This is a genomic window from Nitrospirota bacterium (genome assembly GCA_040755395.1).
Taxonomy (GTDB): domain Bacteria; phylum Nitrospirota; class Nitrospiria; order Nitrospirales; family Nitrospiraceae; genus DATLZU01.
On the sequence record JBFMAX010000015.1, the window covers coordinates 1 to 56111 of the forward strand.

Below are 56111 nucleotides of genomic sequence, written 5' to 3' on the forward strand. Positions count from 1 at the left end.
TGCAAGGCCACAGGCCGCGAAAAACCGGAGGCGTATTCGCTGGAATACGTTGAGGATTTTTCGGGGCCGAGAACGACGCAGATGTCGGTGCATCGTTCGCCGCAGTAGAAAGGTCAATGTCGGACAGGTTCCTAGCCTGTTTTCTCGGTTCCACCGCAGCGCCGCCGGCTATCCCCCAGCTCACGACACCTGCCGGGCGACGAGCCTGTCCGTTCGGAGCGGGACGAAGCTTCCATTGATTAACGTCTTGCTTCCGGCGGCGGCCAATCCATTTCCGCCTGCCTGCCGCAATAGAAACAGGACACCCGATAGCGGGCCTTCCGTCTCGGATTGGGCATCGAAGTGAACACCACGGGCGTGTCATCGAAAGGACACACCGGCTGCTGATGCAGGAGGTGCTCATCCGCCATCAACAGCAGCGCCGCATCGTCCCACGGAGGAAGATGCTGTTCCCGACCGGTGATCCGCTCATGCCAGCCGCAACGGCGGCAACGGGCCTCGAACGTCTTCACACGGTCATGAAGGCGGGACAGATCCGTCACCTCGACCGGACCATCACACCCGGTCCGGCCGCAGGGGATCGGCTCATGCTGGAGCGCCTTCACGAATCGCTGATGTTCGGTCTGGTCGTCGGACGACATAAAACGGTTTATGGTCCCGGCGCAGATGTGCCGAGGGCGGACGCGCTTCATTCAGAGCTTTTTGACCGGGAATGTCAAACACTCGGCGTCCTCCGCCGCTTGACAGGCCCGGCGCCTGCAGCTATTCTGCCGTGGTTTTCGCGGGAGCTTAACACGGATTGTCTGTGAAAGGAGCAGCGCGTATGAACATTCGGCGGGATCGTCTGGCGCAGTCGGCCGAAACGGTCGTCTTGACCCTTGCACTCTGGGCGATGACTTCCTCGTTCGCTTTGGCTGCGGACTTCAAGATGGGGGTGGTGGACCCGCAGGCGGTGTTGGAAAAATCCAAAGCCGGCAAGCGCGCGCTGGACGGGCTGCGGGAATACGTCTCCACCCGTCAAAAGCTGCTCGCCAGCGATGAGGAGGAACTGCGAAACCTTGAGAAACAGCTCAAGGACCAGGAAGCCACCTTGAGCGAAGCGGCGAAGAAGGAAAAGCAGGAAAAGTTCCGCGTCAAGGTGCAGGATTACCAGAAACGCGCGCAGCAGTTCAATCAGGAACTACAGGTGAAGCAGAAAGAGCTGATCGATGAGTATATGAAGAAGATCAGCGCGGCGACCCAGACGGTGGCGGAGAAAGGGGGATACTCCATCGTCGTCGACAAGGGCAGCGAGCAGACGGTCAAAATCGTCATCTACAACAAGGACACCATCGATCTTACCGATCAGGTCATCAAGGAATTCGACCGTCAGAACAAGTAACCTTCCACGCGCCTATCCGAACAGATCACGCCTGACCGCATCCGCCAGGCGGTCGAACTGCGCACGGTCGTCCACGGTCGATCGGACCACCAGTTCCATGTGATCCGGCCCTCCGATCCCCAACCCGAGTTCGACCCCCCGCTTGACCTGGCGTTGGTCCCAGATCCGTTTTCCCTGCAACTTCGGCCACGCCCCGAACGAGCGGATCAGCGCGATGGCGACCGCATCCAACGCCAGACGATCCCCGCTCAGCAACAACAGATTCGCCGGCGCAGGTGTGCCGCTGGTCGGCCCGCCTGCAACCATGACCGTCCTGCCGTCGGCGATGTTGAGATGCGGATGCACGCCCAGATTCAGTTCGGCGATTCGTTCGTGCCAATCGCCCGACAGGAACGCCAAAGAAGGTCGATACCGGGGATGGGTGATCCCCACCAGGTTCTTGAGGCAACAGGAATATTCGGCGAACCGGTGGGTCTTGATGACCGGGACATTGATGAAGACATCGGCGTCATAGGCGGGCTTCGACAGATAGTATCGCGGCAGCGATTTGGCGCCGGGCGGCTCGATCCTGACCCACGGCTCTTCGTCCAGCGCAAGCACCCGCGCGCCGGCCTGTTCCGCGGCAGCCCGGATGCCGGTGCTGGTCAGATTGCCCGACGTGGGGAACCGGATGATTCCGGAGCTGTCCGCCACAATGACCTCGGCGGCGCCGCCCTGCCTGACCGCTCGGACGACCGACGCGACGACCTGCGGATCGGTCGTGGTCGGCGGAGGCCGGTCGTTCACGACGTTCGGTTTGATCAGGACCCGCTTGCTCCGCAAGGCGAGAGAATCAAGCCCGCCGATCAGTTCTAGGCCGGCCTCCAACATGGCGCCCGGATCCCGGCCGTGCACCATCGCCACCAATGCGCGGCCGTTGCGCGTGAAGGGATTGACTGGAACAGGTTTGACCGGAACCGGTTCCCCGTCCGGCTCGAAAAGAAGGCTGCTCAGGACCGATCGCGGCGCCAGGGCGAGCGCGGGCCAGACGCTCAGACCGAGGCCGAGGCGGCTGAACAGCTCGCGGCGGGTGGTCCCCATGCGTTATGCGCCGCCCCCCTGCTCCATCGGATAGCCGGCTTCGCGCCAGGCTCTGATTCCGCCGTCCATCGAGACGACGTTGGCGTATCCCATCCGGCGGAGACTGTCGGCAGCGAGAGCGGACCGGAATCCTCCGCCGCAGTACAGGATAATCTCGGCCTGTTTGTCGGGAATCACCGTCTCGATGTCGCGTTCGATGATGCCGCGGCCCAGGTGTCTGGCGCCTTTGGCGTGATCTTTGGCGAATTCATGGTCTTCCCGCACGTCGATGAAGTGGAACCTCTCGCCGCGATCGAGCTTGGCTTTCACCTCCGCAATCGTGCACTCTTTGATGCGCCGCTTGGCATCCTCGACCAGTTTCAGGAATCCGGGATTGTGCGTCATCTCGCCTCCTCAGAACAACGTCGCTTGCGCGGCTCCGGGACGCCTGAAGGTGTTCGGAACCGGCTCGTCATATTCGTCGGGAAATCCGGCCTTCCGCCGGCTGATCTCGAACAATTGCTCGATCATCCGCCAGTAGGGCCCGGTTCCCTCGTGGCGCGAGAAAAAATCGCCCTCGGTCAACTTACCTGCCCGCACCTCGCGGATCCTGCTGACGATGGTTCCGATCCGGTCCGGAAACGCCGCCGCCATGCGTTCGAGGAAGACCGGTTCCACGTTGCCGGACAAGCGAAGCATCACCGACATGGCTTCTTTGGCGCCGGCCTGTCTGGCTCGGACCAGCAACTCCGGAATGTCGTCGTCGTTGAGCCCCGGAATGATCGGCGAGATGGAGATCCCGGTGGGGATGCCCGCGTCGCTCAATGCCCTGAGCGTCTCGAGCCGCCTGCTCGTGGAGGGCGCCTGCGGTTCGACTTTCCGGGCGACCGAATCGTCGGCAAACGGAATGCTGAGGTAGACGCGCACCCACGCTTCCCGGTTCAGCCTGGCGAGCACGTCGAGATCGCGCAGCACCAGCGCGCCTTTGGTGATGATGCCGACCGGATTGCGATAGTCGGCGCAGACCTGCAGGCAGGCGCGCGTGAGCCCGTAGGTCGCCTCCAGCGGCTGGTAGCAGTCGGTGTTTCCGGAAAAGACGATCAGCTCGCCCTTCCACGACGGCTTGTCGAAGGTGCGCCGCAACAACGCCGGCGCGGCGGGCTTGACGATGATTTTCGACTCGAAGTCGGTGCCGGCGCCGAAGCCCCAGTATTCGTGCGTGGGTCGCGCGTAGCAGTAGGCGCACGCGTGAAAGCAGCCTCGATAGGGATTCAGGCTCCAGCGAAAGGGCAAGTCCGGACTGTCGTTACGGCTGAGGATCTCCCGCGTGGCGTCCTCGAACACCTGCAACCGCACCTGCGGCGGCGGTTCCAGGAACTCGCGGTGCTCGGACTCGAACGGATTGGGCGGATTGGCGACCGTGCGCATAGCGCCTATGCTCACTCTCTTCTCGTTGTCTTGTCAACGTGGACCAAGGGTCGCCCTGCTCTGAAAATAGGCGCGGGGCTAGAGGCCGGAGTGACACCCGGCACCTTTCCCCCTCGCCTCTCGCCAAAACATTATTTTCATCCTGCAGAGTAGGCCTTGCATCCTCGCTGTTCCGTGAATTGACTAACCCCGGACCCGGTGTTAGATTCCAGCACCGCTGACCAGCCGAGGTTCGGACCATGTACGACCTTCGCCATCTGAGAGAACACTTAGATCTCGTGCGAACGCAACTGGGGCCGCGTGGCGCCGATGTCGCGTGGGACGATCTGCGCAAGTTGATTGAGGAGCGCCGCACCCTGACGAGCCAAGTCGAGCAACTCCGGCACCAGCTCAGGAAAGGCTCCGAGGAGGTCGCCCGCTTGAAGCGCGGGAATCAACCGGCGGAGGACGCAATGGCGGCGATGAAAACCCTCGGCGACCGCATCAAGGAGATGGAAGACGGGCTGCGAGCCGTTGAAGAGCGGTTGTCGGACCTCGCTCTCCGCATTCCCAATATGCCCCATGAGTCCGTGCCCGCAGGGACGGACTCGACGGGAAACGTCGAAGTTCGCCGCTGGGGCTCTCCGCCCGCGATCCCAGGCACGCCGAAGGCGCATTGGGAGATCGGCGAGGCGCTCGGCATCCTGGACTTCGACCGGGCCGCCAAAATTGCCGGCGCGCGCTTCGCCGTGCTCATGGGACTGGGCGCGAAACTGGAACGAGCCCTCATTACGTACATGCTGGATTTGCACACGATCACTCATGGGTATCGCGAGGTGCTGCCGCCGGTGCTGGTCAATCGGGCGACCATAACGGGCACGGGGCAACTGCCGAAATTCGAAGAGGACCTGTTTCGCCTGCGCGACGATGATCTCTTTCTGATCCCAACCGCGGAAGTGCCCGTCACGAACCTTCATCGGGAAGAAATTTTGGATGAAGACGCGCTGCCGCTTCGTTACGCAGCCGTTACACTGTGTTTTCGCCGCGAAGCCGGTTCTTACGGGAAGGACACGCGCGGCCTGATCCGCCAGCATCAATTCAACAAGGTGGAATTGGTGACTTTCACGAAGCCGGACGCCTCCTACGAGGAGCTGGAACGTTTGACCCGACATGCCGAGGCGGTGCTGCAAGGGTTGGGACTGCACTACAGGGTAATGACCCTTTGCACGGGGGATTTAGGCTTCGCCGCCGCCAAGACGTACGACCTCGAAGTCTGGCTGCCTTCTCAGGGCGTCTTTCGGGAAATTTCATCCTGCAGCAACTTCGAAGCGTTTCAAGCGCGGCGGGCCAATATCCGGTTCCGCAGCCAGAAGGCCAAGAAAGACGCCAAGACGGACTTCGTGCACACCCTGAACGGTTCGGGGTTGGCCGTGGGACGGACGCTGGTTGCGATTTTGGAAAACTATCAGCAGCCGGACGGATCGGTGCTCATTCCCGACGCGCTGCGGCCCTATATGGGCGGGGTGGAGCGGATCACAGCGGAAGAAAACCGGAACATGTGAGTCTCTTCAGAATCTCTCGCTGGCGGTATGCCTCCCCGTCGCCAAGATCAATTTGCCTGGCTCCCGGTCGGGTCAAGCAGGGTCTCCTACGAATGTGAAGAAACGAATATGGCATTTATCCGTCGCGCCTCATTGCGCAGCGCTCCGGGTCGAGCAAGCTTGACGAGCAAAGAGACATAACACTGAAGGGGTTTATCCGGTCGCCAAGATCAATTTGCCTGGCTCCCGGTCGGGTCAAGCAGGGTATGGAGGGGTGACGGAGTGGTCGAACGTGCCGGTCTTGAAAACCGGAGTCCGGGCAACTGGACCGTGGGTTCGAATCCCACCCCCTCCGCCATATGAAGACGTGAAACGTGAAGCGTGAAACGTGAGAGGGAGGGATTCGAACGCGAGGGCTGTGGGGAGCATACGAGGGGGCAGGCGCTCCTCTATAGGAGCGCGCGCTGGACCTGCGCGTGCGACTTCAAATCCCGTCCCCTCCACCATACCGAGCTAGCTTGACCCGGAGCCTAAGTGGCGAGGGATAAACTCCTTGATGAGCGGAGCCGAAGAAACCAGCCGTAAGCCAAGGAAACAGGGACGAGATTCGATACCTGAATCTGTAAAAGTATTACTTTAACGATCAAACCCGATCACTTGATTTATCTGCGACATCTTCCTATCAAATATTCTTAAATCAAAACGGCCATTGCGCCTGAGCCCTCCTAGGGCAACTACTATCTTGTACCGAGAGAGACCCATCTGATTTACTGACCAAGGGTGAAGGTGCCTGCTTTGGCTGTGCCCACCCAAGGCAGCAAGACGTCTCTACTTCCTCCTGGAGAGACGTGCCTTCACCCGTGCACTTATCATTCTCTCTTGTAACGGGAAGGCACGTCTGCGGCACCGGTTCTTGGGCTGAGAACCGGGAAGCCGGGTTACGGTCGCCCATCACGCGATTCCCACCTCGACTTTGACGCTCCTACCGCTCCGGCTTCATCGTCCCATGGCGAATTCCGACTCTGTGGCCTACCGCGGGTCCGGTATCCGTGTCTTGGAAATAATCAGCTCGTCGTACCAGACATAGCCGATAGGATGGCTCTGTTGGGGGCTTTTCCCCGTGTGATATGGGAGAAGCCAGACCTTGCCGTACTTCGCCGCAGGATTTTCGTTTGCCAAATCATATCCGTTCCCGGTCCCCGGGATGCCTACGCCGAAGAAGGTGACCGGTTCCGGGCTCAAGTCAACAACGAGCCGAGCAGGCCGACCTTCGCGGGCGACCCAAAGCTGGACCGTGCTGTCGGAATGGTAGCGGCCGTCGTTCTGATACCAGGTGCCGATCTTGACGTGAAGCTGAAAGGTCATCCATTCGTTGGCCGCGTAACCCACGCTGCCTGAACTGGAGAGCCCTTCATACTGCCCGTCCTTCGCTCCGCAACTGTGATACATCTGCGGGTAACCGAGCTGGTAGCCGTTGTTCACGACCAACTCCAGTTGCGTGCATGAATGAGCGGTGAACCCCGGTCGATCCCCCTCTCCGACGATGATCTGTTTCCAGCCGCCGCCTTCTTCGAAATAGGTCTCGAGAAATTCGGGAGAGAAGCGTTGGCGCCACTGAATATAGAATTCCTCTCCCTCGCCGAACTGAGCGGAAAGATCATCGGCGAAGTTCAGCCAGAAACTGCCCGATGTATCGGATCCCGAAAACGGGGGAACTTCGAACCGCAAGGCCCCGGCTCCCGAGGCCTTTATATCCGTGACCACAATCCCGCGTTTTTCCCGTTGCCCCCACGGAGGCATCACGTGGGGGTCAACCTCCGCCTGCGAATCAAAGCCGAAGCAGCGAATAACGCCCGGCGTGCCGCAACGCGCCGCAAAGTCTTCATCGCCTCCGTGCCCGCGCATGGGCAGAGCCGGCGCCCCGGAGCATCCTCCCCAAAGCCAGACCCAGAGCAGAACGATGCCGCCGACCCGTCGCATCGACCCCATGTTTGCGTACTGATGACATACAGATAACAGAAACCGCAGCGACGACACAACGCCAACCGGGGTTCCAGAACCCGGGGTGTCATTGAAGCGATACCTAGCCGTGCAAGGCCCTACACTTCGATCCCTTCCAGGCGGCTCACCATCCCGCCGGTCGCTTTCGCCCGTGGACGCCTGATTCCCCCTCCCGCTTGGTAGGGGGGCGGCCCTTCGTTCGTACAGGCACGCCTACATCAACGGTATTTTCACCGCGTTCTCCATCGTCTTATGGTGGCCCACACGGGATTCACCCATATGCAAGATCGGCGGCTCCGCGGCTTGCACAAGATCGCTGTGAAACGTTCAACGCCTTCGTGGCGGGAGGACGGGACATGCAGAAACAAGTCGGCAAAATCGGCGCGATCCGCAGAGAACTGAGCGGCAAAGCCTGCCCGTCCTGCGGCGGACATAAATATCAACTCGTCTTGCGATGCAACCGCGCGCCGGAGTCCGGAGGAATCTTCGCGCGCTGCAGCCGCTGCCACAGGCCGAAAGAGTTGGACGAGGATCTCGGACGCATCCTTTGGATGTAAGTTCGGGTCGTCTCGCATTCAACGTATGCCCGACAGGTAGTCGAGAAACGCGAGGGGGAAGACGTATGCTCGTTACAGAAGGACGCGGATCAAGAAGGCAACTGGCCCGCCAAAAGTTGATAGCCCTGCAGATGATGACGCTCAGCGGGGTGGTGCGACCCGCTGAGGTGGAGCTCCACCGCTCCGCGCGTCCCAGCCGGCTCCTCGCGCCGTCTTCTGAATCTGTGAATCCCGCCACCTTGAAGCTGACCAATGTGTCGGAGCACGACCGGATCCGGCTCAACCGACGGTCTTCGGCGAAGGCAGTCCCCAAGAAGGCACGTTTCCGAGCCAACCCTCTCCTTCAGCTCCAGAGAATTCTTTCCGGCTTCCAATGGGAAACGGAACGGACCTGATTCTCTTCTCAGCCTGACGTCGTCGCGGGCTCTTTCCCGAAAACGCGCTCGTTCGGACATCGAAGCCTCAGGTTGGTTCAGCCGCCCGGCATGACGTCTCCCGCTGCTCAGTGACGCCCTTGTGCGCCGCTGTTCCTCTGGGTTAAGATCGCCCGTCATTTACAGTCCGTCCCGACATCCGACAGGAAGAAACCGACGCGGCGGCCGGACACCGAAGGACAAGGACCGGGGAACTTCCCGGCACAGCGGCGCGGAGAGGTGGCCGAGTGGCCGAAGGCAACGGTTTGCTAAACCGTCACAGGGCCAAAAGCTCTGTCGCGGGTTCAAATCCCGCCCTCTCCGCCACACCAAGCTCGACCCGACCGGCAGCCCGTGCGATTGCCCTCGGTGACCAGATAAACACCTCCAAGTCTTCACAGGACAAGCACACTCCCTATGATTCGTCTTGAACGCTCTCACTGTTCGACTTACACGGTCAGTTCTTGCCAGGTAGTGCAAAAACGACCGTCGTTCTGATCTGCCGGTTGATTTTTGACAACTGATCTTGTAAACAGAAAGCCCCGCCAAGCAGAATAGCGTTCACGTGCCGAGGTAGCTCAGTTGGTAGAGCACAGCCCTGAAAAGGCTGGTGTCGACAGTTCGATTCTGTCCCTCGGCACCACAACCCCTTCAAAATCTTCAGAAGTCCCGCGCCAGATGCGGCGAGGCGTGAGGGGTCGCTTTTGAGCCTTTTGGGGGTCTTTCGAGAAAGTGGTTGTCCAAACGGTTGTCCAAGACGGAGCGGCTGTAAACGGTAAAACCGAGCCACTCTCGATGGCTGACTCCTCGGGGATATGGGGAGCGTTGCATTCAAGCTTTGGACACTACCTGACACGCATTTCATTACTTGAGTTTCTCAACTTTCATTTACAAAGTGGATAGACCACCAGACTCATGAGCTGCCTCTCGTTTCTCCTCTCCCCGCAAAGCTCCACATTCCTCAAGAGAATCGCGGCTCCCTGCGCGCTCCCCTGCTTCGCGAAATCCGATCTCTTTCCGCACAAGCCGACCAGTTCCGGCCTCCTGGTGAACACTCTCGAAGGGAGACGTAAGAGAGCGAGTCCCTCAAGCCACTTCCAAACGTCGGTCGACTAAAGATAGCTGCCCCGAGCAAGCCTCACAGCACGAGAAAGCAACGCCTATGTAAACCTCTGGTTGGGGCTCGATTGCTTTCGCCAACCTTATCTTTTTGCTCCTCTTCTCCTGACGCCATCCATTTATCGCTGTTCAGCGAGGTCATCTGGAATGTTTCGTGTTAGGGTGCGCATTGCAGATAGTTTACAATCACCATGAACCGTCCTGTAGGACCACATCGTATCACTGAAAGGTCGTCACGATGCTCGAACTTCTTATCATCTCATGTGCCTGCTCCTTAACGCCCTGCTTGCCGGGGCCGAGATCGCGTTTGTTGCGGTCAATAGACCGTTCCTCCGGGAACTCATGCGCCAAGGCCACAAAAAGGCCCCGCTTCTCCTTCAATTGAGGGAAAATCCGGAACCGAAGAGCTGTTGAGCCCAACGCTCGAGAAAAGCCTGGGGGTTGGCGAGGCGACTGCCGATACCATTGCGATCGGACTCGTGGTTCTACCGTTAACCTATTCCACCGTGGTGGTAGGGGAACTCGTCCCGAAGTTTCTTGCACTAAGGAACTCACTCGGATTTGCCTTACGAACAGCGCCGTGGCTCTCGTTGTTCGATAAGATCTTCGGCCCGATCGTCACCCTCTTTGAATGGTCCACCAAGCAAGTGCTGACCCTCCTCGCCTCACCCTCTTGATATAGAATCCCGTCGTTTTCCGGCTGATGAACCGGTAAGATTCAGCGAGGTGGTCGCCCTCCTTCTGGCATTTGAACTGATCTGATCCATGAGTGGACAAACCGACAAAACCGGCCATGACCATACCCAAGGCGTCGTCGATCCGATCATCCTGACGACGGAACGAGGCATCGCGGCAATTAAATGGTCGACAGCCGGCTTGCTCATCACGGCTCTCTTGGAACTCGGTGTCACGGCTCTGTCCGGTAGCCAAGCGCTCCTCGCCGACTCCCTGCACAACTTCAGTGACGCCGCCACTGCTCTTCCCCTCTGGCTGGCCTTTAGTCTCAGCCGCTGGAGACCGACTGCACGCTTCACCTATGGCTATGGCAGGCTGGAAGATTTGGCAGGGGTCAGCATTGTCGTCCTCATCGTTGTGACCGGGCTTTGGGTCGGATATGAATCAATGAGGCATCTGGTACAGCCGGAGCAGGTCGGGCATGTGTGGGCCGTCGTTTTTGCCTCTCTGGTTGCCTACATCGGAAACGAGGCGGTGGCACGGTACCGCATCAAAACCGGTCACGAGATCGGAAGCGCGGCCCTCGTGGCTGATGGCTACCATGCCAGAACGGATGCGTTGGCCAGTCTCGCTGTGGTGCTGGCAGGCATCGGGATCTGGCTCGGGTACCCGATCGCCGATCCGATCATTGGGCTTCTGATCGCAGGCGTGATCCTGAGAACGGGATGGGATTCGGCGAAGATGGTCTTCAGTCGATTGCTTGATGGGGTGGATCCCCAGGTCGTCGAAGAAGTCATTCACGCCGCACAGCATGTGCCCGGAGTCGAGGACGTCACGGAAGTTCGAATCAGAGGGCTCGGCCACCGGCTCCTAGCTGAGGTCAACATTGCGGTCCGGTCAGACCTCTCCGTGGAACGAGGGCATGCAATCGCGCAGGAAGTCCGACACCAACTCCTTCATCATTTGCAGTATCTATCCAATGCGGTCATCCACGTTGATCCATTGAGTGCGTCAGGAGAAGCCCATCATCGAATCATCAACCATAAGCATGACCAACTCCCAACTCATTCCCACTAGGAGAGGCAGACGAATGGACACCATCTCAAAGAAAGTTCTTGGAACCACACTGACACTCTTCTCCCTCGTATCCTTGCTCGGCGCAGTCACGGGGCAATTTGGCACGCCGAGGGGGGATGAGGGTACGCGGATCTTTACGGCTACTGAACATCCTCATTACAGCGGTCAGTTCCACTTGATAGGCCAGAAGGGAACCCTTGTTGGTAGCATGGACGATCACGCGCCATGGGATCACCTCGATTACGCCGGGAAGCACTTAACCCCGGTGCAAGGGACGATTGCGATCATGGTGAACGAGGTGACGAACACCGGCCAAGTCTTAGCCGAATTCGTTGAAAGAACTGACCGGTACCGAATTGTCTTTGACCGTTTTGCGGCGAAGCAGCCGTTCCAAAACGGAGGCATTGCCACACGGGTGTATGAGCATGGCGACTCGGGCAATGGCGACCCCCTGTATCCCAAGACCTGGCTCTACCTGGCGGGTTGGGGCACAGCCACGATGTACAAGAACGATCAGGTTCTCTACAAACACTTTGACGCCCACTTCATGGTGATGGAGCGTTCGCGTGATCCCAAGACCCATGAGATCCGATACCCGGTCAAGCGCACCTTGCCCGGTGGGGAAACCGATCCCGCCGGGATGGAAATCGACCTGTGGGTTCGCTCCAAGGAGCAGAATACCAGGAACTTTCCGCCATATGAAACCTTTGTTCATCTTTACTGGGAAGAAGTGACATGGCGATAGCCTGACGAATGCTTCATTGCGGCATACGGAGAAGAAGATCCACAAAGGAACCCGATGCGCTGATCGTGGCCATGCAACCATTGAAGAGCCGATACCTCGTGTCCGCATGCGTGGCGGTCTCCTTACTCGCCGCTCTTGCAGGCGCCCTCGTGACTGGCGCCGAAACGGACTTATCGAGCCATGTCTGGAACTTTGATGCTGATCCGCCTGACGCCCTCTCGAAGGATTTTGTAATCGGGACCCTGTTTGATGGCAGGCCCGCCGGGGATTGGAAGGTACTGCCAACCGAGCGCGCCCTCAGCCGGCCTCACGTGCTGGCGCAGATGATGGGAAAGGGAGCAGAACACGCCTACAAGGTGGTCTTGATTAACGGAACGACCTCTGCCGATTTGGAACTAGAAGTCTCCCTGCTGCCGGTGGAAGGCAAAGCGGACATGGGTGGGGGTCTCATCTGGCGTGCGGCGGATGATCGCAATTACTATCTGACCAGAGCCAATCCCTTGGAGCAGAATATCCGGATTTATCGCGTGGTGAAAGGCGTACGGCAGATGCTCAAGAATGTTGACCAGATCATTGACGTCCGAAGGTGGCACAAACTCACAGTCAGGATGGGCGGATGCCGGGTACAAGTCTTCTTTGACGAACAGCCGGTGTTTGACCTCTGCGATGAAACCTTCAAGGAAGGGCGTGTCGGCCTCTGGACGAAATCCGATGCGGTGACTTATTTTGACAATCTCACGCTTCGGATCGCGCGATAAACAGGCGGGGCAGGCAGACGTGGCAAAAGGTCTATGAGAAAGGAGCCAAGCATATGTAGTGCTCGATGCGTCATGGGATACGTCACGGCCTTCTTGGCACTGCCGGGAATTGCAGCTTGTGCGATGTTTGCTGGAATCCCGGACCTCGATACTCCCGATGGACAGCTCTATGCACGCCGTTGTGGGGGATGCCACGGAACACCCGCGCAGGAGGTCATGGGGTGCCGGACCCACGGTTACGGACCATGGCGGAATGGCTAGAACTCCTGCCCAAGATGGAAAGGTTGATTCGCGAGAGAGGCCGTGCGCCACTGACAGACTCGGAACGTGAGACCATCGTGCGGCACCTGAGCCTTCACGCCAAGTCCTAGCGGCACTGCAGGCCGAGGAACCGCTCGAATCAGACTGATTCGGCTTCGAATTTTCCTGACTAAGATTTGCCCACGAGTGACGGGTTGTCCATTTGGTGGTCTAAGGCGAAGCGGCCTGATAACCTGTACGCCCTTTCGCTGACTTAGATGGAATGCCCTGCCTCTGAAAAGGCTGGAGTCGACAGTTCGATTCTGTCCCTCGACACCACTCTCGCGCAAAGCATACGGGCGTTAGGCGCGAGGGGCTCCATGCTGGCCGTATCTGTCCCCCACCTCTTACGCCTTGCTCCTCACCCTTTTATGAGCTCTTTGGCAGGCCGCTGAAATAGAATACCGCGATGGCGACGGACGCGGCGACGTTGAGGGAATCGACGCCGCGATGGAGCGGAATGTAAAAGCGGATGGCGGCCTGCTTGAGCGTCGCCTCGGATAATCCGCGGCTTTCATTTCCCACCGCCAGCACTGCGCGCCGGGGCAATGCGCGAATCTCCCGAATGGCCCTCGCGTGCCAATCGTGCGGCTCGGCGGCCAGCAAGGCGCAGCCGTGATCAAGAAACCAGGACGGATCGTTCCGGCGGAAAATCGGCAGTTGCAGCAGGGTACCGGTGGTGGTGCGAACGACTTTGGGATTGAACGGATCGGCTGAATCGGAGGTGAGCCAGACGGCGCTCAGGCCCATGGCCGCCGCCGTGCGAATGATCGCGCCGACGTTGGCCGGGTCCTGCAGTCGTTCGCCGAAAAGACCCAACACGCGCGGTCTGGCCAGGACCGCCTCTTCATCCCACTCCGGCTTTCGGACCACCGCCAGAATCCCTTGGGCGTGTTCCACATCGGAGAGTTTCCCGAACGCCGTCTCGCGGCAGACATATCGCGGCACCGCATGGCGTTCCAGCACCCGCTTGAGGGTCGGCCGTTCCTTGCTCAGAAACGCCGGCGTGACGACCAGCGCTTTGACGGCCGGCGCGCGCGAGCGAAGCGCCTCGAGCACCGGCTTGACGCCTTCAAGGACGAAGGCCTGCTCGGCATCACGGACCTGCTTATGATGAAGCAGATCGCGGATGAGAGAACCTGTCGCCGCGGGCAAGGAAGGAAGGTTGCGCATGCCATGCCTGTCCGGTTCACCGCGGGTATATCCGCGCGTTCCGGACACACCGCCGCCCTTCACCTCTTCGGCGCTTGGGTCTGCGCAGGGAGAAGGAGCGTGGGAAGGAGCGCGCAAGTTACTTTCGTTTTCGACCGGATGACGCTTCAGCCGCCCGCAACCGCTGCGCCCTGGCTTTGGCTCGTCTCAACTCGTTGAGCTTGCCGCGGGTACGGTCCCGCTCCATGCGCAATTGCTCGAGCTGCGCGCGGAGATGCGCTTTTTCCTGCTTGTGAAGGTTGGCGCACTCGGCCCGCGACAAGTTGATCCAGTCGCCGCTACTCCGAGCCCGCCTGATTCGCTGATCCAAAGACTCGCGCAACTGCTTGCTGCGCATAGACATGAGCGATTTCAACGCCTGCTGCCGGCGCTGGACCTCTTCTTCTTCGGCGAGAATGCCGCGGATGTCAGTGCCAAGCATGGGGTGTGCCTCCTACAACCTGCCGTCGTGAACCAAACCAGTGGCGTATTTTACCCTATATCGACCTCCACTCGCCAGTTCGCTTAAGCTATTGGAAATCTTGATGTTCTGGTGTATTGTCCCAGGATGATCACCCGTTCCAGCGGTTGCACCGCGCGGGTCGTTCACTGTATGATCGCGCCATGTCGATCGGCCCTCACCTCCAAGCCTGGCGGCTTTCGCGACGCCAACCGGCTGAAGTCCTTGCCCGGAAAGCCGATCTACCGGTTGCGACCGTCGAAGCGATCGAGGCCGGCGAACTGGACCCTCCGGTTTCGACGCTGGAGGCCCTCGCCTCGGCGCTCGGGGTTCCCGCTCCCTGGCTGTACGGCGATCCGAAAGACTTCGAAGTGCTCTTCGAACAGCCCGAGGAGGAAGGCGACGGCGGCGGGCCGCTTCAGCCGAACGGCGTCGATCCGGTTACGGAGAGAATTTTGCTCGGAACCCGCTTCGACCGGTCACTCTACGCGCTCCTGACCGCGCTGATCCAGAACGGCGACCCGAAGCTGCTGCGAGCCGCCGAGGTCAGCCTCCGCAGTTTGGTGAAACAATCCAAGCAGGCGACCGTCCCCTGGCAGTCCCGGCCGCCGGGGCACTTCGAGCCGCCCTCCGACTGACCGACAAGGACTGAGTCCGCAATCCCCATCGTTCAGCATCGACTCGGACATGCGGCGCGATAGAGCATCGCGCCGACAACCGCAAGTGCGGCCACGCCCGGCCATGCGCCCATCGGCGGGACGTCAAAGAGCGCAAATGGATCAACGCTTAGACCCGGCCATAGCCCGCTCAACGCGATCGGGAAGGCCAAGACAATACCCAGGAGCGCTTCGCCGGTCACCAATCCGGCGGCAAACAGGACTCCCTGTTGAGTCGAAACGTCGCCTGACCTCGCCGCTCGCTTCCGCGACCACTCGGCGATCAGCCCTCCCGCAACGATGGCCGCGGACAACTTGAGCGGCAGGTAGATGCCCAACGCCACGGCCAGCACGGGCAAGCGAAATGCGGCGCTTCGCGCGGCCTGCCGCCGATCGAGCCAGATCACCAGCGCGCCGATGGCCATACCGCCTCCCACCAGAGGCCATGGCAGACCCTCCCCGAATACGCCCTTCGCCAGGCTCGCCATCAACATGGCCTGCGGCGCGCTCAAAGGATGGGGATGGTCCGCCGTCGCGTCGCCGATTCCATACTTCGCGTGCAACAACGAGAGGACCGGCACGATCACCACGGCGGCTGTCGCGACTCCGACGACCTGCATGATCTGCTGCTTCCATGGCGTCGAGCCGACCAGATGACCGGTTTTCAGATCTTGGAGGTTGTCTCCGCCCATCGCCGCCGCGCAACAGACGACGGCCCCGATCAGCAACGTCGCCGCGGGACCGGCCGGGTGGCCCCGGCCCATGACGGCCACGAGCAGAAGCGACGCGAGCATGAGCGTGGCGATCGTCACGCCCGACACCGGATTGCTGGAACTGCCCACCAACCCGGCCATGTAGGCCGCCACCGATGAAAAGAGAAACGCCGCCGCCGCCATCACCAGCGTCATCCCCGACGCCACCATCAGATCACCCACGACCGAGCGATAAATGAGCCACATCGCCGCGACCGAGCCCAGCAACGCGCCGGCGATCCAGGGAAACGAGGCATCCCGTTCCGTTCGCGGCGGGCCGGAAGTCGCCTCGGCGTGGGTCTCGCCGATGCCGGCGGCTTCCGCCGACAACCGTCCGTAGGATTCGGCCAGTCGGCGCAGGCTCCGGAGAATCGGGTCCCGGACCTGAATCAAGGTCCATACGCCGCCGACCAGCATCGCTCCGATGCCGACGTAGCGAATCCGGCTGCTCCAGATCGCCCGGGCCGCGGCAAGCCCGTTCATGCCCTCCGGCACTCCCGCCACCGCGCCATACGCCGGGAGCAGGATCAGCCACCCGATCGCGCCGCCGAGAAACACGACCGCCGCAGTCCGGAGACCGATGATGAATCCCACAGCCAGCAAGGCCGGCGACAGGTTGATCCCTCCGTAGAGTATCGTCCGCCCGACCTGCCACGCGCCTTCGGCCGCCTCAGTCCAGAGTCGCAGGCCGCTTTCCGCGAATTTCATGACCCCGCCGGTCACCGCCGCCGCGGCCAATGTTCGGAAGCCCGCCGTCGCCGCTCGACCCTGCCCGGTTCCTACCTTCAACACCTCGGCGGTGGCCAACCCCTCGGGGAACGTGAGCCGCGCGCCGACGATCAGTGCCCGCCGCAGCGGAATCGTAAAGACAACGCCCAGCAGGCCGCCGACGAAGGACACGGCGGCCGTCTGCCAATAGTCGAAGGCTTGCCAGTAACCGATCAGGAGCAGGGCCGGAATGGTGAAGATCACCCCGGCCGCCAGGGCCTCCCCGGACGAGGCCGCCGTCTGGACGATATTGTTTTCAAGAATGTTGGATCGGCGGAAGCAACGCAGGACCGCCATCGACACGACGGCCGCCGGGATCGAGGCGGAGACCGTCATCCCGGCGAACAGACCCAGGTAGGCATTGGCTCCGGCCAGGACGGCTGCCAGAATGACCGAAAGGACGAGCGCTTTGATCGTAATCTCGGGCAGGACCGTCGAGGCAGGCACGACCGGCCCGGCGTCTTGTTCCTCCTGTAACGGCGGCATCGACACAGCGTCCTGCGGCGGACGTTTCACAGAACCTGCATGATCAGGCACTTCAGATAACGGGTCTCAGACATGGAGGCGAGCACGGGATGATCCCGACTCTGCGACCGATTCTCGATCAAGCGGACGCGCCGTCTCGCGTCGCGCGCGGCGGCGAGCACGGTCCTCCACAGGTCCTGTTCGCCGACGTAATGGGAACAGGAGCAGGACACGAGAAAGCCCTGGGAACGCACCAGCCGCAGCGCCCGCAGGTTGATTTCCTTGTAGCCGGCCAACGCAGGGGTCACCGCCTGTTTGCGTCGGGCGAAGGCCGGCGGATCCAGAACCACCAGATCATACCGGTGCCCGGTCCGTTCCAGCTTCGGCAACTCCTCGAACGCATCGGCCTCCTGGTACGCGCAGATCTGCTCGACTTTGTTCAGCACGGCATGTTCACGGGCCAGGACCAGCGCATCGCGGCTTACGTCCAGGCCCAGCACCGACCGGGCGCCGTGGAGCGCCGCCTGGAGGCCGAAGGCACCCGTGTGGCAGAAGACGTCCAACACCTCCAGATCCCTCGCCAACGAGGCCGTAGCCGACCGATTCTCACGCTGGTCGCAGAACCATCCGGTCTTCTGTCCCCGCTCCACGTCCACCAAGAAGCGGGCATCGCCTTCGTATACCTCGACCGTCGTCGGACCTTCTCCGCGCAGAAACCGCTGTTCGAGCGACAACCCTTCCAACGCCCGGCTCTTCGCGTCGTTGCGGAGAAACACACCCTGAGCGCCGGTTCGACTTCTCAACAGATCGGCGAGGATGTCCTTGCAGCGGTCCATGCCGAACGCCAGCGTCTGCATCACGAGCAATTCGCCGTACCGATCCACGATCAGACCGGGCAGCAGGTCCGACTCGCCGTGAACGATCCGGTAGGCGTTCGTGCCGGACACGACCCGCTCGCGCAACCTGACGGCCTCCTCCAAGCGTGCCGCCCAGAACCCTTCGTCGATCGGCTCATCCTGAAAGGTGAGGATGCGGACACGGATCTTGGAGTGCGGGTTGAAGAAGCCGCGCCCGTAGAATCGACCTGCAGCAGTGTAAAGATCGACGAGGTCCCCGGGACCGGGCTCGCCCTTTACTTCACGCACATGCCCGGCATAGACCCAGAGATGTCCCGGATCGACCCGTCGCTCCCGATCGGGAGACAGCACGATCCGTGCGGTCGGAATCTCGTGTGACGACGACATGGCGTACTTATCGGCCTCTTCCCTCCTCCGCGTCAAGCCGAATCAACCGGTGATGGGCATGACCGGCGGGCCCGGTAGGACGCGTTCACCCGGCAAACCCTCGCGCGCAACTTGCGCGCGCGAGAAGGCCGTGCGAAACTAGCGTTGATGACCGAGGCTCATCCCTCCTACCGGCAACTGCGGTCCCGCCTGCGCATGGCGCTCGCGGTCAATGCGTTCATCATCCTGGCGGAGTTCGCCGGAGGCCTCCTGCTGGACAGCGTCGGCTTGATGAGCGACGCCGGACACAACCTGATCGACCAGGGCTCGCTCTTTCTGGCGCTCTACGCGCACATGCTCACGTCGCGGCCGGCCAATGAGACGCGCACGTTCGGGTACCACCGCGCCGGTATCGTCGCGGCGTTCCTGAACTCCTTCATCCTGCTGCTCACCGCCGTCGGGATCACGCTGGTCGGCGTGAAGCGGATTCTCTCCCCCGTGCCGGTCGCCGGGGGATGGGTCATGCTGATCGCGGCGCTGAGCTTCGCCGCCAACCTGGCCATCGCGTTGCTCCTCCAACACGGGGCGCGCGAGGACCTCAACATCCGCAGCGCGTTCTGGCACATGCTGGCGGATGCTTGGGTCTCGCTCGGCGTCGTCATCAGCGGCGGGATGATCCTGCTCACCGGCTGGTCGATTCTCGATCCGCTCGTCAGCCTGGCCGTCGTCGGCGCCATCGTGAAAGGCGCCTGGCCGCTCTTCCGGGAATCGCTCGAAGTCCTGCTCGAATCCACGCCGCCGGGCCTCAGCCCGTCCCAGATCGCCGCGACCATCGAGTCGATCCCCGGCGTCAAGAACGTGCACGATCTGCACATCTGGGCGGTGGAACCGCGGCTGGTCATGTTGACGTGCCACGTCCAGGTCGACGGTGACGACACCGTGCTGACCAACGGCCTGCTGCGGTCGATCCGCGCGCGGGTGGCCTCGGACTTCGGCATCCGCCACCTCACGGTGCAGATGGAGACCCAGTGCTGCCACCCGGATGCGGTCCACTGCGACCTGAACCGGCTCGCCGATCAGCACCGGCCCGCTGAAGCCCTCGAAACCCGCCGTTGATCTTTCGTCCGATCAGGCGCTCCGAGTAAAATGGCCGGCGCCGATTCAGCGATCCGGCAGGGCTCACGGCATCATCTATGGCGCGAGGACATCCCGCTCCGTTTTATCTCCTTTGCGGCTCATTGGGAGCCGGCAAGACGACCCTGCTCATGCGGCTCCTCGAACACTGGCGTAACCAAGGCCGCCGGGTCGGCGTGTTGATGAACGAAGCCGGCGCGGTCAGCATCGACGGTCCCCGGGCGAGCACGCTCGCGCAACAGGTGCTGAATCTCGCCGGCGGCTGCGTGTGCTGCGATACCAAAGAGGATTTGGCCTGGGGCATCGGCCGACTGGTCACGGACGACCGGGCGGACCTGATCGTGTTGGAATGTTCGGGAATGGCCGACCCGGCGGAGGTCGTCGATGCCGTCACGGATGTCTATGTATCGCGACTAATCCGGCTGGAGCGGGCGATCGCCTTGCTGCATCCGGCTGCGATGTCGGACGGCGCGATGCCGGATATCGCGACACGTCACGCCGTCCGGTATGCCGACGACGTGATCCTGAACAAACGCGATCTCTACGTGCCCGGATTGTGGGAACAGTTCAAGGCCGCCGCGATCAAGGAGAATCCCCACGCCAGGATTTGGGAGACCGCGCACGCCCGCGTGGACCCGCATGCGCTGCTTGAGGCCGATCCGCCCGCTCGTCCGGCGCCGACCGTCCGCGTCGCGTTCGGGCAGACTCGAAGCCCGTCGACCGCGCCGGCCTCTGGCGCGCGCCGTCACCCGATGGTGGTGACGATCCATCTGCCCGACCCGTTGAATCGACCGCGCTTTCTCCGGTGGGTCGATGCGCTGCCGGACGGAATCGAACGAGCCAAGGGATTCTTCCGTTTTGCCGGCGAGCCCGAACTACAGGAATTTCAGTTCTTTCCGCCGCGCATCCACACCGTCTCGCCCGTCACGTTGCTCGACGAGCCGGACCACGTCGTCGTTCTGATCGGCCGGGATTACGACCAGGAACGCTGCCGGAATGAACTTCTGGCCTGTGTCGAACAGTGAGCGAGAGCGCCGATCACCCGCGTGGTTGGTGACACGGGGACGGTGCGGGCTTGGCGGCCGGGCGAGGAAATCGAGGCCACCGCAGCAGGACCCACGCAGTGCCGACTCCGAATAACCCGCCGATCAGCCAGCCCCCCACCACGTCCGTCACGTAGTGGGCTCCGACATAGACGCGCGCGAACCCGACCACGAACACCGCCGGCCAACTGATCCAGCCGGATCGCGGATAGAGGAGCTGCAGAAAGGCCGCGGCGGCCGCCGTGTTGACGGCATGGTTGGAGGGGAATCCGAACGTCCCGCCGCAGCCGACCAGTTCACGGATGCCGGGCAGCGTTTCGCAGGGACGCGGCCGCTGCGCGAGATGTTTCAGTTGCGCGCCGACGGCGTCCACCAACCCGATGGCCCCGGCCAACACGGGAGCGGCCACGAGCGCTTCCCGCCAGCTCAGCCAGAGCCAATAGATTCCCAGGAGAATCCCGGGCAACCAGAGCAGCCCAGGTCTTGCCAATTCCACCATTACCCAGTCGACACCGGGCGACCGGCCGGCTAGTCCATTGATGGCGAGGAAGAGCTGTTCGTCCCAGTTCATCAGAAGATGGTCTGTTCGGTCTATCTGGTCTGTCTCGTTTGTCTGGTTGGTCGAAGCTGCCCGCTATTCGCTATTAGCTATCAGCTTTTCGTTCATCGCGTGCGAAAATGGATGCGGACCGTGAGCTCTCCGTCGACCGGCTCATCCCCTTTCATCTGCGGATCGAACGTCCACTTGTTGAGGGCGGCGATCCCCGCGATCGTCAACTCCCGATGTCTGGCCGGCTCCAGCACGACGACCGTTACCCTGGCGTCTTTGGAGACCAGCATGCGAGCCTTCATCCAGTCGTCCAGCTCTTTCCCTTCCAGCGACGGCGGAATGGCGGGCCAGGGGGTGGATTTCGGCACCGGTCCCAGTTGCTGGTCCTTGTTGAGCGGGAGCCCATGCACATGGACTTCCGGCAGCACCACGACGTCCTCGTCGTGATCGGATTGATGCGTGGCGCGATCGCCTTCGGCGGCCGGACTATTTCCTGCCAGAAGAACGATCGGAATAACGAGTCCGGCTACCGCTGCAAAAGACCCGGCGAGCACGGAATGGCGCTCGGCTCTTCCGACTCGAGTGTTCAACGCTTCACGTTTCACGCTTCACGCCTCACGGCTGTTAAAAGAACCACTGCCCTCTGAAGAAAAACGACCGCGGCATGCCGGCGTGCGCGACGCCGAGACCGATGCTTCCCTCGCCCTGGTTGATGAAATATTTCTGATCCAGCAGATTAATCACATCGAACCCGATCAGGAACTTCTGCCGATCCCAGGGCAACGGAATGACGTGAGAAATGGAGACATTGTAAACCGTGTAGGACGGGCTGTGCGAAGAATTCGTCTTGGCTTCCTCGTCGGCCGCCGTGCGAAGACCCGACCCGTAGAGCATCTGGCCGCTGATCGTCGTCCGCTCCAGAAACTTATAACTCACCACGGCCGAACTTGTCAGCAATTGCATGTGATCGCAAAACACGCCGCCCGGCGAGTTGACGTCGTCGATCTCCTTCTGTTCCAGCAGGAAATGGCCGGACTGGAGGCCGTAGCCCTTGCATTGGCCCCAGGCCACGTTCCCGCGCGCGGCCAGGTTGTCCGTCACCTGGACTTTCAGGGCGCCGTCGACCCCCCGCTGCCATCCCCGTTCGAAGGCGAAGAAATTCAGGAGCGGCGTGGTGCCGAACTGGCCGGCATCCGATTGGTACCGGTTGAGCTTGTAATAGCCCGTCAGTTCCAGCGTGGCCCATGATGTCAGTGCGTGATAGCTCCCCACTTCGAAGTAGTGGGATCGCTCGGCCCTGACCGTGTTGTTGGTCAGATTCTCGGGCCCCGCCGTCGTGCCGATGGTGTTGAGCTTGGCGAACGAGATCGCCTCCAGGTTCGGCGGGGTGAACAATCTGCCGTAGAAGGCATGAAAGACGTTGGCGTTGTCGTACTTGTACGTCACGCCGACCCGCGGGCTGACCTGCCCCTCGCTCATTTGGTATTGGATCGCATCGCCGCGGACGCCGAGGTTGAACGTCCAGTGTTCGTCCGGCGTCCACTGATCCTGCAGCCAGAATTCCTGGCGGTAGCCGATCAGCCGGTTGTCGGCATCGAGCCCGAGCACGTTGCCGATCGGCTCGCCGGTTCCCGGATCGCGTTGAAAGGCGAACAGCCGCGTCTTGTTGACGGCCTGGGTGCGGTCGATCTGAAATCCCGTTTTGATGAGATGTTCTTTGCTGTGCACGTAGGTATAGTCCAGCCGCACGCCGCCCGAATAGGCCATCCGGTCTTGATCGGCCGCCGAGAACGGCTCATCAGGATCCGCGACGTGCGCCAATACGTTGAATGGATCCGTTCTGAAGATGGCGCGGGTATGGCGGAAATATCCGGCCAGGCTGAAGAAATTGCCGGCGTTGATGTCGTGCCGCCAGACCATGTGCGCGTACTGGTTGTTCTCTTTCTGATTTTCATCGATGGCCTGCGAGGCGACCGGATTGAACGCCGGGTTCTGCGCTTGCAGCAACGCCAGGACGTCCGGGTTGACCGCCAGTCCGGGCGTGGTGGGAATCTGATACTTGGCCACCGAATTCAGGAACAGCCAAGTGAAGTTGTTGCGATTGTCGTGTTGATAGTCGCCGCGGAGGTACGTCTGGTTGCGCTCGCTCTGCCCGTGAAAGATCGAATGCCCCAGCGTGGGCGGCTCGATCCCGCGATTGGTGGACGTAAAGCTGTTCAGCACGTAGTAGCGGAACTTTTCGCCAACCGTGCCGCCGTATTCGAACGAGGGGTTGAGCGTTTCGTTCGATCCGCCGAACATCTGGAGCGAGCCGAAGCCGGGCCTGGTCCCGCTCTTGCTGGTGATATCGACGACCGCCGTGGTTCTCCACCCGTACTGAGCCTCCATACCGCCCAGGAGGATGTCGGCCCGTTCCCAGGCACGAGGCGTGATCACGTCCGTGAAGGCGGACGTCACCGTGTCCGGAATCGGCACACCGTCGATGCGGAACTGTAAGTTGGCGTGGTCCTGCCGAATGTGCAACTGTTTCAGCGCGCCGTAGGCCGCGCTCGGAATGGTCAGCAGCACATCGTGCAGCTCGTTGTTGTTTCCGCGCGGCAACGCTTCGATGTCTTTCCGGCTCACCGAGTAGGTCTCGCTCGACGCCTTGTACTGAATGGGAGGCAGCGGCGACACCACTTCCAGCGCGATTTCCTGCGTGAGGGCCAGGGTCAACCGCATCGGCGGCGGCGGTTCCGTCCCGATCTTCACGATCACATACTCGCTCCGATACGTTTCCTGCACGGCGCTGACCGAATACGTGCCCTCCTGCGGCACCGTCACCGAAAACTCCCCCGCGTCGTCGGTGACGGCGGTCGCGACCGGATTTCCCTCCTGATCCTTGACTTGCACGATGGCTTGGGGAATGCGCCGCAGGTCTTGATTTTGGACGAATCCTCGAACGACCCTCCGACCACTCTCCTCCGCTGCGGAGGCCGAGCTCATCTCCCATCCGGATACGGCGTAGAAACCCAATAAGACGAATGACATCGCGCGGGCGAACCAATAGAAACGGCTCATGGTTTCTTCCTCCACCGGCAAAAATTGAATGAAGACGACGGCGCAAGCCCGCGCGTCTCGCGGTTGCGCCTTGCCCGATCGGCTGGAGCGAAATCTAGCGGAGCGGAGGCGCGCGCGAGGGACCGGCGGAGGAGAGATCGATGGACAGAAGAACGGATTCGGCCGGGAATTCCTGTTGCCCGACTCTCTCGGCAACGGCGGGCTTGGGAGGATCAAAGTCAAGTGATCCGGCCGTCTGGTGTTGCACCCACTGGCAGAGGTCCGTATCGGAGTGCTCATGCCCGTCCGCATCGGCGGCGGCCAGCTCGTGGTGGACGTCCAATGCGACGGCGAACGGCGCCAGGACCAGGAGCATCAGGCTCACGGTCAAGGCCACGGTGACACGTGCTCTGCGACGGACAGTACGTTGTGTCGGGATGGTCTTCATCACCAGGCGATCTTTTAACAGAGGGCGCCGATCAGCGCAAGGCGCGTGATTCCGCTTCCTTTGCGTCCTTTGGACCACAATCCCGACCATGGGCATGTCCGCAACCCACGATCCTCAATCCTCCGCCGAACATGTTCTTCAGCGTCGCCGGCGGCGCGCAAGAGCCGTGCGCCGGCCCAGCCTCGGCGGCTTCGCAGGCGAACGTCCCGGCACCGGCACTGAACGACGACAAGATCCGTGTCATCGCCGTGCCACAGACTCGGCACCGTGTTACCGGCGGTTCATTCATCGTCTGCCGGAAGGCAAACCGTTGGGGACAATCCTTCGGCCCAAGACACTGCTCGGCCTGATATTCATAGATCGGCATGGCCCCTCCTGGCGATCCTCAGAGAACTTCGGTCCGTCTATCTGCGCGGGAGCAAGGCGATCGCCGTTATTCCGCCGACCTTCCATCGTGCATGGCGCGGCACCGCCCGCAGGCCGGGCATCAGATCGGCCAAGACGATTGAAAGCCGGCCGCGGTGAAGGCCGGCGTGACCGAGACCCCGCTTCAGAGATGCTGTCATTCATTTATTTCTTCCAAACCCTCCTGATGGCTCAGCGCATCATGGATGACGCCGACCCAGTGCCTGGCTTCCGACAGTCTGGCCGCCCAGCGCACGTGGCCCGCTTCGTCTCCCGCCTCGGCCAATAGGTGACAGACGGCGTCGGCCAGGGCCGCCGCCTCGGCCGCGTGCGCCAGCCGAGCCAGCGACAGCTCCGAGGATTGGGTCAATTCCCACGCCCGCTGATACAGCACCAGCAACGGAAGGATTGAGGCCGTCTTGGGAATGACCATGCCTTCCGCTTCCACACGCCGTTCAGCCGCGCGCCGGGGTTCACGGTCGGCCGTCGGTTGTTCCGTATCGTCCTGATCCGCGCTCACACCCCCACCTCGTGATTGAACAGTTCGATCACCCGCGTCTTCACCAGCCCTCGCTCGCCGAAAGAGATCCGTCGGCGCAACGGGAGCCAGAGTCCTCGCAGGTCCGCATACTCGTTCACGTAGCTTTCCATCCCGATGACCGAGCGGCCGTCCAGGGTGAAATAGGTCATGACGTAATGGCTGGAGTACTGCCTGCCGTCCGGCGCCGCGTCGTACCGCTCGATGGTATTCACGCGCCGTTCGATCATCGGAGCGATGCGACCGATCTGGGTGTATTGCCGGTCCTTGATGCGATACCACGAGTCCAACCGACCGCCGGTCAGCAACACGCGACGGCCGCGGGGATGGAACCGGGCCGGATCTTCGTCCGGATCGAACGAGAACACGTACTTCCCGTCGCCCTCTTCGAACGGCAGGTGGGCCAGGTGCATACCTTGGGTCCAGAGCCGCTCGCGCACCCATTCGCGGAGCGCGGGGTCCGCGCCCGGCAGTTCCACGGTCGTCTCTTTCCGCGGAATCACGCAGACCTCGCCCTTGAACACCTCCCCCTCGTCATTGACGAGCACATCCGCCCGGTACCCGCCGAACCCGGCCGGCCATTTGTACATCCGGCTATGGGCTTCCCGAACCAAGCCCCGCGCAACGGGATCGTCGCTCGACTTCGCGCCTTCCTCCGCGGCGGACTTCGTCGTCCCGCTCATGAGTGTCGCCCCTCCTTCTCGTGGTCGTGGTGATCGCGCTCCTTGGCCAGGTCCTCCACATCGCGGCGCCGGACCTCGCCGGCCGATTTATGGATCTTGTACTGTCTCACTTGTCCGGGCCCTTCGAGAACGGCGATCACGGTTTCGATCGGCGGGCAGCCGGGCTCGCGACATTCCAATTCCGTCACCATGACCGTCGTCTCGTCGCTCAGGCCCCACCTCGCACGAGCCCAGGACTTGATTCGGTCGGCCTGGTCGGGATCGATCGCGCGCCGCCCGCCGAACAGATTCATCGTCAGTCTCCCAGCCCTTCGACGAACAACAGAGACACGGCTCCGTCGTCGGCGCCGGTCGCCACCCGCGTCCCCGTGGAACTCCAGGCGACGCAGGACAACCCGCCCGTTGTGTTGATCTCCTCGATCACCATCGGTTTCGTCGTCCGCGGTTCCCAGAGGCACAGGAAGCCGTCTTCGCCCGCCGTGGCGACCAGGGAATGAGAAGGGTGACAGGCGATCTCGCGGATCCATCCCAGATGCCCCTTGAACAGCCGCCCGCCGGTTCCCTCGAATTTCTTCATGTTCCAGGACATCAACGCCGGACCCGACGCGGTGAACAGATTCATCCCGTCATGGTCGAATCGCACGCACGTCACCTTCATCGGATACCCGGACATGTGCCAGTTCTGTTCGTTCTCCGTCCGGAACAGGTGAACCGATCCATCGAGATTGCCGGAAGCCAGGAACCCGCCGCCGGGACTCACGGCGATGGACAGCAGCGCGCCGTCGTAGGGGAACGACCGAACCGGTTTATCTTCCCCGATCGTCCACAGCCATGCGCCGCCGTAACAGGCCGTGATCACCCCGCCGCCTCGCGGCATCCATGCCAGGGCCGAGATCGTCGTCTGATGGGCCAGCACTTCCCCGGCCGGCTGCGGCGCATCGTCGCCGCGCGTCGTCCACACGCGCAACGTCTTCCCTCCGGAAGCCGCGAGCCACACGCCGTCCGGCGACCAGGCCAGATGGTCAACCCAGGAGCTCGGCGGCCCGACGGGAAGAACCGCCCGCTCCTCTCCCATGTCCGTCATCCACATCCTGACCACCCCGTCCTGTCCGCCGGTCGCCAACGCGTGTCGCACGGGATGCCACGCCAACGCGAGCGCCGATTCCCGGTGCCCCGTCGGCTGACAGACCGGTGTCAACGACGGCACGTCCCACACCGCCACTTCCCCGGAAGCCGAACAGGCCGCGAGCCGGCGGCCGTCCGCCGAAAAGGCAACGCGGTGAACGTAGTCGGCGAGTCGAACCGACCCGCCCGGCCTCAACCTCACCACCGCCTGTCGCTTGGCTAGACGAGGCATGCCCGAAACCCCTTCGTCAGCGCGTCGCGATCGAGGTCCTTGCCGATGAAGACCAACTGATTGGTGCGCGCCTCGCCGGGCTTCCATGCCCGATCGGCCTTCCCGTCGAACAGCATATGGACGCCCTGAAACACGAACCGATGGTCTCGGCCTTTGACGTTCAGAATGCCTTTCATCCGATAGATATTCGTCCCCATGGTGGAGAGGATTCCCCGGAACCAGTCGTTGACCTTGCGTTCATCGACCAATCCCTCTTCGACGAGGGCGACAGAAAAGACGCTGGGGTCGTGTTGATGGGCCTCTTCGCCCAAGAAGTTCGGATCGATCTCCAGCTTGCGGCTGAGATCGAAGGCGCCGATGTTCAGCAGCCGGTTGATTTCGACCTGGGCGTCTCTGGTCCGATGAATCTTCGCCATCACATTGATCGCCCGGATGCGCGCCTCCAATTTGTCCACCTCGGCCGGCGGGACGAGGTCGATCTTGTTCAAGAGGATCACATCGGCAAAGGCGATTTGCTCCTTCGCCTCCGGGCTCGTCTCGAGATGCTCCCGAATGTGTTTCGAATCCACCACTGTGATGATTCCGTCCAACACGAGCCGGCGCCGCATCTCGTCGTCGACAAAAAACGTCTGGGCGACGGGAGCCGGGTCGGCCAGTCCGGTCGTTTCGATCATCAGATAATCGAACCGGTCTTTGCGCTTGAGCAACGTGCCGATGATGCGGATCAAATCGCCCCGCACCGTGCAGCAGATGCACCCGTTGTTCATCTCGAAGATTTCTTCGTCGGCCCCGATCACGAGCTGGTTGTCGATCCCGACCTCGCCGAATTCGTTGACGACGACGGCGATCCGCTTGCCGTGCTCCGTGGTCAGAATGCGATTGAGCAGGGTCGTTTTTCCCGCGCCGAGAAAGCCCGTCAACACGGTGACGGGGACCGGCGCCATGACACCCGCAGCCATAACGCGCCTCTCTCTTCGACCGGACACGCGACCGCCGCAGGCCCACCGACACCCGACGGGATCGGGACTCGCCGGCCGCGTCGCGCCGATCGGACAGTCAATGGATCGGCCGATGGTCGATCCGTCCGCGCGCAACGCCGGACGGAACGAACGACGGCGTACAGGCTAGGAGAGAAGAGAAGGCGGACCGCGGACGGGGTCTTGCACGCGATCAACGGAGAGGAGAAACTCGCGGAGATGAGGCGTGCGGGTAAGCGCGACGACGTGCAGGACGGCGGACGGAGCGGCAGCGTGGACTCCTGCGCCCGCCGCATGGTCCAGCCAGGCGCAGAAATCTCGATCCGAATGTCCATGAGACGACCCGGCGGCAAAGGCGTGATCCAGCAGCAGAGGCTGAAGCGCCAGAACCAGCAGGACATAGGCCGCGGCGAGCAACCAGCGACAGGACTGAGCGCCCATACGGGTCAGCGGCATTCCGGGCACCATCCGAAAAATTCCAGGGCGTGGCTTTCGACGACGAATCTGGTCCGCCGTTCGACCACCTCGGTCAACTTTTTCAACGGGCACAGCATCAAGTCGGCGATACGGCCGCATCCCCGGCATCGAATGTGATGATGGTGCTGCCGGCCGTGACGCACCTCGTACCGCATCTGCCCTTCGTGGAACCCGACCGGGTCGATCAATCCAAGCTCCTGGAGCATGGCCAGATTCCGATAGACGGTGACGAGGTCCACTGTTCGATGCGCCCGCTTCAGGCGCTCATGCACCTCCGCCGCGGTGATCGGTAAGGCGCTCTCCAGAAGAATCTCCAACATCGCCTTCCTGGGCTTGGTGAGTTTCTTGCCGACCGCTTTGAGACTGCGGAGCATCGACGCGTTCATAGCACGGAATCCAATTGCAAGTGACTTGCATTTACCACGGCGGCGCCGACGTTGTCAACGCCGTTTTTTTCCATCCGGCCCGGCTCGATGCAGCCTCGCCACGGAAACGAGGCTCGTGCTAAGATCGGCCGCCATGCTGATCGACACACACACGCATCTGGATGATGCCCGGTACGACGCCGACCGCGAGGCGGTGCTCACCCGGGCGCGAGAGGCCGGGGTCGGCGCCTTCGTCACGATCGGGTGCGACCTGGCCACCAGCCGCGCGGCGGTCGCGCTGGCGGAGCGGTACCCGTTCGTGTACGCCACGATCGGCGTCCATCCGCACGAAGTCAAACACATCGGGGACGGGTGGTACGACGAACTGAGGCGGCTCGCCCGGCATCCCAAAGTCGTGGCCTACGGGGAGATCGGTTTGGATTACCACTACAACCACTCGTCGCCCAAAGAGCAGCGCTCTCGGTTCCGCGAACAGATCGGGCTGGCCCGCGAGTTGAAGCTCCCCCTCGTCGTTCATACGCGGGAGGCGCAGGAAGACACGATCGCGATTCTCAAAGAGGAACACGCCTCGGAAGTGGGCGGGGTGTTTCACTGTTTCTCGGGAGATGCGTGGCTGGCGAAGGATGCGTTGGATCTCGGTTTCTACCTGTCTTTTTCGGGAATTATCACATTCCAGAACGCGACCATGTTGCGCGACATCGCGAAAACCGTCCCGCCCGATCGACTGCTGATCGAAACCGATTGCCCCTACCTCGCGCCGGTCCCCCACCGCGGCAAACGCAACGAGCCGGCCTATGTCGCCTTGGTTGCGAAAACGTTGGCCGAGATCAGATCTGCGCCCGAGGCCGCGACAGGGGAGATCGGCCGGATCACGGCGGAGAACGCCCGCCGGCTGTTCAGAATTTCCTGAGCCGGCGGTTTCTGCGACGAAGCGCTTTGGGAAGTTTATGCGGGTTGCCCTTCTTGTCCGGGTTGCGCCTCGGCGGGTCCTCTTCCTCGACCACCCGCCCCTTCAACGCCGGGCCGGCGGGCGATGCGACCGGAGCGGAGAGTTTGGCGGCAAATTCGGCGGCGCCGATCACGAACGCGCCGTGCGCTCTCGCAAAATCCGCCACCTCCCGGTCCGACGACACCACCGCGCAGTCCCGACCGTATGCTTGCGCGAGCCGCTGGATGACTTGATCGGCCCGCTCGCCGCGCCGCGAATAAATCACTTCGACGCCCGAACGGTGCTCGTGGCGCTCGACGCCCAGGCCCTCCCGCCACCCGTCGAAGACCACGGTGATCGCATGCCCTTTGCGTTGACGATAGCCGGCCAAATCGCGCAGCAACTGCTCGCGCGCGAACTCGCTTGGAGGCCTGCCGGAGGACGGACCGGCCGACCGAACGCCGAGCACATTGTAGCCGTCGAGGATCAGATGCATCGCCATGAGCGAGCGGCACCCTAGCGGACTACGGGAAAGCCTGTCAACCTCGGCGGCGTCCTGTGGAAAGCTGTGAATTTCCTGTGATTCCCCTTGACAATACCGGGCACATCTGAGAAAAGTTTTTCATCCGATTCACCGCGAGAACCGTGAGACGGAGTCCTTCGTGACCAAGCGGCGTCGGGCCGTTGCGTGTGTTTTCCTTGCCCTGCTCTTCGCAGCCGGCGCACCGCTCCCTCCGTCTCCGTCCGCCGCTCCGCCCCGGGTCACAACGCTGCCGCCGCATTATACGGATTCCCTGGTCGTTCATCCGGTTGCCAAGTCCAGGAAAAAGTCTTCGGCCGTGACGCCGGCGGTGATCCGGGATTTGCGGGTCGCCACGTATCCGGACTGGACCAGGCTCGTCCTGGATCTCGAACGCCGCGTGCAGTTCACCGAAAACCGGCGGAACAATCCCGACCGGGTCATCATCGAGCTGAAAAACGCGAAACTGGGGAAAGCCGCCAAAGGGAAACTCTCGGGCGGAACGCTCCCCGAAGCCGTCACGATCACCCAGAGAACCCCCCGGTCCGTCGCCGTCTCGCTGAAGGCGAAACGTATCAGCGACTATAAAATCCTGCCGCTGTCGAACCCCGACCGGCTGGTGGTCGACATCGTGCCCCGCTCCGGATCCGAGAGCATGGTCAAAACCGGAGCCCAGCCGGCCCCCAACGGCAATGAAGAACCGCAGCCGCGCGTCCAGCCGGTTCCCCGACAAACAATCAAAACGATCGTCATCGATCCGGGTCACGGCGGCAAGGATCCGGGCGCGCGCGGCGCGCACGGGACGGAAGAGAAAGACATCACTTTGAAAGTCGCGCTGTTGCTCCGCGATCTCCTCAGCAAGGAACCCGACACCCGGGTGCTGATGACGCGGGACCGCGACATGTTCATCGAACTGGAGGATCGGGCCAAGTTCGCCAACAGCAACAACGCCGACCTGTTCGTCTCGATCCACGTGAATTCGCATCCGCAGAAAGGGATCAAGGGCATCGAGATCTATCACTTCGGCGAAGCCAAGGATCAGCGCGCGCTCGAAGTGGCGGCGCGGGAAAACGGCACGCCGTTGAGCAGCACGGGCGTCGGCTGGGAATACCTCGTCGCCGACCTCCTCACGACGAAGAAAATCGAGGACTCGTTGGAGTTGGCCTGGACGACCAAGCAGGCGATGGTCACGCGTCTGAACGGCCATTACAACACGGTCGATCACGGGGTCAAGACGGCTCCGTTCTATGTCCTGCGCTTCACCACCATGCCCAGTATCCTGGCCGAAATCGCGTATATTTCCAATCCGGCCGAAGAGCAACTCCTGAAGAGCGCGTCGTTTTTGGCGCGCGTCGCGGAAGCCCTGTTCGATGGCGTCAAAACGTTTGCCAGTCCGAACCGTCTCTCCTCAAAGTAACGAGCCGCGCCCGACCGCCTCTCGTCATGCCCACCCTGAAGGTCACCTTGGAATATGACGGCACCCGCTACGCGGGGTGGCAACGTCAGCCCGACCGGCCGACGATCCAGGAAGCCGTGGAGGCGGCGCTTGCCCGGATCACTCAGGCCCAGATCCCGGTCATCGGAGCCGGCCGCACCGACGCGGGCGTCCACGCGCTCGGCCAGGTCGCCAGTTTCCGGACTGAGCGCGTGATGTCCCCCGAAGAATGGACCAGGGCCTTGAACGGAGTCCTGCCCGACGACATCAGCGTGCGACGTGTCGAAGAGGTGGACGACGGGTTCCACGCGCGCTATTCCGCGCGCGGGAAGCTCTACGAATACCGCATCCTCAACCGTCCCGAACGGTCGGCCCTGCAGCTCCAGCGAGCCTGGCACCTGCACAAACCGCTCGACGTGCCTGCGATGAAAACCGCAGCCGGCTTGCTGGTCGGCAAACACGACTTCTCGTCATTCGAGGGCGCCCTGAGCGACAACGAAAATCCCTGGTGCGATCTGCAGCGGCTTGACATCGGCCAGGAGGCGGACCTCATTCGCATCCAAGCCTATGCGGACCGTTTTCTCAAACAAATGGTGCGGACGATCGTAGGGACATTGGTCGAAGTGGGCTTCAAGAAACGCTCACCGGAGTCTCTGAAAGAGATCCTTGAAGCGCGGGACCGTTCGGCGGCCGGGAAAACGGCTCCGCCCCACGGGCTTTACCTCGTGAGGGTGGATTACTAGCTGGAGAGCGTGCCTCCTGTCTCGAGGGACCCGTCGGACGGCAAGTGCTCGGTTCCTGAGCCGAAAAGACCTCGATTGTCCACGACCAGGAGAATGCCTGTCATGCCGCTAACGGCGCCGCCGGCACGGGCTCGGGTTTTCGGCTTACCCGCGCTCCGGGTTGAACCCGGTACAGGAGGCCCGCAGCGTCCGGTGGATGCATAGGCGCGCACTTACCGCCCTTCGACCATGGATGAACATCGTGCGCGAATGGCCGACCTTTATGAACCGCCGATCCGCTGAAGTCTTGTCTGAGCCCGCAATTGATGCACTTCCATTCGTGGAGACTCACATGCGCGTCGAGATACCGTTCTTCCACCATCAACCCGGCGCACTTGGGACACTTCATCCCCTCACCACCTCCTGCTGATCTTGCCGCGAATGAATCGTGGGCTCCGAACGGCCACGACCCGTACCATTGAATAAGCTGACTTTTTGCCTGGTCAAGCCGGGAGAACGCCGGCCTACCGGCGGGAGGCCGCCCCATGCCGCATTGAACTTGCGATTATCAACAGGGCCATCGAGGCGTCACCTTTCCGGAGAGTATATGGTCAACGGGAACCCCGATGTCGAACGGCAGGACGGGAATCAGCAGAATGCGATGACCGGCTTGCTGAACGCGGAATTGTTCAAAGCGGTCATGGCGGCCTGCGTCGAACGAATCAGCCAACAAATGGGCCTCACGGCGTCCGACGTCGGCCGGGCGCTGAACGAGCTGGCGGTCCGCTATGAGACGTCCTGTCCCGTGACCAACGGATCGGTCCCCTCCGTGATGTTCCTGCATCGGTGGGCCGAAGCCTGAATCGAAGCGGTGCCTGAGCCTTCTCTCGCTTTTCGCCGGTAGTTCGCGTATCCTGCGAGCAGGCTAGGCAGGCGGAGTCGCCCTGTCGGCCGCACACCATATAGCGACGGGAAGATTGAACAGGATGATGCACCTCCGTTCCGGTGGACGCGACCTTCGCCGGGTTTTTGCTTGCGCCCTCCTCTTCCACGCTTTGCCTGCCGTCGCTCAGCAGCCGGACGACATTCTCGACCTCAGCAAACGGATGGTGCAACTCGAGCGGTCCGGACAACACGCCGAGGCGCTTCCCTTGGCGCAACGCGCGGTCGAACTGTCGGAGGAAGCTCTGGGACCGGAAGATCCTGCCGTCGCCGTCTATCTGGATCATTTGGGCACGCTTTATCACCGCTTGGGCAAGGTCGATCAAGCCGAGTCTACCTTGCAACGGGCACTGGCGATCCAGGAGAAGGCCCTGGGCCCCGACCATTTGGCTGTCGCCGCCACCCTGAACCACTTGGGCACGCTCTACAGCGCCACAGGAGAAATCCCGAGGGCCGAGCAGCTCCTCCGACGAGCGCTGGCAATCCGCGAAGGGCTTTTAGGCCCGGATCATTCCGCCGTGGCCGCCAGCTTGAACACCCTGGCCGTCGTCTTGTTCGTCGATAAGCGCTACGCGGAGGGCGAACCGCTGTTCCTGCGGGCGCTGGCGATTCAAGAACGCGGGCTCGGAGCGTCTCATCCCAGTGTGGCGACGACGCTCGAAAACTACGCGGCGCTGCTGCGCGGCGCCGGTCGCCTCGAAGACGCCGCGCAGGCGGAAACGCGCGCCCGGCGCATTCGTGAACAAGCTCAGCCTCGGCAGGCTCCCCGCCCATGACGCTGTCCTCGCGAGCGAAGGCTCCGCGCCTGAAAGCTACGGGAAAGGGCTGATGGACGAGGAGGAAGGGGACGAAAGGAAGGTCCTGTCGCAAAGGACAGGCTGACCTCGGACTAACTCTGATTCGGCGGGTTCTCGAGCTTCTTCCGCAGCTCGATCAGTTCCTGTTCGAGCGCCGCGAAGCGGTCCGCGATGGGGTCGGGAATGTTGATGTGATCCATGGTGGCGTCGGGCATCCGTTCGCCTTCCGTCTTGATGATGCGGGCGGGCACCCCGATGACCGTGGAGTTGGGCGGGACGGATTTCAGGACCACCGAGTTGGCGCCGATCTTCACGTTGTCCCCGATCCTGATCCCGCCCAGGATCTTGGCGCCGGCACCGACGACCACATGGTTTCCCAGGGTCGGATGGCGTTTTCCACGCTCCTTCCCTGTGCCGCCCAGCGTGACTCCCTGAAAGAGCGTCACGTAGTCGCCGATCTCGGCGGTTTCGCCGATGACCACGCCCATCCCATGGTCGATGAAGAAGCCGGTCCCGATCTTGGCGGCGGGGTGGATCTCGATTCCCGTCAGCCAGCGCGCGAACTGGGAAATGGCCCGCGGGACGAACGGCACCCCTTTGCTGTGCAACCAATGCGCGAACCGATAGGCAAGGATGGCATGAAAGCCCGCGTAGGTCAGGACGACTTCCAGTGTGCTGGTCGCAGCCGGATCGCGGTCGAAGACGGCTTGGAGATCTTGTTTGATCGTTTTGAACATGGCCAGAATCCCGGCTGTCAGCTGTCAGCTCTCAGCCATCGGCTATCAGCGCAAACTGATAGCTGCGGGCTGACATCTGACCGCCGACGACTCATTGATCGAGTCGTTCAATCACACACACCGCCTGGGTCGCAATGGCTTCTTCCCGGCCGACGGCGTCCAGTCCCTCGCCGCTCTTGACCTTGACGTTGACCAGATCCGGATCGACCCGGAGAACCTCGGCCATCCTTTTCTGCATCGCGGCCAGGTGCGGGCTCAACCGGGGAGCCTGCGCAATGATGACCGTGTCCAGGTTCACCAGCCGATATCCCTTTCGCTCCAGCTTGCCGATCACATCCTCCAAGAGTTTCAGGCTGGAGATGTCTTTGTAACGGGGATCGGAACTCGGGTAATGACGGCCCAAATCTCCCTCCCCCATGGCGCCTAGCAACGCATCGCAGACCGCATGAACGAGCGCATCGGAATCCGAATGCCCCTCGAGCCCTTTGGGATGCGGGATCTCAACGCCGCCTAAGATCAGCTTGCGCCCCGCCGCCAACGGATGAATGTCGTACCCGATGCCGATCCGCATGCCGAGCCTCGTTAATCGTTAACCGCTACCCGTTCATTGTTTGATGCAAAGACAGATAATGAGGCGGTCATTCCGTCAATGATTCGTGTGTTACGTTTAACGATTCACGTTTCACGTCTCCTGCGCGCCGCCAAGATGGCTTCGCCGATCACCATGTCCTCCGGCCTGGTGACCTTGATGTTCTCTCCGCTGCCTTCCACCACCGCGACGCGTCGGCCGAGCAATTCGACCAGGTGCGCGTCGTCCGTCGCCCGGATACCTTCCAGTTGGGCCTTGCGGTGCGCCTCCTCCAGCCAATCCCTTCGAAACGCCTGCGGCGTTTGAGCCAGCCAGAGGTGCCGCCGATCCACCGTGCGCTCGATGGCTCCGTCGGCTCCCACCTGCTTCACCGTGTCGCGCATCGGGATCGCAACGATCGCCGCGCCGTGCTTCGCCGCCTGCTCGATCACGTCCCGCACCATCCGTTCGGTGAGAAACGGCCGGACCGCATCGTGCACTAGGACGATCTCCGTTTCCTCGTCGACTTCCGCGAGCGCATGGCGCACCGAATCCTGCCGATGCTCGCCGCCGGACACGATCTTACCGACTTTCTTGAACCCGTGCGGAACGACGACCTGGTCCAGGCAGTACTCCCGTTCGGTCCGAGGAACCGCGACAATGATCCTGTGGATCTCGGGCGAGGCCTCGAGCACGCGGAGGGCGTGTACGAGCAGGGGCAGGCCTCCCAGCGCAAGAAACTGCTTCGGGACGGTCCCGCCCATCCGCAGACCCCGTCCCGCGGCGGGCACAAGGGCGACGGTGCGTCTAACCACGCGCGACTTGAAACTCCTCCCGCTCGCTCTCTTCCTTGAGTCGTGTGAAGATCATGCGCCCCGCCGTCGTCTGCAGGACGCTGGTGACCACGACATCCACATTCCGGCCGATGCAGCGCTTCGCGTTGTCCACGACGATCATGGTTCCGTCGTCCAGGTAGGCGACTCCTTGCCCGGCTTCCTTGCCTTCCTTGAGCACGAACACGCGGATGGTCTCGCCGGGCAACACGACCGGACGCAGCGCGTTGCACAACTCGTTGATGTTGAGCACGCGGACGCCCTGCAACTCGGCCACCTTGTTCAGATTCAGATCGTTGGTGATGATCTTCGCGCCGACCTTCTTCGCCAAGACGACGAGTTTGGCGTCGACCTCCTTGACGTGCGGGAAGTCGTCCTCGACGATGCGCACGTCGATATCGACCATCTTTTGAATCTTGTTGAGAATGTCGAGCCCGCGCCGGCCGCGCGCCCGTTTCAGCGAGTCCGACGAATCGGCGATATGCTGCAGCTCGTTCAAAATGAAGTGGGGCACCAGAAACGTCCCCTCCAGAAACCCGGTCTCGCACAGGTCGGCGACGCGTCCGTCGATGATCACGCTGGTGTCGAGAATTTTCGGATTCGCCGCCGGCCCGCCGAATTCCGTCTGCTTCACCCCGCCGGGGAATTGTTCCCGGCCGAATCGCCCCCCAAGGACGAGGCCGAGATACGGGAAGCCCAGCAAAAACACCAGCCCGCCGATATGGAAGAGAAACGTTTCGACGTCGAAAATCACGCTGCCCACCCACTCCACCAACCCGGCCAGAAGCAGTCCCACCGCCAGGCCGGCCGTTCCGCCGAAAATGATGCCGAACGATAATCTTCGAAGCGCATACTCGCTCGCGATAATCAAGCCTCCGGTCGCCGCCCCGATTCCCAACCCCATCAGCAGAAACTGGCCATTGATCTCTTCGGCGCGCAAGAAAAGGGCCATGCCTGCCAGAGCGCTGAGAAGGACGAATATGGCTCGCGCTACCATACGCTTCACCTCCTCTCGATATCTGATGCGAACATCCGACCCGCCCGCCCGCGGGTCACGGCCGCAGGGTCAGGAAGACCGTGCGGCCTTGTCGCTTCATCAACAGCAACACCGTCCGACCCTTCGGCAAAGCGACGGCAAGCCGTTCGTATGTCTTCAGCGACGTCACCGGCTTCCGGTTGACCTCCAGGATGAGATCGCCTTCCTTCACGCCTCCCTCTTCGGCCGCGCCGCCGGTCCGCACGCGCACGACGACCACCCCTCGTTCCCCGGCCTTGAGCCCGTACCGGGTCGCCACCTGCTCCGTCGGTTCGTGCACGTCCATATCCGAGAGCAAGCCGGCGGGTGCGACCGGCTCTTCCGAGTCCCCACCGTTCTGCGCCACCGTCTGCGGCTGCTCGGCGATGGTCACCTCGACCGACTTCGGAGTCTTGTCCCGAATCAGTTTGACCATGACCCGTTTGCCGATGGGAGTCCGGGCGACGGCGTTTCGCAACTGCGTCGGGTTCTCCACCGCTTTGCCGTCGTACTCGACGACCACGTCGCCGCGCTCGAAGCCCGCTTTCTTGGCCGGGCTGTCTTCCACCACATCGCTGACCAACACCCCTGCGGTCCGGGCCAACCCGAATTGCGCCGCCAGCTCCGGCGAAAGCTCTTGAATCGACACGCCCAGCCATCCCCGCACGACTCGTCCCTCACGGACCAGTTGCTCCATCACCGAGTGCGCGAGGTTGCTCGGCACCGCAAACCCGATCCCCATGTTGCCGCCGCTTCGACTGAAGATCGCGGTGTTGATCCCGACCACTTCGCCGCGCACGTTGACCAACGGCCCGCCGGAGTTGCCCGGATTGATCGCCGCATCGGTTTGAATGAAATCCTCGTATTCGGCGATCCCCATGCTGGCCCGACCCACCGCGCTGACGATCCCCATCGTGACGGTCTGGTTCAGTCCGAACGGATTGCCGACCGCCAGGACGAGTTCCCCGACTTCCAGCCGGTCCGAATCAGCCCATCGGACGGTCTGCAACCCGTCGGCATCGATTTTCACCACCGCCAGATCCGTCTTGGAATCGGTGCCGATCAGCTTGGCTTTGAACTCGCGCTTGTCGGACAGAAAGACCTTGATGTCGTCCGCCTGGTTAACCACGTGGTTGTTCGTAATGATGAGCCCGTCAGGCCGGACGATCACCCCCGACCCCAGGCTCCGCTCTTTGTACGTTCGCGGCGCCTCGAAGCGGCGGAACCATTCGTCGCCGAAGAAGCGATGAAAGAACGGCTCGTCGGGAAGCGCGCCGTGCGGTCCCTCGCTCCCGCGGCTGCTCCTCGTCGCGAAGATATTGACCACGGCCGGCTTCACCGTTTTCGCGATCTGCACGAAACCCTGCTCGCCGCCCGCGACGGCGGCCGGCGGTACCGCCGCGGGGACCGGCTTCGCCGTCCGGGGAACGGGCACGGCATGGCCGGTCGGCAGCCACCCCATGTCGGAGGCCAGGACGACGCCGAGCAGAACCCCGCCGGCCAGCAGCAGGACGCTTATCCAAAGCGAGGAGCGATTCCGGTCTCGGCTTTCGGGCGCTTCCGGCGGATTCACGGTGTATCCCTTGGGAACGATAGTCGTTAAACGTGAACCGTCCTCGACGTGATTCGTGAATCGTGATTCGCTAAACGATTCACGATTCACATTTCACAGGACCTTCACGGAATCTCACCCGCATAGATGCCCATGATAGTGTGCAGGAATTTGATCGCTTCGGCCCTGGGTCGCTGGAAGGAATTGCGGCCGATGATCGAGCCGAATCCCCCGCCGTCGCGGATCGCCCGCACTTCCTCGAACACGGTTTTTTCATCGCTCTTTGCGCCGCCGGAAAAGATCACGACGCGGCGGCCGTCGAATGCGGACTGCACGACGTGCCGGACCCGTTCCGGCAGCGTCTTGATGGGCACCTGCTCGGCTTCGTACACCTTCTTGGCCGCGGCCTGCTCGAGATACGCCGTCGGCAGCTTGACCTTGATGATGTGGGCTCCCAACTGCGCCGCAATCTGCGCCGCGTAGGCGACGACGTCCATCGCGGTCTCCCCTTCCTTGCTCAACCCCGAACCGCGCGGGTAGGACCAGACCACGACGGCGAGCCCGCACCGTTTGGCCTCCTCCGCGATTTCCCGCAACTGCTGATACATCGTGGTGCAGTGGGCCGAGCCGGGATAAATCGTGAATCCCACCGCCGAGCAGCCGAGCCGCAACGCGTCGCGCACGCTCCCCGTCACGGACGGCAGCGGATCCTTGTCCTCGTGCAGCACGTCGTGATTGTTGAGTTTCAGGATCAGGGGAATCCGCCCGGCAAACTGAGCCGCCCCCGCCTCCAGGAATCCCAGCGGCGCCGCGTAGGCATTGCACCCGGCGTCGATCGCCAATTCGAAATGATAGAGCGGGTTGTAACCCGGTGGGTTGGGCGCGAAACTCCGAGCCGGCCCGTGTTCGAATCCCTGATCCACGGGCAGGATCACCAGCCGGCCGGTTCCGGCCAGGCGGCCGCTGTTCAACATCCTGAACAGATTCGCCTTCGTTCCCGGATTGTCGCTGGCATACCAACTCAGGATTTCCTTCATGCGCTCGTTCATCACACCCTCCCGGGAATCGCGATTCGTGAATCGTTACACGTTAATCGGGACGTGCTGACCGTGCAGGCGCCGTGCGTGAATCGCACAAGTTGTCCGGTCGATTCACGATGAACGATTAACGTTGAACGCCTTCCTCACCGTCTTCCCTGAATGAATTCCTCCGCTTCCTCCACGTCCTCCCGGCTGCCGATGATCAACGGCACCCGCTGGTGCAGGCTCTTGGGCTCGACGTCCACAATCCGCACGGCGCCCGTGCTCGCCCTGCCGCCGGCCTGCTCCACCACGAGCGCCAGCGGATTGGCTTCATAGAGCAACCGGATCTTCCCTTCCGGCTTATCCACCTCGCCGGGATAGAGGTAGATCCCGCCGCCCAGCAGCATCCGGTGGACGTCCGCCACCAGACAGCCGGAATAGCGGGAACTGTAGGGACGACCGCTCGCGTTATCCCGGACCTTGAGGTGGTCGATGTACCGTTTAGTCCCGGCCGGCCACTTGTGATAGTTGCCTTCGTTCACCGCATAGACCTTCCCTCGGGGCGGCATCCGGATCTGCTCATGCGAGAGAAGGTACTCCCCGATACCCGGATCGAGGGTGAACCCGTGCACGCCCCGGCCGACCGTGAAGACCAGCATCGTGCTCGAGCCGTACAGCAGATAGCCGGCCGCCGCCTGTTCGACGCCTTTCCGAAGCAAGTCGGAGTCGGCCGGCAGTCCGTCTTTTCTCTCATGTCGGAGAACGGAAAAGATGGCGCCGAGCGGCATATTGACATCCGTATTGGAGGAGCCGTCCAGCGGATCGAACAACAGGATGTATTTGCCGTGCGGCCAATTCTCCGGCACCAGCATCGGCTTTTCCAGCTCTTCGGAGGCCAGCGCGCACACGATCCCGCTGTACTTGAACACCTTGACGAACGTGTCGTTCGCAATCTCGTCCAGTTTCTTGACGACTTCTCCCTGGACATTGGTTTCCCCGGTGGCGCCCAGGATGTTGATCAGCCCGGCCCGGCGCAAATCCTGGGCGATCATCTTGCCCACGAGCCCGATCTGCGTCAAAAGGACGGAAAACTCCCCGGTCGCGGCCGGATGAGCCGCCTGCTTCTCGATGATGAAGCGATTCAGGGTGACGGGAAGCTGAGCCACGGTCGGTCCTTTCGAGGTCGCCTGCGGATGTCGTTGCTTGCCGGAAGCCGAAGGTGGAATTGACGGCCATTATATCGATTTTGGCCAAGACGGGCAACGAACGGACCCCTCATGGGGCGGACGCCGTGGAGAGACCGAACCCCTCGACCAGCTTGGCGACAACGGAGCCGATGATCACTTTCGCTTTCATCATCACCGGGATCCGCCGCTCATCGGTGGTAAACCAGACTCGAATATCGCCCTGGTTCAGGAAAATACCCTGAAAAGGCATGATCGCGAGCACGCGGGCGGTCTCGACCGTGCCCCACGGTCCCTTCAACGTCTCCAGCGCTTCGACCCGCACCTCCAGCTTATAGTTCTTCTTGTCGTGGTGAACATTCATCACCAGAGAGGCCCCCGGCGTCATCGGCAGAGCACTCCGCACGTAATAGAGACAGGAGATGGCGTCTTGCGTGCCGTTCGGGATCGTCAGCAGGTCGGTCCGGCCGTCCTTGACCGCGGCGACCGTCCCCGCCGCGTGGTGAAAGGTATAGTCGAAATCGTTCTTTCGTCGGCCTTCCCGCCGGCGAAAGCTCATGCGCTGAGGCAACAGCGTGGCGGCGTCGACCCGGGATTCGACGCGGTTGTCAACCGGATAAAACCTGGTCACCAGGGGACTGGACTGCGCAGCGGCCAAGAACCTGAATCCCGGCCGACTGTCGGGTGTTGTGGACCGATCCGCCTCCAGCACCGCCGTGCCGGCCAGGATGGTGAGCCAGGAAATGTGATAGACAAACCGCTCTCCGTCCGCAAACGGAGGGCGAACCGCAGAAGCGCCGGACGTTGACGGTGGAGAAAACCCGGAATCCGCCGCACCGGCCGGAAGCGCTAGGGAGAGAAGCAGGGAGAGGGAGAGAAGGGGGACGATGAGACGATCGGAAAAGACAGGTCGCTCCACATTCACGTCACGGGGTCATATGGCGTTGCGCCGCATCCAGTTCACGTTCGATCGCCGATCGGATCGCGTTGAGCCGTTCGGGAGAGGCGGCTTCGAAACGCAGCACCAAGGCCGGCTGCGTGTTCGACGCCCGGATCAAACCCCAGCCGTCTTCGAAGATCGCACGAACGCCGTCGATGGTCACCAGATCCCGGAGCCGCAGCCCCGACGGCGCCAACGGCTGGTTCGCTTTCGCATAGGCGGCAAACTGCGCTTGCACTCGTTTGACCAGGTCGAACTTGATCGTATCCGGACAGTCAACCCGAATTTCCGGCGTCACAGAGGTTGGGGGAAGATCCGCCACCAGACTCGAGAGAGGCTTCTCTGTCTTGGCCAGGATTTCGACAAGCCGACAGGACGCGTAGATGGCGTCATCATACCCGAAATACCGATCCGCAAAGAACATATGGCCGGACATTTCGCCGGCCAGCGCCGCGCCCTCGGCCTTCATCTTGGCCTTGATCAAGGAATGGCCGGTCTTCCACATGATCGGCCGTCCCCCGCGCTTGGCAATGTCGTCGTAGAGGCTTTGGGAGGCCTTGACTTCGGAGATGATCGTACACCCCGGCTTCGTCGCCAGAATATCGCGCGCGTAGATCACCATCAGCCGGTCACCCCACAGGATATTCCCCTGCTCGTCGACCGCGCCGATGCGATCGGCGTCTCCATCGTACCCGATGCCGACGTCCGCGCGAACGGACTTCACGGTCCGGATCAGATCGTGAAGATTCTCGACCAGGGTGGGATCGGGATGGTGATTCGGAAATCTGCCGTCCAATTCGCAGTAGAGCCCGGTCACGCGGCAACCGAGTTGTTCCATCGCCTGCTTGGCGACCAGGGCGGCCGCCCCGTTGCCGCAGTCGATGACGACATGCAGATGATCCGCATGGACGCCGGCGAAACTGTGTTTCAGATAGGCGAGGTAGTCGGGGATGATCGGGTGACTCGAGAGCCTCCCGACCCCGGAAACGAATGTCCCCGCCTCCATGACGCGGCGCAGCTCCTGAATGTCTTCGCCGTGCAGCGCCTCTCTGCCGATACAGACCTTGAACCCGTTGTACTCGGCGGCGTTGTGACTGCCTGTGATCATGATCCCGCCGTCGACCGGCAACCGGAAGAGCGAGAAATACAGCAAGGGCGTCGGACAGACGCCGATATCCACCACGTTGATCCCGCCGGCAATGAGCCCGCGCACTAAGCCGTCGCGCAGACTTGGCGAGCTGAGCCGCCCGTCGCGGCCGACGCTGACGGTCTTCGCGCCTTTCTCACCGGCCATCGTCGCATAGGCGCGCCCGATCCGCTCGGCGATGTCCTCGGTCAAATCCTTGCCGACGATCCCGCGGATGTCGTATTCGCGGAACAGACCCATAGCGCCCGTTGTTCGTTAAACGTGAATCGTGAACCGTCAAGAAGCACGGGGATGAGATTTTGCTGCGACTAAATACCGGATATACCCATTGACAACCGCGACAGCACGAATCACATCTTCTCGAACGGACTGAAACTGATCGTCCTTGATAAATCCCTCATCGAGGGCAACGGTCAGATGGTCCAATACCTCGTATAGCGAACCTCGCGCTTGGCGAGCAAATTGAACGTTCTCGGCATAATGAAACCTGCCATATCCCTCCGCCAGGTTGGCGGTTGCCGAACGGGCTGCTCTGATCAGTTGATCGGACAAGCGATACCGTTCGTGCTGGGAAAAGCTGCATACCAAATTGGCAATCTCGGATCTTAGTTTGCGGCAGATTTTCCATGCATCGAGATCTTCAAAAGTCTTAATAGGACCCAGTCTGTCTTTAGGCGTCTTGTCATGTTTCTCAGCCACAATCCAAGCCAGTTCTCGTTTAACGATTCACGTTTAACGTTTGTCGGTTCGCCCGTAGTCGTCCTGAAACCGCACGATGTCGTCCTCGCCCAGGTAGGGGCCGTTCTGGACCTCAATGATGTGCAGCGTCTCCCGGCCGGGGTTTTCCAGTCGATGCTTGGTTTCGACCGGGATGGCCGTGCTCCTGCCGACCGTGAGATCGAAGACTTCCTCCCCGCGCGTCACCCGCGCGGTTCCGCTGATGACCACCCAGTGCTCGCTGCGCTGATGGTGCAGTTGAAGGGACAGGCGGCCGCCCGGGTTCACCGTCACCCGTTTGACCTTGTATCCCGGACCTTCTTCCAACACCGTATAGGACCCCCACGGCCGGTACACCGTCAGGTGTTCGAGGTGTTCCGGCGCCCCCTGTTTCTTGAGCAGTTCCACCACCTTCTTGACGTCCTGCGACCGGGACTTGGGACACACCAGCGTCGCGTCCGGCGTATCCACCACGACCATATCGGAGAGACCGATCGTCGCCACCAGCCGCCGGTCGGCATAGAGAATCGAGTTGCGACTCTCGAGATCCACCACGCGGCCGCTGACCACGTTCCCGGTCTTGTCGAGCGGCGCCACCTCTTCCAGACTGCTCCAGTTCCCGACATCCGACCAGACGAAGTCGACCGGAATGACCGCCGCCCGGGAGGAACGTTCCATGACCCCGTTATCGATCGAGACCGGCGTCACGTTGCGGTAGGCGTCATCGACCTCGCTCCTCGGCGCGCCGCTCGCGAGCAACACTTCGATTTTGTGCATCGAGCGAGCGAGGGCCGGCTGATGCCTGCTCAACTCATCGAGAATGGTTCGAGCCCGCCAGACGAAAATGCCGCTGTTCCAATAATAGTTGCCCGCCTTCAGGTACTGGGCCGCCTTGACCGCGTTCGGCTTTTCAACAAACCGCGCGACCGGATGGCCGACCAGCTTCCCCGCTCTGGCGAGGCGGACGGCCCGTTTCGGCTGAATATACCCGTACCCGGTTTCCGGCCTGGTGGGCTTGATGCCGAAGGTGACCAGAAAGCCCTTCGCGGCCAGATGCGTTCCAAACGCCACGGCGCGCTGGAACCGCCGCTCCCGTTTGATCACATGGTCGGCCGGCAACACAAGCATGACGGCGTCGGGATCGCGCCGAACCAACTCGAGCGCGACGAGGGCGATCGCCGGAGCCGTGTTCCGCCCCTCCGGTTCGATGATAAAGTTGTCCCGGATCGCCTCTTTCCACTCTTGCAGTTGAACCCGAATGGAATCCGCTTGCGATGGATTGGTGGAGATCAACACGCGGTCCGCGGACGCGCAGCCCAGGACCCGCCGCATCGTCTGTTGGATGAGCGTTTCGTCTCCGATGATGCGGAGAAGCTGTTTGGGGTACAGATGCCGGCTCAACGGCCAGAACCGCGTGCCGCTCCCGCCAGCGAGGATGACGGGATAGAGGTGGGTGTTCAGTTCGAGGTTCGTGGTTCGAGGTTCGATGGTGCTCATTTCAAATTCTCCAACTTCGAACTTCGTACCTCGAACCTTTGGCTTCCAAGATCAGATCCGCCACTTCGCGCACCGCGCCTTCGCCCCCCTTCTTGCGGCAGACATAGTCCACGACCTGACGCACCGGCGGCAACGCATCGGCCGGAGCGGCGGAAAAGCCGACGGCTTTGAGCGCCGCGAGATCGTTCACGTCATCGCCGATGTAGGCCACCTCTTGCAGCATGAATCCATGCCGCTCGGCCATCTCCTTGAGGACGGTCAGCTTGTCAAAGGCGCCTTGGTGCACCTCCGGGATCGCCAGCTTCTCCCCACGCCGCGCCACCAGCTTCGTGTGTTCCTGGGTGACCAGCGCGGTGATAAGTCCGGCCTTCTGCAGCAGCTTGATGCCCATCCCGTCCCGCGTGTTGAACTTCTTCCACTCGTCGCCCGATTCGGAATAATACATCCCGGCGTCCGTGAGCACCCCGTCCACATCGGTGGCGAAGAGGCGGAGCCGTTTCAGCGCTTCATTCAATTTCGACTTGGGCCGTCGCCGTCGATCCGTTGACCGAGACCGAGCCATGAACGTTTCTTCCCCTCTGCTCCCGTCAAGTGCCTCCAGGGTAGTGGGGTAACCGGGCTATCCCATTCTCTCTTTTCCCTGTCCCCCGTTACCCCGCCGCACCTTACCCCGCCGCCTTCACATCTTGTGTCGCGGCGCTCCGCTCAACCACCGGAGATCCGCCTCGACCATTTCTTCAACCAGGTCCTTGAAGGTGACCGAATAGGACCACCCCAACACCCGTTTCGCCTTCGAGGCGTCGCCCAGCAACGTCTCCACATCGGCCGGACGCAGAAACTGCGGGTCGATCGTGACATAGTCGCGATAGTTCAGACCGAGGTGCGCGAAGGCGATCTCCGCGAACTCACGGACAGTATGCTGTTCGCCGGTCGCGATCACGTAATCGTCGGGCTGGTCCTGCTGCAGCATCAGCCACATCGCTTTCACGTATTCACGCGCATGCCCCCAGTCGCGCTTGGCCTCCAGATTGCCCAGCCGCAATTCCTTGGCCAACCCCAGCTTGATTCTGGCGGCATGCGACGTGATCTTCCTGGTCACGAACTCATACCCCCGCCGCGGCGACTCGTGATTATACAGGATGCCGGAGCACGCAAAGATCCCGTAGGCTTCGCGGTAATTCCTCGTCAGATCGAACCCGGCCACTTTCGAAATGCCGTACGCCGAACGGGGGTGAAACGGCGTCGTTTCGGTCTGGGGAGTCTGTTCCACCTTCCCGAACATTTCGCTGGACGCCGCGAAATAGAACCGGCACTGCGGCACGCAGTCGCGTAATGCGGCCAGGATATGGTGCGTGCCGTTGATGTTGGCGTTCAACGTCGAAAATTCGTCCTCGAACGAGTAGGCGACGAAGCTCTGCGCAGCCAAGTGGTAACACTCATCCGGCCGGACGGCCTGAAGCACGCGATAAATGCTCGGGAGGCTCTCCAGCGAAGCCGCGTGCAGATGGAGCCGCTCTTTGATCGAAAGAATGCGCCAGAGCCTGTGCTCCGGGTCTTCAATCGCCACCCGGCGGACGATCCCGTGCACCTCATAGCCCTTCTGCAGGAGAAATTCGGCCAGGTACGATCCGTCCTGTCCGGTGATGCCGGTAATCAATGCGCGCTTCATCTTTTGGCCTTTCGTTCGAGGTTCGACGTTCGAGGTTGTGTCGAAGATTGTTCTTTCCGTAGTCCGACTTCGAACGTCAAACGCCTCTTGTGTCAACTTCGAACGCTTTCTCTGTCAACTTCGAACTTCGAACATCGCTCACGAAGCGGGCGAGGGCCTCCTTCCAGTGCGGCATGCGCACCCCGGCGTCGTTCAGCCGCCGACAAGACAAGACGGAGTACGCGGGCCGTCGAGCCAGCCGGCCGGCGTCATCGGTCGATATGGGTTCCACCCGCACCGGGAGGCCCATCAAGGAGACGATCTCGCAGGCGAACTCATGCCAGGTACAGTCACCTTCTCCGGCGATGTGCAGAATGCCGTGCAGATCCAGAGGTAGGACCTGGCGAATCGCGCCGGCCAAATCCCCCGCATGCGTCGGGCATCCCCGCTGATCCGCCACAACCCGGAGCACCGGCTGCTCGGTCGCGAGTTGCAGAATGGTGCGCACAAAGTTCTTCCCAGTCGGGCCGTAGAGCCAGGACGTCCTGATCACTAAGGTACTCGGACAGCGTGCGAACGCCTCTCGTTCGCCTTGCAACTTCGATCGACCGTACACATTGATCGGATGTGGGTTGTCCGTCTCCACGTATGGAGCACGTTTCCGCCCGTCGAAGACATAGTCGGTCGAGAGGTAGATGAACTTCGCCCCGACCTTGGCCGCGGCCTGCGCCACCCGCCGCGTGCCGTCCGCATTGATGCGCATGGCCCTGTCCGGCTCTCGCTCGGCCTGATCCACGTTCGTATAAGCTGCCGCATGGATGACCACGTCCGGCCCGGCTTCGACGACGTACCGTTCCACGTCGGGTTGTTCCAGATCGAACTGCGGCCAGATTCCCAAGATAAGTGTCTCGTCGCGCAACACCAGTCGCAATTCGTTCCCAAGCTGTCCGTCGGCGCCGGTGATCAGAATTTTCATACAGTACGAGGTTCAAGGTTGAGAAGGATCTTCTACCCTCCTTCGCCCGTCGAACATCGAACCCTCTGCAAGCCGCTTCCCGTACATCTGCTCGTAATACGCCCGGAACTCTCCGGACTTGATCGGTCGCCACCAAGACTCATGCTCTTGATACCAGCGGACCGTGGCTCGAAGCCCTTCCTCGAACGGAATGACTGGACGCCAGCCAAGACCCCGGAGCCGACTGCAATCGACCGCATAGCGGCGGTCATGCCCGGGCCGGTCTTGGATCAAGCGGATCAGCGACATCGGCTTGCCGAGAAGTTTCAGAATCATTTCTGCCACGGCGATGTTTTCCCGTTCGTTGCCGCCGCCGACGTTGTACACGGTTCCGGGCTGGCCGTGCAGCAGGACCTGCTCGATGGCCGAGCAATGATCGTCGACCGACAGCCAGTCGCGGCGGTAACGCCCGTCCCCGTAAATCGGAAGCGGTTGATCGTCGATCGCATTGGTCACGCACAGCGGAATGAACTTCTCCGGATACTGATTCGGACCGTAAGTATTGCTGCCGCGGGTGATCAACACGGGGAACCGATAGGTCGTCCAGTAACTGCGCACCAATAGATCGCCGCCCGCCTTGCTGGCCGCATAGGGGCTGCGTGGATCGAGCGGATCGTCTTCCTTCGATATCCCGGCCTCCACACTCCCATAGACCTCGTCAGTGCTGACCTGCAGAAATCTCTGCACACCGGCCCGACGCGCTTCTTCGAGCAGAACCCCTGCCCCCACCACATCGGTTCGCGCGAAGCTTCCGGGATCGAGGATCGAACGATCGACATGCGTCTCGGCCGCGCAATTGATCACCCCTTCGATACGGTGCTCCCGCAGCACTGACGAGACGACCGCTTGCTCGCAAATATCGCCCTGGACGAACACATAGCGCGGATGTCCCTGAACGTCAGCCAAATTGGCCGGGTTTCCCGAGTAGCGCAGCGCATCGAGATTGACGATCGTGTGTTCCGGACGAGCGAGCAGGCGGCGGACCAGATGCGATCCGATAAATCCAGCTCCCCCTGTGAGCAAGATACGCATTTACTGATCGATATGATTCGCGCCGGTCTGGCTGACCAGTTGATTCGCAAGGTACAGGGACTCGATCGTGCCGGCGTCGGTCCACCAGCCTTCGAGCAGATCCCAGGTCAACTCGCCTGCTTCGATGTACGCGTTGTTCACGTCGGTGATCTCGAGCTCGCCGCGGGACGACGGCTTGAGGGTTCGAATGATCTCGAAGACCTGGGCATCGTAAAAGTAGATCCCGGTGACGGCATATGGTGACTGCGGGTTGGTCGGTTTCTCCTCAATCTTGACCACCCGCCGGCCGTCCAGAACGGGGACGCCGAAGCGTTGCGGGTCTTTGACTTCCTTCAGCAAAATCTTCGCGCCGATTTTCTGCTCCCGAAAAGCCTGAGCCGCGCGCAGGATATTGCGCTCGATGATGTTGTCGCCCAGCACGACACAGATCGGCTCACCGTCGGCGAAGTATTCGGCCAACCGAAGCGCGTCGGCAATCCCGCCTTCCCCCTCCTGGTAGGTGTAGTCGAGGTGCTTGAGACCGAATTCTTTCCCGTTTCCCAGCAGCCTCAGAAAGTCGCCCGCATTGTTGCCGCCGGTGACGAGCATGATCTCCCGAATGCCAGCATTGACCAGGGTCTGGATCGGATAATAGATCATCGGCCGGTCGTACACCGGCAACAGGTGTTTGTTCGTCACCCGCGTCAGCGGCAATAACCGCGAGCCGAGTCCTCCGGCAAGGACCACGCCTTTCATCGGTTCACCAGTTCGAGGTTCGATGTTCGAAGTTCGAAGTCCTCAGTTCGGAAAGGATATCCTGCAGCCTCGTCTCCACACTCAACTTCGAACCTCGAACTTCGAACTCCGCTCATCATAGAGCCAATACCTTCCTAAAATACTCGATTGTGCGGGCCAGTCCTTCTTCCAACTCAACTTGCGGCTCCCAGCCCAGCAGCGCCTGCGCCCGCCGGATATCGGGACGGCGCACCTTCGGATCGTCCACCGGCAGGGGCCGGCTTTCGATAGGGCTTGAGGAGCCGGTCAGCTTCAACACCAGTCGGGCGATCTCCATCACCGTCACTTCCCGCGGATTGCCGAGATTGACCGGGTTATGAATGCTGGCCGGCTTGGACGGAGACGGCGCGGTGAGGAAACTCGCTCGATCGGTCCGTTCCCCGACGCTCTTGTCCGATTCGGCCAAGAGCAAGGCCACGATACCACGGATCAGATCGTCCACGTAACAAAAACTCCGGGTCTGCGTCCCGTCTCCGAACACCGTCAACGGCCGGCCCTGCAACGCCTGAACGATGAAATTGGACACGACGCGCCCGTCGTGCGGCCTCATGCGCGGGCCGTAGGTGTTAAAGATCCGCACGATCCGGGTATCCAGGCCGTGATACCGGTGGTAGGCCATGGTCAGGGCTTCCGCAAAGCGCTTGGCTTCGTCGTACACCCCTCGCGGACTGATCGGATTGACGTTGCCCCAGTAGGACTCCGGCTGCGGGTTGACCAGCGGATCGCCGTACACTTCCGACGTGCTCGCCAGGAGAAACCGCGCGCCTTTCGCCTTCGCCAGCCCGAGCGCCTTGTGCGTCCCCAACGCGCCGACTTTCAGCGTCGCGATCGGCAACTCCAGGTAGTCCTGCGGACTGGCGGGCGAGGCGAAATGCATCACGGCATCGAGCGGGCCGTCGAGGTGCAGGTAGTCGCACACGTTGTACTTCACGAAGCTGAACCGCTCGTGTCCCATGAGATGCGCGATGTTCTCCGGCCGGCCCGTGACGAAGTTGTCCATGCAGACCACCCGATGACCCGGCGCGATCAGGGCGTCGCACAAGTGGCTGCCCAGAAAGCCGGCTCCGCCGGTGATCAAGATTCGCACGCGTCAACCCGGGGTAACGGGGTAAAGGGGTAATGAGGCAAATCGCTCTCAAACACCGCTTCGCCGCTTAATCCTTTTCTCAGGGCACGTACTAACTCGTTCAGCATACAACTCACAGTTTCGCCCCTAGCTTCGAATTGGTCATCTGCCAAACATCTCAATCTCTCCGGTGCATTCGTTCCGCTATTCCATTACCCCCGCTATCCCGCTACCCCTATACCCCGGTCCCCTATCCCCTTATCCCTCTCCCACCTTCCGATACACCGCCACCATCTCCCGCGCCGTCCGGTCCCAGGTGAACTGAGCCGCCTGGGTTAATCCCTTTTCGCGGAGATCGCGGCGCAGGTCCGCATCGGCGAGCACACGCGCCATCGCGTCGCTGAAGCCCTGAGTATCCTTCGGATCGACCAGGATCGCCGCATCGCCCGCGACCTCGGGCAGCGACGCGGCATTGGAACTGATCACCGGACAGCCGCACGCCATCGCCTCCAGCACCGGTAGACCGAACCCCTCGTAGAGGGAGGGAAAGACGAAGGCGGCGGCATGTTGATACAACTCGATCAAGCGCTCATCGCTCACAACGCCAGTGAAGACCGCCTGTTTCTCGAGACCGGCTACGACAATCTGATCGCGCACTTCCGTTCGTTTTCCGACATCCCCGACGAGGACCAGATCATGCGTCTCCCGGATCGGGAGCGCCAGTTTAGCGAATGCCTCCACCAACGTCGAGACGTTTTTGGTCGGATCGGACCCGGCCACGCAGAGGATGTAGGGACGGGGACCCGTTCGACGTTCGAGGTTCGAGGTTCGAGGTTTCAAGCCTGCCAACGTCGAACGTCGAACATCGAACTGCTCTTCTGCGCCGGCTGGCCGAAAGCGCGCCGGGTCCACTCCCGGCGGGACCACCGTAACCCGGTGAGCCGGGAGGCCCACCTGTCGCATGAGATCTTGGCGGGAAGACTCCGAGTCGGTCACCACGTGGTCGAGGCCGGCCCACCGATCCCCGACCAATATTCGCTCGATCACGCCGCCGAAGCTCCTGCGCGGGCGAAGTGCACCGAAGAGGAGCGGCTTCACGTCATGAACGGTCGCGATGAACTTGCCTCGTTTCCACGCCACGCGGGAGTCGTAGGGGAAGTGAAGCACGTCATAGCGTCCGACGAGCAGCGGGGCCATCTGCTCCCAAAACCGTCGCCGGAACACGGGAAATCGAATCAGCCGGTATCGAAAATTGGGCCGCTCCGGAAACCGGCAGGCGTCCGTGGGCATCAACACGTCATACTGATTGTCCCGATCGACCCGCCCGATCGCGTCAATCAGTTCCCGGCAGTAGCGCCCGAGCCCGACGTTGAAATCCCTCAGATGCCAGGCCGCGACGACGATCTTCACGAGGAGAAAGACGAGGCGGCCGATTCTCCAGGGGCGGGCGGAGTGTAGCTCGGCACCAGTGTTTTCAGCACGCCGATCATCCGGTCCTCGTCATGGGCGTGGAGGGCGGCGTCAAGCTCTTTGAGCGCGCGGTCCCACTCGACCGGCACGGTCCCGCGCCAGACCGCCCGCTTGATCTTCGGATGGCACGTCGGCTCGACACGCTCCGATTGCTCGAATAATTCTTCAAACAGCTTTTCGCCCGGCCTCAGCCCCGTGTACACAATCTGAATGTCTTTGTCCGGAACCAGACCCGACAGGACGATCATGTTGCGCGCCAAGTCCGCCACCCGAATCTGCTCACCCATATCCAGCACAAAGACATCACCGCCTTGACCCAACACGCTCGCCTGAAGCACCAACTGCACGGCTTCGGGAATCGTCATGAAGTACCGTTTGATATCCGGGTGAGTCACCGTCACCGGTCCGCCTTTCCGGATCTGCTCCGCGAACAACGGGACCACGCTGCCGTTGCTCCCCAACACGTTGCCGAAACGGACGACCGTGAACTTGGTGGCTCCCCGGCCGTTCATGTGCTGGATCAGCAATTCGGCGACCCGCTTCGTCGCCCCCATGACGCTCATGGGATTGACCGCCTTATCCGTGGAAATCAACACAAACCGCTGCACGCCGGCGAGGAGCGCCGCTTCGGCGACCGTGCGTGTGCCGAAGACGTTGTTGCGAACCGCTTCGCCCGGATTACGTTCCATGAGCGGGACGTGCTTATGAGCCGCCGCGTGAAAGACCAGATCGGGTGAGGTTTCCCGGAACACCTCGGCCACCCGCTCCGGCAGCGTCACGTCGCCCAGCAGAGGCAAAAGCGTCAGGCCCGGGAACATCCGCCGCAACTCCAGGTCAATGGCGTGCAGGCTGTTTTCATATCGTTCGAAAAGAATCAGCGCCGCCGGCCGATAGTGCGCAATCTGGCGGCAGAGCTCGGAACCGATGGAGCCCCCGGCCCCCGTCACCAGGACCTTTTTGCCTTCCAGCAGCGGATGCAACTCCTGGCGATCGGTCTCGATCGGTTCGCGCTGCAGCAAATCCTCGAGGCTCATCGGTTTGACCTGTCGCAGCGAGACCGGGTCGTCCAACAACTGCTTGACGCTCGGCAGAATCTTGATCGGCACCGTGCAGCCCTCCGACGCCGCCAGAATCTTTTGCTTGACCGCGGTCGACGCCGAAGGGATCGCCACGATGATCTCCTGCGCCTCGCAACGCTCCGCCGCCGCTTTGATGTCGGCGATCGTCCCGATGACCGGAATGCCGTGGATCCTGGCCTTCCGTTTCACCGGATCGTCATCGACCAGCGCCACGGGTTTGTAGGTGGATCGCCGGTCCGTGAGCATGTCGCGGACGAGCAGTTCTCCGGCATTGCCGGCGCCGACAATCAACACACGCCGGGCCGTCGGACCGAAAATCTGCAGCCATTCCCGGAACCAGCGCACGCCGAGGCGAATGCCGGCCAGATACAACCCGCTGAGCAGACCAGTGAGGATGATGACCGACCGCGGATACTCCACCCAACGAAGCAGGCCGTGCAGAATGACGTACAGCGTGACCGAACCCGCGACGGAGGCCCACAGAATTCTCCCCAGATCGTGCAACCCGACGTACCGCCAGAGGCCCCGCTGGATGCCGAAGACCCAAAGCCCCGCGCCGAACACGGAGAGGACGAAGGGAAGCCCATACAGTGCCAAACGCCCGTACGCCGCCGGGATCCCACCGTCGAACCGCAGCAGGAAGGCGGTCACATTGGCCAGGGCGATCAACGTCAGTTGGGTCGCCACCACCAGCACGCCACGGTGGCGGAGAACCGTCTCGCCGAAGGCGTTCGATAACTTTCTGAACAGCTTAACGGCAATCGTTTTCATGCGATGGCGTCCGGACCGGCTTGTGAAGAGAAAAAGGCGTGATGCCCAATATCAGATAGCGCGAAGAAACTCAATTCGTTCTCCGATCAAGTTCCTCAGATGATCGAGGGGGAAGGTCCAGGACAGCCAGAGCCAGAAGCACCCAATAGAGGATCGCCAGAGTGCCGACGAACATTTGATCGAACAGCAACCTGACCATCAACCCCGTCGTCGCCACGCTCGCCCCCAGCAGCACCGATCGGCTCAAGGATTCTCTTGCCGATCGATAGCCGGAGACCAGACGGCGAAGAATCGAACCGATCAACCACAGAAACAAGATGAGTCCCGGCAGACCGACGTGCAAAGCCAGATACAGCAGAATGTTGTGCGTGCCATGCATCCTCACGGGGGCGTGGCCGGGCTCGACGGCTTCCGGTTGATCGGCGTACACCAGTTTAAAGTTGTCTTTGCCGTACCCGATGCCGACAAGCGGGTGCTCCGCGATTTCCGGCAGACTGAAGGCCCAGATGTCGAATCGGTGGATCACGGAGGAAGGCGTGCTCCGAATCGGAATATAGGACCGGATCCCCTCGAGCGAACGAATTCCGGCCCAGTCGGTGGCGACGACGATCCCCAGCGCGAGGACGACTGCGGCAGTCGCGCCCCCCGCCATGACCAACGCGGAACGACGCCGCAGCAGCCAACCGAAGGCCCACAATTCGCACACCAACGCGACCAGCCCCGCGCGCGAGTGGGTCAGCAGGAGACAGAACGTGGAAAGGGCCGCCACCGAGCCGCCGAAAAGCTGTAGCCATCGACTCTGTGCCTCGAACGCCAGAGCCAGGCCGACAGGCAAGAACATCACCAAATAGGTCGTCAGCCAGACCTCCGCAGGCAAAAACGACCGCATGGCCTGCGGGTACGTCGGGTTGAATTCGGCGATGCCGTACGCGCTGACCGGAACCAGAGCGGCGAGCACACAGGCCAGGAGATAGCGCCGGTGTTCCCCTTCCCGAAAGAAATGCAGCACGGCGTAGAACACAAGGACCTGTTGGAGCAGCTTGCCATATTCTTTGAGGCTATAGGCGGGAAACGTCGCGAACGGGATCGTGAACCCGACCCAGAGGACGAAGGCG

The 56111-nt window shown here is 61.8% G+C and carries 59 protein-coding genes and 3 tRNA genes (1 of these 62 running past the window's edge); 19 read left to right on the plus strand and 43 right to left on the minus strand.

Annotation, left to right across the window (positions count from 1 at the left end):
* Positions 1-239 precede the first annotated feature (239 nt).
* Positions 240-692: a hypothetical protein gene (locus AB1555_17095; GenBank protein ID MEW6248406.1), complete on the minus strand. Its 453-nt coding sequence runs from the start codon at positions 690-692 to the stop codon at positions 240-242.
* Between the two features lie 131 nt (positions 693-823).
* On the opposite strand from AB1555_17095, the gene AB1555_17100 reads away from it, so the two are divergent.
* Positions 824-1381: an OmpH family outer membrane protein gene (locus tag AB1555_17100; GenBank protein MEW6248407.1), complete on the plus strand. Its 558-nt coding sequence runs from the start codon at positions 824-826 to the stop codon at positions 1379-1381.
* A gap of 12 nt (positions 1382-1393) precedes the next feature.
* Here the strand turns inward: AB1555_17100 and AB1555_17105 are convergent, their stop codons facing one another.
* From AB1555_17105 to AB1555_17115, 3 genes are read right to left on the minus strand one after another with little or no spacing between them, the layout of a single operon-like run.
* Positions 1394-2461 carry a DUF362 domain-containing protein gene (locus AB1555_17105; GenBank protein MEW6248408.1) on the minus strand — a complete coding sequence of 356 codons (1068 nt, stop codon included), beginning with the start codon at positions 2459-2461 and terminating at the stop codon, positions 1394-1396.
* 3 nt (positions 2462-2464) lie between these two features.
* Positions 2465-2845, minus strand: a complete 381-nt coding sequence (locus AB1555_17110; GenBank protein ID MEW6248409.1) for a rhodanese-like domain-containing protein — start codon at positions 2843-2845, stop codon at positions 2465-2467.
* A gap of 9 nt (positions 2846-2854) precedes the next feature.
* Positions 2855-3883 (minus strand): PA0069 family radical SAM protein, encoded by a 1029-nt coding sequence (locus AB1555_17115; protein MEW6248410.1) that lies wholly within the window; start codon positions 3881-3883, stop codon positions 2855-2857.
* Positions 3884-4107: 224 nt separating this feature from the next.
* Between AB1555_17115 and serS the strand changes: the two genes are divergently transcribed.
* Entirely contained in the window at positions 4108-5409 is a 1302-nt protein-coding gene (serS, locus tag AB1555_17120; GenBank protein ID MEW6248411.1) for a serine--tRNA ligase, read from the plus strand.
* 247 nt (positions 5410-5656) lie between these two features.
* Positions 5657-5746 (plus strand) — tRNA-Ser (locus tag AB1555_17125).
* A gap of 671 nt (positions 5747-6417) precedes the next feature.
* Here AB1555_17125 and AB1555_17130 read toward each other — a convergent pair.
* Positions 6418-7368 carry a hypothetical protein gene (locus AB1555_17130; GenBank protein MEW6248412.1) on the minus strand — a complete coding sequence of 317 codons (951 nt, stop codon included), beginning with the start codon at positions 7366-7368 and terminating at the stop codon, positions 6418-6420.
* Positions 7369-7745: 377 nt separating this feature from the next.
* Here AB1555_17130 and AB1555_17135 point away from each other — a divergent pair, with 377 nt between their 5' ends.
* The 8 genes from AB1555_17135 (at position 7746) to AB1555_17170 (ending at position 12733) form a co-directional block, all read left to right on the plus strand.
* Positions 7746-7946 (plus strand): hypothetical protein, encoded by a 201-nt coding sequence (locus AB1555_17135; GenBank protein MEW6248413.1) that lies wholly within the window; start codon positions 7746-7748, stop codon positions 7944-7946.
* A gap of 647 nt (positions 7947-8593) precedes the next feature.
* A tRNA-Ser gene (locus AB1555_17140) sits at positions 8594-8686 on the plus strand.
* Positions 8687-8926: 240 nt separating this feature from the next.
* A tRNA-Phe gene (locus tag AB1555_17145) sits at positions 8927-9002 on the plus strand.
* A gap of 737 nt (positions 9003-9739) precedes the next feature.
* Entirely contained in the window at positions 9740-9892 is a 153-nt protein-coding gene (locus AB1555_17150) for a CNNM domain-containing protein (protein MEW6248414.1), read from the plus strand.
* A complete protein-coding gene (locus AB1555_17155; protein ID MEW6248415.1) occupies positions 9889-10155 on the plus strand; it encodes a CNNM domain-containing protein in 267 nt (88 codons plus the stop codon). Before AB1555_17150 ends, AB1555_17155 begins: the two co-directional genes overlap by 4 nt.
* A gap of 88 nt (positions 10156-10243) precedes the next feature.
* Positions 10244-11230, plus strand: coding sequence for a cation diffusion facilitator family transporter (locus tag AB1555_17160; protein ID MEW6248416.1), 987 nt, complete (start codon positions 10244-10246; stop codon positions 11228-11230).
* A gap of 13 nt (positions 11231-11243) precedes the next feature.
* Positions 11244-11975, plus strand: coding sequence for a hypothetical protein (locus AB1555_17165; GenBank protein MEW6248417.1), 732 nt, complete (start codon positions 11244-11246; stop codon positions 11973-11975).
* 71 nt (positions 11976-12046) lie between these two features.
* Positions 12047-12733, plus strand: coding sequence for a hypothetical protein (locus AB1555_17170; protein MEW6248418.1), 687 nt, complete (start codon positions 12047-12049; stop codon positions 12731-12733).
* Between the two features lie 669 nt (positions 12734-13402).
* Here the strand turns inward: AB1555_17170 and AB1555_17175 are convergent.
* The gene (locus AB1555_17175) at positions 13403-14206 is read right to left on the minus strand and encodes an RNA methyltransferase (GenBank protein MEW6248419.1); all 804 of its coding nucleotides are present in this window, start codon (positions 14204-14206) and stop codon (positions 13403-13405) included.
* Positions 14207-14324: 118 nt separating this feature from the next.
* Positions 14325-14666, minus strand: a complete 342-nt coding sequence (locus tag AB1555_17180) for a hypothetical protein (GenBank protein MEW6248420.1) — start codon at positions 14664-14666, stop codon at positions 14325-14327.
* A gap of 182 nt (positions 14667-14848) precedes the next feature.
* On the opposite strand from AB1555_17180, the gene AB1555_17185 reads away from it, so the two are divergent.
* Positions 14849-15322: a helix-turn-helix transcriptional regulator gene (locus AB1555_17185; GenBank protein ID MEW6248421.1), complete on the plus strand. Its 474-nt coding sequence runs from the start codon at positions 14849-14851 to the stop codon at positions 15320-15322.
* Positions 15323-15354: 32 nt separating this feature from the next.
* Here AB1555_17185 and AB1555_17190 read toward each other — a convergent pair whose 3' ends face one another.
* Positions 15355-17346, minus strand: coding sequence for an oligopeptide transporter, OPT family (locus AB1555_17190; protein MEW6248422.1), 1992 nt, complete (start codon positions 17344-17346; stop codon positions 15355-15357).
* A gap of 26 nt (positions 17347-17372) precedes the next feature.
* Positions 17373-18569 (minus strand): class I SAM-dependent rRNA methyltransferase, encoded by a 1197-nt coding sequence (locus AB1555_17195; GenBank protein MEW6248423.1) that lies wholly within the window; start codon positions 18567-18569, stop codon positions 17373-17375.
* Between the two features lie 147 nt (positions 18570-18716).
* On the opposite strand from AB1555_17195, the gene AB1555_17200 reads away from it, so the two are divergent.
* Together AB1555_17200 and AB1555_17205 are read left to right on the plus strand one after the other, a co-directional pair.
* Complete coding sequence (locus tag AB1555_17200; GenBank protein MEW6248424.1) at positions 18717-19664, plus strand: cation diffusion facilitator family transporter; 948 nt, start codon at positions 18717-18719, stop codon at positions 19662-19664.
* A gap of 77 nt (positions 19665-19741) precedes the next feature.
* Positions 19742-20707 carry a GTP-binding protein gene (locus tag AB1555_17205; GenBank protein ID MEW6248425.1) on the plus strand — a complete coding sequence of 322 codons (966 nt, stop codon included), beginning with the start codon at positions 19742-19744 and terminating at the stop codon, positions 20705-20707.
* A 13-nt stretch (positions 20708-20720) separates the two neighbouring features.
* Here AB1555_17205 and AB1555_17210 read toward each other — a convergent pair whose 3' ends face one another.
* From AB1555_17210 to AB1555_17270, 13 genes are all read right to left on the minus strand, one after another.
* Entirely contained in the window at positions 20721-21296 is a 576-nt protein-coding gene (locus tag AB1555_17210) for a phosphatase PAP2 family protein (GenBank protein MEW6248426.1), read from the minus strand.
* A 92-nt stretch (positions 21297-21388) separates the two neighbouring features.
* On the minus strand, positions 21389-21880 hold the full coding sequence (locus tag AB1555_17215) for a hypothetical protein (protein MEW6248427.1): 492 nt from the start codon (positions 21878-21880) through the stop codon (positions 21389-21391).
* Between the two features lie 19 nt (positions 21881-21899).
* Complete coding sequence (locus AB1555_17220; GenBank protein ID MEW6248428.1) at positions 21900-24335, minus strand: TonB-dependent receptor; 2436 nt, start codon at positions 24333-24335, stop codon at positions 21900-21902.
* Positions 24336-24429: 94 nt separating this feature from the next.
* Complete coding sequence (locus AB1555_17225; protein ID MEW6248429.1) at positions 24430-24765, minus strand: hypothetical protein; 336 nt, start codon at positions 24763-24765, stop codon at positions 24430-24432.
* A 28-nt stretch (positions 24766-24793) separates the two neighbouring features.
* Positions 24794-25129, minus strand: a complete 336-nt coding sequence (locus AB1555_17230; GenBank protein MEW6248430.1) for a zinc ribbon domain-containing protein — start codon at positions 25127-25129, stop codon at positions 24794-24796.
* 37 nt (positions 25130-25166) lie between these two features.
* The gene (locus AB1555_17235) at positions 25167-25328 is read right to left on the minus strand and encodes a hypothetical protein (protein ID MEW6248431.1); all 162 of its coding nucleotides are present in this window, start codon (positions 25326-25328) and stop codon (positions 25167-25169) included.
* Entirely contained in the window at positions 25325-25687 is a 363-nt protein-coding gene (locus tag AB1555_17240; protein ID MEW6248432.1) for a hypothetical protein, read from the minus strand. Before AB1555_17240 ends, AB1555_17235 begins: the two co-directional genes overlap by 4 nt.
* Complete coding sequence (locus tag AB1555_17245) at positions 25684-26388, minus strand: DUF3386 family protein (GenBank protein MEW6248433.1); 705 nt, start codon at positions 26386-26388, stop codon at positions 25684-25686. Before AB1555_17245 ends, AB1555_17240 begins: the two co-directional genes overlap by 4 nt.
* On the minus strand, positions 26385-26681 hold the full coding sequence (locus AB1555_17250; protein MEW6248434.1) for a hypothetical protein: 297 nt from the start codon (positions 26679-26681) through the stop codon (positions 26385-26387). Before AB1555_17250 ends, AB1555_17245 begins: the two co-directional genes overlap by 4 nt.
* A 2-nt stretch (positions 26682-26683) precedes the next feature.
* Complete coding sequence (locus AB1555_17255) at positions 26684-27745, minus strand: WD40 repeat domain-containing protein (protein MEW6248435.1); 1062 nt, start codon at positions 27743-27745, stop codon at positions 26684-26686.
* A complete protein-coding gene (locus tag AB1555_17260; GenBank protein MEW6248436.1) occupies positions 27733-28704 on the minus strand; it encodes a GTP-binding protein in 972 nt (323 codons plus the stop codon). Before AB1555_17260 ends, AB1555_17255 begins: the two co-directional genes overlap by 13 nt.
* Before the next feature lie 165 nt (positions 28705-28869).
* Complete coding sequence (locus AB1555_17265; protein MEW6248437.1) at positions 28870-29178, minus strand: hypothetical protein; 309 nt, start codon at positions 29176-29178, stop codon at positions 28870-28872.
* Positions 29169-29585, minus strand: a complete 417-nt coding sequence (locus AB1555_17270; GenBank protein MEW6248438.1) for a transcriptional repressor — start codon at positions 29583-29585, stop codon at positions 29169-29171. The genes AB1555_17265 and AB1555_17270 overlap by 10 nt, the downstream gene beginning before the upstream one ends.
* 115 nt (positions 29586-29700) lie before the next feature.
* Between AB1555_17270 and AB1555_17275 the strand changes: the two genes are divergently transcribed.
* Positions 29701-30495: a TatD family hydrolase gene (locus AB1555_17275; protein ID MEW6248439.1), complete on the plus strand. Its 795-nt coding sequence runs from the start codon at positions 29701-29703 to the stop codon at positions 30493-30495.
* Here AB1555_17275 and AB1555_17280 read toward each other — a convergent pair.
* Positions 30482-31015, minus strand: coding sequence for an NYN domain-containing protein (locus AB1555_17280; protein ID MEW6248440.1), 534 nt, complete (start codon positions 31013-31015; stop codon positions 30482-30484). The two genes, AB1555_17275 and AB1555_17280, sit on opposite strands and share 14 nt — an antisense overlap.
* A gap of 160 nt (positions 31016-31175) precedes the next feature.
* Here AB1555_17280 and AB1555_17285 point away from each other — a divergent pair, with 160 nt between their 5' ends.
* From AB1555_17285 to AB1555_17300, 4 genes are all read left to right on the plus strand, one after another.
* Positions 31176-32450 (plus strand): N-acetylmuramoyl-L-alanine amidase, encoded by a 1275-nt coding sequence (locus AB1555_17285; protein MEW6248441.1) that lies wholly within the window; start codon positions 31176-31178, stop codon positions 32448-32450.
* A gap of 26 nt (positions 32451-32476) precedes the next feature.
* On the plus strand, positions 32477-33211 hold the full coding sequence (gene truA / locus AB1555_17290; GenBank protein MEW6248442.1) for a tRNA pseudouridine(38-40) synthase TruA: 735 nt from the start codon (positions 32477-32479) through the stop codon (positions 33209-33211).
* Between the two features lie 586 nt (positions 33212-33797).
* Positions 33798-34052, plus strand: coding sequence for a hypothetical protein (locus tag AB1555_17295; protein ID MEW6248443.1), 255 nt, complete (start codon positions 33798-33800; stop codon positions 34050-34052).
* 124 nt (positions 34053-34176) lie between these two features.
* Positions 34177-34908, plus strand: a complete 732-nt coding sequence (locus AB1555_17300; GenBank protein MEW6248444.1) for a tetratricopeptide repeat protein — start codon at positions 34177-34179, stop codon at positions 34906-34908.
* A 113-nt stretch (positions 34909-35021) separates the two neighbouring features.
* Here the strand turns inward: AB1555_17300 and cysE are convergent, their stop codons facing one another.
* The 20 genes from cysE to AB1555_17400 form a co-directional block, all read right to left on the minus strand.
* Positions 35022-35666, minus strand: coding sequence for a serine O-acetyltransferase (gene cysE / locus AB1555_17305; GenBank protein ID MEW6248445.1), 645 nt, complete (start codon positions 35664-35666; stop codon positions 35022-35024).
* A 91-nt stretch (positions 35667-35757) separates the two neighbouring features.
* Positions 35758-36237 (minus strand): 2-C-methyl-D-erythritol 2,4-cyclodiphosphate synthase, encoded by a 480-nt coding sequence (gene ispF / locus AB1555_17310; protein MEW6248446.1) that lies wholly within the window; start codon positions 36235-36237, stop codon positions 35758-35760.
* Between the two features lie 104 nt (positions 36238-36341).
* Positions 36342-37049 (minus strand): 2-C-methyl-D-erythritol 4-phosphate cytidylyltransferase, encoded by a 708-nt coding sequence (gene ispD, locus AB1555_17315; protein ID MEW6248447.1) that lies wholly within the window; start codon positions 37047-37049, stop codon positions 36342-36344.
* Positions 37042-38064, minus strand: a complete 1023-nt coding sequence (locus AB1555_17320; GenBank protein MEW6248448.1) for a PIN domain-containing protein — start codon at positions 38062-38064, stop codon at positions 37042-37044. The genes ispD and AB1555_17320 overlap by 8 nt, the downstream gene beginning before the upstream one ends.
* 55 nt (positions 38065-38119) lie before the next feature.
* The gene (locus AB1555_17325) at positions 38120-39655 is read right to left on the minus strand and encodes a DegQ family serine endoprotease (protein ID MEW6248449.1); all 1536 of its coding nucleotides are present in this window, start codon (positions 39653-39655) and stop codon (positions 38120-38122) included.
* A gap of 104 nt (positions 39656-39759) precedes the next feature.
* A complete protein-coding gene (locus AB1555_17330; protein MEW6248450.1) occupies positions 39760-40683 on the minus strand; it encodes a class I fructose-bisphosphate aldolase in 924 nt (307 codons plus the stop codon).
* Positions 40684-40817: 134 nt separating this feature from the next.
* Positions 40818-41822, minus strand: coding sequence for a class 1 fructose-bisphosphatase (fbp, locus tag AB1555_17335; protein MEW6248451.1), 1005 nt, complete (start codon positions 41820-41822; stop codon positions 40818-40820).
* 109 nt (positions 41823-41931) lie between these two features.
* A complete protein-coding gene (locus AB1555_17340) occupies positions 41932-42765 on the minus strand; it encodes a DUF3108 domain-containing protein (GenBank protein ID MEW6248452.1) in 834 nt (277 codons plus the stop codon).
* Between the two features lies 1 nt (position 42766).
* Positions 42767-44167 (minus strand): phosphomannomutase/phosphoglucomutase, encoded by a 1401-nt coding sequence (locus tag AB1555_17345; GenBank protein ID MEW6248453.1) that lies wholly within the window; start codon positions 44165-44167, stop codon positions 42767-42769.
* Between the two features lie 36 nt (positions 44168-44203).
* Positions 44204-44626 (minus strand): four helix bundle protein, encoded by a 423-nt coding sequence (locus AB1555_17350; GenBank protein ID MEW6248454.1) that lies wholly within the window; start codon positions 44624-44626, stop codon positions 44204-44206.
* A gap of 33 nt (positions 44627-44659) precedes the next feature.
* The gene (locus tag AB1555_17355) at positions 44660-46141 is read right to left on the minus strand and encodes a mannose-1-phosphate guanylyltransferase/mannose-6-phosphate isomerase (protein MEW6248455.1); all 1482 of its coding nucleotides are present in this window, start codon (positions 46139-46141) and stop codon (positions 44660-44662) included.
* Between the two features lies 1 nt (position 46142).
* Positions 46143-46703 (minus strand): HAD hydrolase family protein, encoded by a 561-nt coding sequence (locus tag AB1555_17360; protein MEW6248456.1) that lies wholly within the window; start codon positions 46701-46703, stop codon positions 46143-46145.
* A 117-nt stretch (positions 46704-46820) separates the two neighbouring features.
* Positions 46821-47810 carry a GDP-mannose 4,6-dehydratase gene (locus tag AB1555_17365; protein MEW6248457.1) on the minus strand — a complete coding sequence of 330 codons (990 nt, stop codon included), beginning with the start codon at positions 47808-47810 and terminating at the stop codon, positions 46821-46823.
* Between the two features lie 76 nt (positions 47811-47886).
* A complete protein-coding gene (rfbD, locus tag AB1555_17370; GenBank protein MEW6248458.1) occupies positions 47887-48765 on the minus strand; it encodes a dTDP-4-dehydrorhamnose reductase in 879 nt (292 codons plus the stop codon).
* A 12-nt stretch (positions 48766-48777) separates the two neighbouring features.
* Positions 48778-49836 carry a dTDP-glucose 4,6-dehydratase gene (rfbB, locus tag AB1555_17375; GenBank protein MEW6248459.1) on the minus strand — a complete coding sequence of 353 codons (1059 nt, stop codon included), beginning with the start codon at positions 49834-49836 and terminating at the stop codon, positions 48778-48780.
* A complete protein-coding gene (locus AB1555_17380; GenBank protein ID MEW6248460.1) occupies positions 49837-50571 on the minus strand; it encodes a sugar phosphate nucleotidyltransferase in 735 nt (244 codons plus the stop codon).
* Positions 50572-50686: 115 nt separating this feature from the next.
* The gene (locus tag AB1555_17385; protein MEW6248461.1) at positions 50687-51697 is read right to left on the minus strand and encodes a UDP-glucuronic acid decarboxylase family protein; all 1011 of its coding nucleotides are present in this window, start codon (positions 51695-51697) and stop codon (positions 50687-50689) included.
* Between the two features lie 237 nt (positions 51698-51934).
* Positions 51935-53086: a glycosyltransferase family 1 protein gene (locus AB1555_17390; GenBank protein ID MEW6248462.1), complete on the minus strand. Its 1152-nt coding sequence runs from the start codon at positions 53084-53086 to the stop codon at positions 51935-51937.
* The gene (locus AB1555_17395; GenBank protein ID MEW6248463.1) at positions 53083-54996 is read right to left on the minus strand and encodes a nucleoside-diphosphate sugar epimerase/dehydratase; all 1914 of its coding nucleotides are present in this window, start codon (positions 54994-54996) and stop codon (positions 53083-53085) included. Before AB1555_17395 ends, AB1555_17390 begins: the two co-directional genes overlap by 4 nt.
* Positions 54997-55066: 70 nt before the next feature.
* Positions 55067-56111 carry the 3' portion of an O-antigen ligase family protein gene (locus AB1555_17400; protein MEW6248464.1) on the minus strand. It continues 233 nt past the right edge of the window, so 1045 of the gene's 1278 nt are visible here — the last part of the coding sequence; the start codon falls outside the window, past its right edge; it ends in the stop codon at positions 55067-55069.

Excerpts from the sequence above, each read along its gene's own strand:
- AB1555_17255 (MEW6248435.1), bottom strand. The coding sequence starts at position 27,745 with ATGCCTCGTCTAGCCAAGCGACAGGCGGTGGTGAGGTTGAGGCCGGGC.
- serS (MEW6248411.1), top strand. The coding sequence starts at position 4,108 with ATGTACGACCTTCGCCATCTGAGAGAACACTTAGATCTCGTGCGAACG.
- AB1555_17230 (MEW6248430.1), bottom strand. The coding sequence starts at position 25,129 with ATGCCGATCTATGAATATCAGGCCGAGCAGTGTCTTGGGCCGAAGGAT.
- AB1555_17175 (MEW6248419.1), bottom strand. The coding sequence starts at position 14,206 with ATGCGCAACCTTCCTTCCTTGCCCGCGGCGACAGGTTCTCTCATCCGC.
- AB1555_17360 (MEW6248456.1), bottom strand. The coding sequence starts at position 46,703 with ATGGCTCGGTCTCGGTCAACGGATCGACGGCGACGGCCCAAGTCGAAA.
- AB1555_17095 (MEW6248406.1), bottom strand. The coding sequence starts at position 692 with ATGAAGCGCGTCCGCCCTCGGCACATCTGCGCCGGGACCATAAACCGT.
- AB1555_17105 (MEW6248408.1), bottom strand. The coding sequence starts at position 2,461 with ATGGGGACCACCCGCCGCGAGCTGTTCAGCCGCCTCGGCCTCGGTCTG.
- AB1555_17165 (MEW6248417.1), top strand. The coding sequence starts at position 11,244 with ATGGACACCATCTCAAAGAAAGTTCTTGGAACCACACTGACACTCTTC.
- AB1555_17270 (MEW6248438.1), bottom strand. The coding sequence starts at position 29,585 with ATGAACGCGTCGATGCTCCGCAGTCTCAAAGCGGTCGGCAAGAAACTC.
- AB1555_17280 (MEW6248440.1), bottom strand. The coding sequence starts at position 31,015 with ATGGCGATGCATCTGATCCTCGACGGCTACAATGTGCTCGGCGTTCGG.
- ispF (MEW6248446.1), bottom strand. The coding sequence starts at position 36,237 with ATGCGGATCGGCATCGGGTACGACATTCATCCGTTGGCGGCGGGGCGC.
- AB1555_17245 (MEW6248433.1), bottom strand. The coding sequence starts at position 26,388 with ATGAGCGGGACGACGAAGTCCGCCGCGGAGGAAGGCGCGAAGTCGAGC.
- AB1555_17135 (MEW6248413.1), top strand. The coding sequence starts at position 7,746 with ATGCAGAAACAAGTCGGCAAAATCGGCGCGATCCGCAGAGAACTGAGC.
- AB1555_17260 (MEW6248436.1), bottom strand. The coding sequence starts at position 28,704 with ATGGCTGCGGGTGTCATGGCGCCGGTCCCCGTCACCGTGTTGACGGGC.
- AB1555_17180 (MEW6248420.1), bottom strand. The coding sequence starts at position 14,666 with ATGCTTGGCACTGACATCCGCGGCATTCTCGCCGAAGAAGAAGAGGTC.
- AB1555_17150 (MEW6248414.1), top strand. The coding sequence starts at position 9,740 with ATGTGCCTGCTCCTTAACGCCCTGCTTGCCGGGGCCGAGATCGCGTTT.
- AB1555_17190 (MEW6248422.1), bottom strand. The coding sequence starts at position 17,346 with ATGCCGCCGTTACAGGAGGAACAAGACGCCGGGCCGGTCGTGCCTGCC.
- AB1555_17355 (MEW6248455.1), bottom strand. The coding sequence starts at position 46,141 with ATGAGCACCATCGAACCTCGAACCACGAACCTCGAACTGAACACCCAC.
- AB1555_17365 (MEW6248457.1), bottom strand. The coding sequence starts at position 47,810 with ATGAAGCGCGCATTGATTACCGGCATCACCGGACAGGACGGATCGTAC.
- AB1555_17210 (MEW6248426.1), bottom strand. The coding sequence starts at position 21,296 with ATGAACTGGGACGAACAGCTCTTCCTCGCCATCAATGGACTAGCCGGC.
- truA (MEW6248442.1), top strand. The coding sequence starts at position 32,477 with ATGCCCACCCTGAAGGTCACCTTGGAATATGACGGCACCCGCTACGCG.
- AB1555_17250 (MEW6248434.1), bottom strand. The coding sequence starts at position 26,681 with ATGAATCTGTTCGGCGGGCGGCGCGCGATCGATCCCGACCAGGCCGAC.
- AB1555_17205 (MEW6248425.1), top strand. The coding sequence starts at position 19,742 with ATGGCGCGAGGACATCCCGCTCCGTTTTATCTCCTTTGCGGCTCATTG.
- AB1555_17170 (MEW6248418.1), top strand. The coding sequence starts at position 12,047 with ATGCAACCATTGAAGAGCCGATACCTCGTGTCCGCATGCGTGGCGGTC.
- AB1555_17345 (MEW6248453.1), bottom strand. The coding sequence starts at position 44,167 with ATGGGTCTGTTCCGCGAATACGACATCCGCGGGATCGTCGGCAAGGAT.
- AB1555_17395 (MEW6248463.1), bottom strand. The coding sequence starts at position 54,996 with ATGAAAACGATTGCCGTTAAGCTGTTCAGAAAGTTATCGAACGCCTTC.
- AB1555_17160 (MEW6248416.1), top strand. The coding sequence starts at position 10,244 with ATGAGTGGACAAACCGACAAAACCGGCCATGACCATACCCAAGGCGTC.
- AB1555_17320 (MEW6248448.1), bottom strand. The coding sequence starts at position 38,064 with ATGGTAGCGCGAGCCATATTCGTCCTTCTCAGCGCTCTGGCAGGCATG.
- AB1555_17100 (MEW6248407.1), top strand. The coding sequence starts at position 824 with ATGAACATTCGGCGGGATCGTCTGGCGCAGTCGGCCGAAACGGTCGTC.
- AB1555_17235 (MEW6248431.1), bottom strand. The coding sequence starts at position 25,328 with ATGACAGCATCTCTGAAGCGGGGTCTCGGTCACGCCGGCCTTCACCGC.
- AB1555_17130 (MEW6248412.1), bottom strand. The coding sequence starts at position 7,368 with ATGCGACGGGTCGGCGGCATCGTTCTGCTCTGGGTCTGGCTTTGGGGA.
- AB1555_17200 (MEW6248424.1), top strand. The coding sequence starts at position 18,717 with ATGACCGAGGCTCATCCCTCCTACCGGCAACTGCGGTCCCGCCTGCGC.
- AB1555_17220 (MEW6248428.1), bottom strand. The coding sequence starts at position 24,335 with ATGAGCCGTTTCTATTGGTTCGCCCGCGCGATGTCATTCGTCTTATTG.
- AB1555_17185 (MEW6248421.1), top strand. The coding sequence starts at position 14,849 with ATGTCGATCGGCCCTCACCTCCAAGCCTGGCGGCTTTCGCGACGCCAA.
- cysE (MEW6248445.1), bottom strand. The coding sequence starts at position 35,666 with ATGTTCAAAACGATCAAACAAGATCTCCAAGCCGTCTTCGACCGCGAT.
- AB1555_17380 (MEW6248460.1), bottom strand. The coding sequence starts at position 50,571 with ATGAAAGGCGTGGTCCTTGCCGGAGGACTCGGCTCGCGGTTATTGCCG.
- rfbD (MEW6248458.1), bottom strand. The coding sequence starts at position 48,765 with ATGAAAATTCTGATCACCGGCGCCGACGGACAGCTTGGGAACGAATTG.
- AB1555_17330 (MEW6248450.1), bottom strand. The coding sequence starts at position 40,683 with ATGAACGAGCGCATGAAGGAAATCCTGAGTTGGTATGCCAGCGACAAT.
- AB1555_17110 (MEW6248409.1), bottom strand. The coding sequence starts at position 2,845 with ATGACGCACAATCCCGGATTCCTGAAACTGGTCGAGGATGCCAAGCGG.
- AB1555_17295 (MEW6248443.1), top strand. The coding sequence starts at position 33,798 with ATGGTCAACGGGAACCCCGATGTCGAACGGCAGGACGGGAATCAGCAG.
- AB1555_17300 (MEW6248444.1), top strand. The coding sequence starts at position 34,177 with ATGATGCACCTCCGTTCCGGTGGACGCGACCTTCGCCGGGTTTTTGCT.
- AB1555_17265 (MEW6248437.1), bottom strand. The coding sequence starts at position 29,178 with ATGCCGCTGACCCGTATGGGCGCTCAGTCCTGTCGCTGGTTGCTCGCC.
- AB1555_17195 (MEW6248423.1), bottom strand. The coding sequence starts at position 18,569 with ATGTCGTCGTCACACGAGATTCCGACCGCACGGATCGTGCTGTCTCCC.
- rfbB (MEW6248459.1), bottom strand. The coding sequence starts at position 49,836 with ATGCGTATCTTGCTCACAGGGGGAGCTGGATTTATCGGATCGCATCTG.